This window comes from Collimonas sp. (assembly GCF_035566375.1).
In the GTDB taxonomy this organism is placed as follows: Bacteria; Pseudomonadota; Gammaproteobacteria; order Burkholderiales; family Burkholderiaceae_D; genus Collimonas.
This window is the reverse complement of the sequence record NZ_DATMRK010000002.1, coordinates 1-56066: the sequence shown is the minus strand read 5'-3', so window position 1 is coordinate 56066 and position 56066 is coordinate 1. Positions and strand designations below refer to the sequence as shown.

Below are 56066 nucleotides of genomic sequence, written 5' to 3'. Positions count from 1 at the left end.
ACTCGGTGTTGAGGATCGAATAATCGTTGCCGCGGCGCAGCTCGATCGTGACTTCGCCGGTGATGGCGCGCGCGACCCAGCGTTGCGCCGACTCGCGCAGCATGATCGCCTGCGAGTCGAACCAGCGGCCTTGATACAGCAGGCGGCCCAGGCGGCGGCCGCTTTCGCGATATTGCTCGATGGTGTCTTCGTTATGGATGCCGGTGACCAGGCGCTCGTAGGCGATGAACAGCAGGGCCAGGCCCGGCGCTTCATAGATGCCGCGGCTCTTGGCTTCGATGATACGGTTTTCGATCTGGTCGCTCATGCCCAGGCCGTGGCGACCGCCGATGCGATTGGCTTCCATCATCAGCTCGACCTGATTGGCAAACACGATGCCGTTCAGTGCGACCGGGCGGCCTTCCTCAAAGCGCACGGTGACTTCCTCGCGCTTGACTTCAACCTCGTCGCGCCAGAAGGCGACGCCCATGATCGGTTCGACGATCTTCATGCCGCTGTTCAGGTATTCGAGATCTTTCGCTTCATGGGTAGCGCCGAGCATGTTGGAATCGGTCGAATAGGCTTTTTCCACCGACATCTTGTAGTCGAAGCCCGACGCGATCATGAATTCCGACATTTCCTTGCGGCCGCCCAGTTCCTGGATGAACTGGTCATCGAGCCAGGGTTTGTAGATCCGCAGGTTGGGATTGACCAGCAGGCCGTAACGGTAGAAACGCTCGATATCGTTACCCTTGAAGGTGCTGCCGTCGCCCCAGATATCGACCTTGTCTTCGCGCATGGCGGCCACCAGCATGGTGCCGGTGACGGCGCGTCCGAGCGGCGTGGTGTTGAAATAGGTGACGCCTGCGGTGGAGATGTGGAAGGCGCCGCTCTGCAGCGCGGCGATGCCTTCGGCCACCAGTTGTTCGCGGCAATCGACCAGGCGCGCTAATTCAGCGCCGTAGGCCTTGGCTTTTTGCGGGATGGCGTCGTAGTCCGGCTCGTCAGGCTGGCCCAGGTTGGCGGTATAGGCGTAGGGGATGGCGCCTTTCTGGCGCATCCAGTGCAGCGCAGCGCTGGTATCGAGGCCGCCTGAGAAGGCGATGCCGACTTTTTCGTTGATCGGGACGGATTGCAGGATATTGGACATGATATTTCGTGTGGGTTGTTGTGACTGGGGTTGCAAATTAATCGACTTTTCCGAGCACCAGATATTCGAGTAATGCCTTTTGCACATGCAGGCGGTTCTCGGCTTCATCCCAGACCACCGATTGCGGGCCATCGATGACTTCGGCAGAAACTTCTTCGCCGCGATGCGCCGGCAGGCAGTGCATGAACAGGGCGTCCGGATTGGCGCGCTGCATCTTGGCCTGGTCGACGATCCAGCCGTCGAAGGCTTTCAGGCGCGCTGTGTTTTCATCCTCGTAACCCATGCTGGTCCAGACATCGGTGGTGACCAGGTCGACGCCTTCGCAGGCGTCGGACGGATTGGCGAACAGCGTGTAGCGCTGGTTGTCCGCCGCCACCTGGGCCGGATCGAGGTCGTAGCCTTTCGGGGTCGACACATTGACGTGGAAACCGAATACCTGCGCTGCTTGCAGCCATGAATACAGCATGTTGTTAGCATCGCCGATCCATGCCACTTTCTTGCCGGCGATGGAGCCGCGGTGTTCGATGTAGGTGAAGACGTCGGCCAGTACCTGGCAAGGATGCTGTTCGTTGGTCAGGCCGTTGATCACCGGCACTCGCGAGTGGGTGGCAAAGCGTTCGATGATGTCCTGGCCGAAGGTACGGATCATGATGACGTCGCACATGCGCGACATTACCTGCGCCGCATCTTCCACCGGCTCACCGCGCCCCAGTTGGCTGTCGCGCGTGTTGAGGTAGATGGCGGCGCCGCCCAACTGATGCATGCCGGCTTCAAACGACAAGCGGGTACGGGTCGAGTTTTTCTCGAACACCATCACCAGCGTGCGATCGAGCAGCGTGTAGTGCGGTTCGTAATTCTTGAATTTGCGTTTGATGAGACGGCTACGTTCAATCACGTACTCGTATTCGTCCAGCGAAAAATCAGAAAACTGCAGGTAGTGTTTGATTGCCATAAATGAAAACGGCGGCCGCTGTGGCGACTGCCGCCGATAGTTGGAATTCCATTTTTAAAACAACCGTTGTATTGCCGACTTTGTTGCTGACCAGTCGTATCCAGGGCGCCTGAGATTGGCTTAGAAATGAAATAAGTGCTTCAATTATAAGGGATTTCAGTAGAAAAGATACCTGTCAAAATATGGTGTTTTTAGCAATTGAAAGGATTGCGGTATTTCTCATGAAGCACCGCAATCTGCTGCAGTTTAATAGAGCTTCTGCGACGATTCATGCAGCAATTGCACATACAACTGATGCCGCATCGGCGCTATCTTGTTTTCCTTCATTGCTTCCAGCACGGCGCAGCTGGGCTCGGTCAGATGATGGCAGTTGTAAAACTTGCATTTGCCAAGGTAGGGAGAAAATTCGGTGAAAGCGCGCTCCAGCATGCCTTCGCTCAGCTGGTACAAGCCGAATTCCTGGAACCCTGGCGAATCGATAATGTTGGCGGGCATGCCCCCCAGGCTGGTATCAGCCGCATCCATTTCGTACAAGCGGGTGAAGGTGGTGGTGTGCTTGCCGGTATCCAGAGCGGCGGAAATTTCGCGCACGGCGATGTCGGCGCCCGGTACGATCAGGTTGATCAGCGACGATTTGCCCATGCCGGACTGGCCGATCAGGATAGTAGATTGCCCCGCCAACAAGGGCGCCAGCGTGGCGCAGGTTTGTTCTGGAAACGCCCGCGCCGATACCTCATGCACCGGATAACCCAGGCCGGCGTAGAGTTGCAGCCGCTGTCGGGTTTTCTCCAGCGAGTCGACGATGTCGGTTTTGTTGAGCACGATGTGGGCGCTTACGCCAGCGGCTTCGGCCGCCACCAATGCGCGTGAAATCAGATCGTCGGCAAAGCCCGGCTCGGTGGCCACCACGATGAACAATTGGGTGACGTTGGCGGCCAGCAGCTTGGATTTATACTGATCCGAGCGATACAGCAGGCTATGGCGTTCATCGATGGCTTCGATCACGCCTTGGTTGGGCGAAGTCAGTTTCAACTGAACCCGATCGCCGACCGCGACATCGCTTTTCTTGCCGCGCGTGACGCATTGCAATTTCAGCGATTCCGTCCCGATCCTGGCTTGCACCAGATAATGGCGGCCGTGGGCGGCAATTACCAGGCCGCTGCCGGGCTGGTTGCTGTGCTGCTTTCCTTGCTGCCTGGCGTGATCAACCATGTGCCGCCGTCAGCTTGTTGGTCAACTTATTTGTCAACTTACTAATGCGCACCGTGGCCGGCGGATGCGAGTCGTAGAACGCCGAGTGCAAAGGATCAGGCGTCAGGGTCGAGGCATTGTCTTCATACAGCTTGACCAGCGCCGCTACCAGATCGTTGGCGTCGGTGTGCTGGGCGGCAAAAGCGTCGGCTTCGAATTCGTGTTTGCGCGAGCTGATCGACGCTAGCGGCGACAGCAGGAAAGTAAAGATCGGCAGCGCCAGCATGAACAGGATCAGCGCCATCGCGTCGTTGTTGCTGAGGTCAGCCAGCAGCAGCGGGTTGACGCCGAGGCCGGTGTAAAACCAGAGTTGCTGTTTCAGATAACCGAGCAAAGCCATGAATGCCAGCGAAATCGCAAACATCACGACGATGCGCTTGGCGATGTGCTTGAGCTTGAAATGACCCAGTTCATGCGCCAGCACCGCTTCGATTTCATGCGGCGCCAGGCGCGCCAGCAGGGTGTCGAAAAAGACAATCCGCTTGCCGGCGCCGAAGCCCGAGAAATAGGCATTGCCGTGGGCGCTGCGCTTGGAGCCATCCATCACGAACAAACCCTTGGAAGCGAAACCGACTCGTTTCATCAAGCCTTCGATGCGATCGCGCAGACTGTCGTCGGTGAGCGGCGTGAACTTGTTGAACAGCGGCGCAATCACGGTCGGGTAGAGTACCAGCATCAACAGCTGGAACCCGCTGAATACCAGCCAGGCGTAAAACCACCAGAGATCGCCTGATTTTGCCATCAGCAGCAATACTACCCAGATCAGCGGCAGACCGATGGCGGCGCCGATCAAGGTGTTTTTCAGCATGTCGGTAAGAAACAGCCGGAGCGTCATCTTGTTAAAACCGAAACGGGCCTCCAGCACGAACTGTTTGTAATAATCCAGGGGCAGGTCGATCACACCGGAAATGGCGACGAACGCCACCAGCAAGCCTAGCTGATAGACCATGCCAGGGCCGGCCCAGTTGAATATGATGTTGGAAAGCCATTGCAAACCGCCCAACAGCGTAAAGCCGATCAGGACCACAGCGCTTACAAACATGGAAATCAGGCCGAATTTGGTCTTGGCAACGGTGTAGTCGGCAGCGCGCTGGTGCGCTGCCAGAGGGATTTTTTCGGCGAATTCAGCCGGCACCGCGCTGCGGTGAGCCAGCACGTGGCGGATCTGGCGCGAACCCAGCCAGAAGCGCACCACCAGGGTGATCGCCAGGAAGACTATGAATAAAACTGAAAATGCAAATGAAGACATGTAGCCCCTATGTGAGAAAATACCCGTTTATGGCTTACGCAAACAAACGCTGGGCCTGTCTTAGCCCAATATAACGAAGAGAACAATTATGTCACAAGCCGCCGATGTATCTACTACCACCGCTGCTATTGCCGCAGCCACGCCAACCCCCGCGGCGCCGGTGCGGCCTAACGAATTCAACCTGATCTGGGTCGATATGGAAATGACCGGGCTTAATCCGGACAGCGACCGCATTATTGAAGTCGCAGTGGTGATAACCGACCCGCAACTCAATATCCTGGCGGAAGGGCCGGTGTTTGCGATTCATCAGCCAGACGAGATCATGGATGGCATGGATGCCTGGAACAAGGGCACCCACGGCCGTTCCGGCCTGATCGAAAAGGTGAAAAACTCGACCGTGACCGAAAGCGAGGCCGAACTGGCTCTGATCGAATTCCTGAAGAAATACGTGCCGAACGGCAAGTCCCCCATGTGCGGCAACACAATTTGCCAGGATCGCCGCTTCATGGCGCGCAGCATGCCTAAGCTGGAAGCGTTTTTCCACTACCGCAATCTGGATGTGTCCACCCTGAAAGAACTATGCCGCCGCTGGAAGCCGGAACTGGCCAGCGGTTTCAAGAAACACCAAAAGCATACTGCGCTGGCCGATATCATCGAATCGATTGAAGAATTGCGTTATTACCGCGAGCATTTCATCAAGGAGTAATAGAGCACCGGGGGATGTGCGTTGAGCAATCCCCCGGCGTCCTTTCTCAATCTTCGCTGGAATCGATACCGCAGCATTTCTTGAATTTCTTGCCGCTGCCACAGATGCACTCATCATTGCGGCCGACTTTCGGCTTGTCGCGCTGGATCGTGGTGACCGCCGATTTGCGGTGCGGCAGCCAGTAACGGTAGATTTCCGGAATCGCTGCTTCCACTTCCACCGCCAGCTTGTGGCGTTGCACCGGATCCTCGCGCAGCGCCATTTCCTCTTCTTCCAACTCTTCCGCGCCTAGCAGGTAGATAGGGCGCACCACCGTCGCCAGGTTGGAGTGCCAGATCGGTTCCCAGGCCTTGGCGCGCAGATTGATGCCTTCCCAGAAACCCCAGGTCCAGGCTTCGCCGTCGAGCAGGGTCTTGCCTTCGTGCTCATGTTCGCAAAACAGGGGTTCGTATTCTTTCGGCGCCACTTCCAGCGTGACCGCGATTTCATTCATGTAGCGCGCAATCAGGCCGACGATCTTTTCATATTCCCGGTCGGACTTGAATTTTGGCGCATCCTTCAACGACGGCCCCCACACATGCGGTAGCCATTCGCCCAGCAAAACCTGTTCCGGGCCGACCACCAGCGCCGTCAGATAACCGTGCAGGGTATCCATGGTCATGCTGTCTTCAGCACAGCGATCGGACAACAAAAAGTCGTCCAATTCGTCAAATTCTTTGTCTGAGAGGGGTTCGTCAAGATTCATGGAGAGGGCCGCTTAAATTGGGGGATACGGATTTTACGATTGAAATGCGCTTTAGCTGGAAAATATTCGAGATGCTTGTCTGCGAGCAATCATTTATCCTGTGGAAGTCTACATTAAGCCACGGCAGAGTAGCGATACAGAGCTCGGCCGGTTATTTCACCACCAGACCAGACCAGATTATCTTATATGAAAATCAGAGCACTTTCCCCCGCAGATCTTTCAGCCTACCGCCAGTTGAGACTGGAATCGATTCTGGATTCGCCATCCTCGGTTGTACCGACTTACGACGAAGAGCGCGCACTATCGGACGAGCAAATGTCGGCGCGTTTAAACGCGAGCCCTTATCAACTGGCTTTGGGTGCGTTTCAAGACGAAGTCTTGATCGGCACCGTTGGCTTGGTGCGGGATCCGCGCTCCAAGATTTATCATCGGGCCAATATCGTGGGCGTCTATGTCACGCCTAAGTCGCGCTCCGCGGGCGTGGCGCAAGGATTGCTAGAGGCGGTCATCGCGCACGCACGGAGTATCCCTGAAGTGATTCAGCTGGACTTGAAAGTAAACACGATCAACCTGCGCGCCAGAGCGCTGTACGCCAAGCTGGGATTTGTCTCTTGCGGACTAGACCGCCGCGCTCTGCGCATAGGCGGCCAATTCCATGACGAAGAACGCATGGCCCTGTATCTCGATGTAGTGTAGCCGTTGCAGGTTTCCTGGATCGCCGGACCTATTGTTCAACTACCCGCATGAAACTGGCAAATCTCGGTATGCCGCTGGGATTCAAACCGCGGAAGCGGTAAGTCACCTGGCTACCCAACGGCGGCGGCTGGCGCCGTTGTTCGTCGCTGAAGCCGGTGCCAAGCTTGAAGCGCAGGCCGCTCGGCGTTTCCACTCGCAAAGCGCCCAGCATGCCCAGGTACTTGCCCTTGCCGGGCAGATGAGCGATGACTTTGGCCTCCGCATCGTCATGGGTTTTAACTTTCAGCAGGTCATCGCTGCGTTGTGCGCGGTAAAGCGAAGCGCCCCTATGTAGCATCAGGCCCTCGCCACCTTGCTTGACGGTTCGTTCGAGCAAACGCTGCAAGGCTGCGTGGTCGCTCAACTTGGTTTGTTCCACCGGCTGTACCCAGGGTATGGCACGTTTGGCGAGCGTGGTTTTCAACATTGCCAGACGCTGGTCGAAAGTGCCGGCATGCGCCGGCAGATCGAACACCATGAAGCGCATGCGACGCCAGGCGGCGTCGTCCGGCGTCTGGCGGCGCACGGTGGAGACCGCATGCGCGAATTGTCCGCGACCGGCCCACAGCTCGCCGTCCAACGCCATTTTCGGCCAGTTGGCAGTGAACCATGGCGGCGCGATTATCTGCTGGCCGCCGCGTGTCAGCAATTTTTCGCCATCCCAGTAACCACGCACGCCGTCCATTTTTTCGCTGACCCAATAGTCGGCCAGATTGATGCCTGGACGATAGATGTTTGCCAGCATCAGTGGTGGTGCCGTGGGCGGCGCTGCCGGGAGTGCGGTCAAAGGCAGGCACAGATGGATAGCAAGCAGCAGATGACTGAGCAGCTTGGCGATGCTGTATTTGGCGCCTGTATTCGAGGCAGGTGATAGCGGGTTCATGGCGATTTTTCTGACAAGAAGCAGTCATCGTAAAGCGATGTCGCCGAGCGGAGGCGCCGCAAACGGGTAAAAAATGCACTAAAAGCCCGATTTGATATTTAGCTTATCTGCATGAAATTCAATTCAACCCCGTTCCCGGCCGGGTCGCGCAGATTGTAGTGATTGAGGGCGATGGCTGGCACGAGTGGCTCCTGGCAGGACGGCTGGCGATAGTGATGGACTGCGTCAGTGTAAACGATGCGGCAAGTCGGCCGCTGGCGCTTACAATAGCCGACATGACTATTCCAAGCCCCGCATCATTCTCGACCCTGACTCCCGATACCGTACTGGACGCGCTCGACAGCATCGGCCTGCACGGCGATGGCCGCCTGCTGGCGCTCAACAGCTATGAAAACCGCGTATACCAGATCGGTATGGAACAAGGGCCGCCGCTGGTGGCCAAATTCTACCGGCCGCAACGCTGGAGCGACGCCGCCATCCTGGAGGAGCATGGTTTCGTGCAGGAGCTGGTCGAACGGGAAATTCCGGTGGTGGCGGCGTGGGCGACGCCAGACGGCAACACCTTGCACCAGTTCGACGGTTTTCGCTTTGCGGTATTTCCGCGCCACGGCGGCCGCGCACCGGAGCTGGAGGACAGCGCCACTCTGGAATGGCTGGGCCGTTTCCTCGGCCGCATCCATGCAATCGGCGCGCTCAGTAATTATCAACACCGGCCGACGCTGGATATCGTCAGTTTTGGCGAAGAGCCTAGCGCGTTCTTGCTGGCTAACGGCTTCGTGCCTGAGGATTTGCTGGAAGCCTATCGCAGCACCGTGACCCAGGCCCTGGAGGGCGTGCGCCGTTGTTTCGATCGCGCCGGCAGCGTCGGCGCCTTGCGTCTGCATGGCGATTGCCACGGCAGCAACGTGCTGTGGACCGACGCCGGCCCGCACTTCGTCGATTTCGACGATAGCCGCATGGGGCCGGCGGTGCAGGATTTGTGGATGCTGCTGTCCGGCGAGCGCCGCGACATGGTGCAGCAGATGGGCTCTTTACTGGCCGGTTATGAAGACTTCTGCGATTTCGATACGCGCGAGCTGTACCTGATCGAAGCCCTGCGTACGCTACGCCTGATCCATTACGCCGCATGGATAGCACGGCGCTGGGACGACCCGGCTTTCGCCGTGGCCTTCCCTTGGTTCAATACCCAGCGTTACTGGCAAGACCGGGTGCTGGAGCTGCGCGAACAAATCGCGCTGATGGACGAGCCGCCGCTATGGTAGGCATGAAGGCTGCTGTGTCAGAAGTTCAGTGCGCCACCGATTTGGAGAACACATTCAGCACCAGCACGCCGGAGACGATCAGGCCGATGCCGGCCAAAGCAGCCGCATCCAGGCTTTGTTTCAGGACCAGCCAGCCGACCAGTGCAATCAGCGCAATGCCGATGCCGGACCACATCGCATACACGATCGCCACCGGCAAGGTGCGCAAGGTGAGCGACAGGAAATAGAAGGCAGTCAGGTAACCGACCACCACCACAATCGACGGTACCAGCCGGGTGAATTCGGCGCTGGCTTTCAAGGCGCTGGTGGCAATTACCTCGGCAACGATGGCGATCAACAGATAGACCCAATGCATGACTTCTCCTGGCTGAAAAATAAAACGTGGATGTAACGCGATTTGCAACGATATCAAGCGAAACTCTAATCGATAGCGGCAAACAGCTCTGTAACGAAATCGACAAATACCCGTACTTTGGCCGACAACTGATGGCTCTGGTGATACACCACCGAGACCGGCGGCCCCGGCGTGGCCCAGTCCGCCAACACCGGCGTCAAGAGACCGTCGCGAATCTGCGGATTAAGCGAAAGCGTCAGCAGTTGCACGATGCCAGCGCCGCTGGCAGCCGCATGGATCAGCGTTTCTGCATGGTTGATGGCGATATTGCCGGGCGGCGCCCAACTCAGCTGCTGCTTGCCTTTGCTGAAGGTCCACGGCACGTTCTGGCCGCTGTTGGGGTGAATGAAAGGCAGGCAACGGAAGTTGCTTAGGTCCTGCGGCGTCTGCGGAGTTCCGTGGCGCGCTAGAAAATCGGGCGCAGCGCAGCACAGATTGCGGGTTTGATAAATGCGCCGCGCCACCATGCTGGAATCCTTCAACTCGCCGATACGGATCCAGACATCGCCGCGTCCCTCCACCATATCGACCATGCGGTCGCCCACATTCAGCCTGATTGACAGCTCCGGATACAGCGCCGCAAAGCGCGCCAGCGCCGGCGCCAGGTAAATCCGCGCAATCACGGTCGGCACGTCGACCCGCAAGATACCCTGCGGCGTCACGCGCCGGCCTTGCAGCGCGTCTTCCAGTTCGGTCATGTCGCCCAGCAAGCGCTGAGCACGCTGATAACAGCTATGGCCGTCGTCGGTCAGGGAAATCTTGCGGGTGGTGCGGTTCAGCAAGCGCACGCCGAAATGCCGCTCCAGGCCGGCGATATGATTGGTGATGGTGGCGTTCGACATCTCCAGCAGTTCAGCGGCGCGGCTGAAGCTGTTTAGTTCTACCACTTGGCAAAATACCTTTAACGATTCGAGGCGATCCATGGTGATGATTTTATATTGTTTAGATTGTTTAAAAAATGATTTTAATTGTTGCCTATTTTTCTGAATATTAAAAAGGATGATAATGCCCAAAACTCGATCGTATTGATACGACGCCAACCCCCATCCGGAGACAAGCATGGTCATTGCGACAAATAGCAGGAGCAACGCGAACGGCGGCAGCCCGATAGACATTCCCGCCCTGATCGACCGCAGCCGCATCGGCGGCTTCCAGATCGTCATGCTGACCCTATGCGCCATCTGCCTGATTATCGACGGCTTTGACGTCCAGGCCATGGGTTATGTCGCGCCCGCCATCATCCAGGAATGGGGCATCGCCAAAGCCAACCTGGGGCCGGTGTTCGGCGCCGGGCTATTCGGCATGCTGCTTGGTTCGCTCTGTTTCAGCATCCTGGCCGACCGCATCGGCCGCCGCCCGGTGCTGATTGCCGCTACCTTGTTCTTCGCCGCCTGCATGTTGTTGACACCTCTGGCCGGTAGCGTGCAGCAGTTGATTGCCTTGCGTTTTGTAACCGGCCTCGGGCTGGGCGCGATCATGCCCAACGCGATGGCGCTGGCCGGCGAATACAGTCCGCTGCGCAAGCGGGTCACCCTGATGATGCTGGTTTCCTGCGGCTTCACCCTGGGCGCGGTGCTGGGCGGCTTGTTGTCGGCGGCCTTGATTCCGCGCTTCGGCTGGCAATCGGTATTCCATGTCGGCGGTATCGTGCCGCTGGTGATCGGCGTGTTGATGTTTTTCCTGCTGCCGGAATCGATGCAGTTCCTGGTGTTGCGTGGCAAACGGCTGGAGCAGGTCGGCAAGTGGCTGCGCCGTATCGACTCAACTGTCGTGATCAATCAGGATACCCGCTACGTGGTCAATGAAAAAGCCGGCAAGGGCGCGCCGGTGCTGCAATTGTTCCAGGAGGGCAGGGCCAAGGTCACGATCCTGCTGTGGATCATCAATTTCATGAACCTGGTGAATCTGTATTTCCTCTCGAACTGGCTGCCGACGATTGCCAAGGACGCCGGCTTGTCCACCGCCACCCCTGTGATGGCCGGCACCACCTTGCAGATCGGCGGCACGCTGGGCACCCTGATCATGGGCCAGCTGATCGACCGCTCCAGTTTCCGCCGCGTGCTGATTCCAGTGTTCCTGATCGCCGGTGTGGCGGTGGCGCTGATCGGCCGTCCCGAGGTCTCGTTGCTGTTCCTGTTTACCAGTATCTTCGTCGCCGGCTTCTGCATCGTCGGCGGCCAGCCGGCGGTGAATGCTTTGGCTGGAACCTATTACCCGACCACCTTGCGTTCCACCGGCATCGGCTGGAGCCTGGGTGTCGGCCGCATCGGTTCGATTGTCGGGCCGGTGCTGGGTGGCGAGCTGATCCGCCTGAACTGGCCCAACAGCAGCATCTTCATCGTGCTGGCGGTGCCGGCGCTAGTGTCTGCCGTGATGCTGATGTTGATGCAAGAGACTTCCCAGCGTAGCAAAGCGCAAGCCGTCATTGCACATTAAACATTAAGCATTAAGATCAGAACTTGAACCAAGGATAAAACCCATGGAAAACATATCGCAAAGCGTGTTCAGTTATCAGTCTGGATTTTGCAACGACTTCGCCAGCGAAGCCTTGCCCGGCGCCTTGCCCGCCACCCAGAATTCACCGCAGAAAGCGCCTTACGGCCTGTATGCGGAACAACTGTCCGGCACCGCGTTTACTGCGCCGCGCGCGCACAACCGGCGCTCCTGGCTGTACCGCATCCGGCCTGGCGCGATGCATCACGCATTTGAAAAATCGCTGCAACCGTTGCTGGCCAGCGGCCCGTTTACCCAGGTCGATACACCGCCCGACCAATTGCGCTGGAATCCGCTGCCGCTGCCGGCTGACGATCAGCTCACCGATTTTATCGATGGCATCGTCACCTTCGCCGGCAACGGCGACGCTGCCGCCCAGGCCGGGATTGCGATTCATCTGTATGTGGCGAACCGCTCCATGCATGATCGGTTTTTTTATAACGCCGACGGCGAACTGCTGATCGTGCCGCAGCAAGGACGTCTGCTGGCCAGGACTGAACTCGGCGTGCTGGAAGTCAAGCCCGGCGAAATCGTAGTGATCCCGCGTGGCATGCGCTTCCGCATCGAACTGCCGGACGGCAGCGCACGCGGCTATATCTGCGAAAACTACGGCGCCGCATTCCAATTGCCGGAGCTAGGCCCGATCGGCTCCAACGGCCTCGCCAACGCCCGCGATTTCCAAACGCCGGTAGCCGCCTATGAAGACCGCGAAGGCGAGTTCCAGCTACTGGCCAAATTCGGCGGCAAGCTATGGGTGGCGCGCATCGATCATTCGCCGCTGGATGTGGTGGCCTGGCATGGCAATTATGTGCCGTACAAATATGATCTGAGCTTGTTCAACACCATCAACACCGTCAGCTACGACCATCCCGATCCATCCATCTTCACGGTACTGACCTCGCCCTCGGATACGGCCGGCACCGCCAATGTCGATTTCGTGATTTTCCCGCCGCGCTGGATGGTGGCCGAGCATACCTTCCGGCCGCCATGGTTCCACCGCAACATCATGAGCGAATACATGGGCCTGATAGACGGCGCCTACGACGCCAAGGCCGACGGCTTCACACCTGGCGGCGGCAGCCTGCACAATTGCATGAGCGGCCACGGCCCGGACGCCGCCACTTTTGAGAAAGCATCCAATGCAACATTGGCGCCGCATCGCATCGACAATACAATGGCCTTCATGTTTGAAAGCCGCTATGTGATTCATCCGACGCCCTATGCACTGGCAACGCCGCATCTGCAACAAGACTATCTGCAATGCTGGCACGGCCTGCAAAAGAATTTCAACGGTCAACCCTAATGAAACAAGAAATGAGAGACACGACACCATGCAAGCAAACGATCCCGCACTGAAATCATTTATCCCGACGCCGCCGGAGTCGCATTTCCCCATCCAGAATTTGCCGTTCGGCGTATTCAGCAACGCCGCTAATCCTGCGCCACGAGTTGGCGTCGCCATCGGCGATCAAATCGTCGATCTGGCTGTGCTGGCCGAAGTCGGTTTGCTGAGCGTCAGTCCGGAGATATTCCGCCAGTCCAGCCTGAACCCGTTCATCGCACTCGGCCGTGCAAGCTGGCGCAGCACTCGCGCCGCTGTCAGCGAACTGCTGCGCGACGATAATCTGCAACTGCGCGATAACCAGGTGCTGCGCGCCGAGGCGTTTGTCGCCCAGGATCAAGCCAGCCTGCATCTGCCGCTGGAGATTCCCGGTTACACCGATTTCTATTCATCGAAAGAACACGCCACCAACGTTGGCTCCATGTTCCGCGATCCAGCCAATGCGCTGCTGCCGAACTGGTTGCACATCCCGATCGGCTACAACGGCCGCGCCAGTTCAGTAGTAGTCAGCGGCACCCCGGTGCAGCGTCCTAATGGCCAGTTGAAATTGCCGGATGCCGATGCACCGATCTTTGGCGCCTGCCGCAAGCTCGATTTCGAACTGGAAACCGGCTTCATCATCGGCCAGCCAAACGCACTGGGCGAGCCGATCGACATCGCCAATGCGGAGCAGCATATTTTCGGCATGGTCCTGCTCAACGACTGGAGCGCACGCGATCTGCAGCAGTGGGAATACGTACCGCTCGGCCCGTTCAACAGCAAATCGTTTGCCACCTCCATCTCGCCCTGGGTAGTCACCATGGACGCCCTCGAACCGTTCCGCGTCGCCAGCCCGGCGCAACAACCGGAACCGCTGCCGTATTTGCAGCAGAACGGCAAGAATGGTTACGACATCACGCTGGAAGTCTCGCTCAAGCCCGGTGCAAGCGCAGCAGCGCAAACCATCTGCCGCACCAATTTCAAAGCCATGTACTGGACCATGGTGCAGCAACTGACGCATCACACGGTTTCCGGCTGCAACACCCGCATCGGCGATCTGATGGGCTCAGGCACCATTAGCGGCAGCACGTCGGACGCCTTCGGCAGCTTGCTGGAATTGACGTGGAACGGCAAGAATCCGTTGACCTTGGCGGATGGCAGCCAGCGCAGTTTTATCCAGGATGGCGATGAAGTGGGGATGACGGGCTGGTGCCAGGGGGACGGTTATCGCGTGGGGTTTGGTGTGGTTAGCGGCAAGATATTGCCGGCTCGGGGCTGATAAAAACGCGCGGTAGCACTCTATGAGCAATTCGGGCGGATTGCTCATAGTTATGTCTTAAGACTAGTTGCCGTAGATTTCTTCAACCGTAGCAAGTACGCGTTTTTTGTCTGCTTGCGTCAAGCGATGAAACATCATCAGCAACCTGGCTAGATCATCATCCGCCGCATAGAAATATGCGGCCGGCACATTCAGTACAGAAGCAAGACGCTCCAGCATGGAAAGATCCGGTACATGTTTTCCGCGTTCATACTGATTCATTCTGGCGCTAGCCGACATCTCATCGATTCCCGCGACTACACCTAGTCGTTCTTGGGAAAACCCGGCTCTCAATCTAGCCTCTTTAAGCCTTTTTGCTAGCGACATCTTTTGTCCCAAAATTAAAATAGTCTTGGTGTTTTATTCATCTTTATTATGACTATTTTTTTCCACAAGGCTTTGGGTCAATTGCTTGAATACATTCATAAGCATCTCTCTGTGCTCGTCGGACACGTCACCAATCAGCTCAAAGATTTTCCGGGCCTGATCCAATTTTCGGTTTGACGCATCAGTTAATAATTCTTCTATCCCGCAGTCGAAAATTTCCGCCAGCTCAGCTAATCGAACAACTGACGGCACAGACACCCCCGTTTCCAATCTCGAAACAGCTTCTCGGCTAATTCCTAGTATCTCAGCAACTTTTTCTTGAGATAAACCCACTTCGCCGCGCTTTACGGCAATTGCGCGTCCCACGGCTTTAGTTAGTTGCTTTCGTTGCTTTTCGTCCATATGTGACCTTTTACGTACATACGTAATGGTTCACTCACATCGGTTTCTTTGGTAGTATGATTAAGATCACGTTGTAACGTTATAAGTTACAATAAAACTATTTTCATTAACGACATATCACGTGACTCACCAGATTCGATCTCCATAAGTTCGCAGAAGCCAGCTGTCGAATAAGAAGCAACAATGAAATAAGCAAGGCTTTAACCGCAACCGCACTACTGGTGGCTTCCGCCGTGACCTGAACGCACAAAGCGATAAGGAGTACCAAATGTCACTATTTGCCTTACCAGATCCGCAGGATCTCGCCGACATCATTGCCGATCGTCTGGATGCCTTGTGCGACGAGCCTCTCTCGCCAGAGACTCGGTCGCAGGTGATAGACAACTGCATCGCACCAGTGACGCTAATGATCCGAGCTGGCGAAATGGTGTGTGCCGCCGGCGAGTTGGAACAGATGGTCTTCGTCAACCTGATCGGCACGCTGACAGCACAGGCTGAAAACCTCGACATGGCGGAGCTGACATGAATCCACTCAACGCTTACTTCCCCCTCAAAAACAAAGTCGCCGTAATCACCGGCGCAGCACGCGGCATGGCCCTGCACATCGCCGGCGCACTGTCCGCCGCCGACGCCCGGCTGGCGATTCTGGACGTGCGCGTGCAGGAAGGACGCGCCGTTGCCAGGATGCTTGGCGGCGCTAAGGATCGCGCCCGCTTCTGGCAACTCGATGTCAGCGACAACAATGCGGTGCAGCGGACGATGGCGGCGGCCGAGGCGTATTTCGGCCGCATCGATATCCTGATCAACAGCGCCGGCATCGACGCCGATAATCCGTCTGCACAGGGTCTATCGATAAAACAATGGGAAAAAGCGATGCAGGCCAATGTCCACGGCAGCATTCTGTGCAGTAAACACGTGATACCCGCAATGGCGCGGGCCGGCGGCGGCTCTATCGTCAATGTGCTGTCGCTGTGCGGCATGGACGGTGAACAGCAAGAAGCTGCCGATCATGTCGCGAAGGCGGCGCTGCGAATGGCGAACATGAATGCGATCCGCTATGCCGCGCATAACATCCGCGTCAATTCGATTTATCCCGGCATGGTGCGACCACCTGCACTCGCGGCGGCCAAACGCAAGCAGGGCGACCTGACGCAGGCGCTGACCGATACCGCCGAATTGCGGATGCTGACGAACCGGGGTTCGGCTACGGATGTAGCGGCGGGAATTTTGTATCTGGTGTCGGATGCGAGCCGATTTGTCAGCGGCAGTGAGCTCGTGATTGATGCCGGATATGGCGGGCGGTAATGCTAGACCGACATCTGTGTGATCGAGTTTTCAGTCTCTCCCGAGCGGGCAGCGCTCCGCGTTTCGCGCGACGTTGCTGGGATTGACGCGTTTGAGAACGATTCAACTTAGCGATGCATTTGCAGCCACTCACGCAACGCACCGTTCATTCTAGTTTGCCAGCCGTCACCGCCGGTTTTGAAGGCTTCCAGCACATCCTCATCAAAGCGCATGGTCACCTGAACTTTTGTGCCGCTGCCGGCCGGGCGGCCGCGTGGGCGCAGTGGTTTTAACTGGCGCAGTTGCGCATCGCTTAACGGCAATGCATCAGGGTCGCTTAGTGCCGCTGCTGTGATAGCAGCATCTTCTGCGGCTGTCGGCATCACAAGCTTACGTTTGTTCGACATAGTATTTCACCTCTCTCAAATTAGCTTTTCTCAGGCTGATGATTCTGCGTGCCTCGTAGTGATCAACGAAGGCGACGTAATGCACGCGGTCGCCGATTATTCCCAAGCCGCATTGACGGGTTTCGCCATAGACTTTGCGGTCATCCATCCAGACCAGGCAGCTGTCCCAATCAATCTTCGCGGCATTGGCCAGTGATACGCCGTGCTTATAAATGTTGGCTGCATTTTTGTTGTTGTCATACGTGATTTTCATATGATTTTTTGTAACTACATTTAATTATAGAACAAAATAATATTTGTAGTTACAAATATTATTTCACGAGCAGCGCGGGCGGCGCCGGCGGAAAAAAACCTGTGCAGGCATTTCTGATATGGACAAGATTTGCCAGCGAAGTGTGATGAAAAGCAGGTATTTGGGTAAGCGGCAAAAGTCTGAAAAACAGCCCTGGATTGCATGTCAGCCTGATGGCGTGAATCAAATCTCCAGACGAAAAAAAGCCGCGCGAGGCGGCTTGGAACAGAACTCCGGCAATCTTTACCGACGCGGTACCCCATCGCGCCATTCGCCCCAGTGCGTCACGATGTCCTGCACCAGCGGATTGCCGGCACGATACAGATTCTCTGTCGCCGGGACGAAGCCGCCTTGGTCTGCATAATTGAGCAGATTGTCGGCACTGGTCTGGCCTTGGTACGGCCGATCGAAATCCGATCCGGTGCGCAAGGCCGCTACGCGGGTCAGATCGACCCGTTTGGTGCTCGATGCGCGCTTTAATGCTTCAAAGGTGGCGTTGTCTTCCTGCGCCGTCATGCAATACACACCTTTGTTGTCGGTCAAAATCTTGGTCCATTCGCGCGCACGTTCGCCCAGCAGAGTGCCTGACCACCAGGTATTGCCGGAAGCGATATCGCACTGGGTTACCGCAGGCGGCTGGCTGGCTGGTGCGTAGTTGAATTTGGAGCGCGCTACCTGCGCTTGCGGGCTGTCGGCCAGCACTACGTTGCGCGAGAGTGCAAACGCGGCGTCGGCCAGTTTTGGATTCAGCTGGAACACTTCGTTGCGATAATCGAGCGGCGGTTTCTGGCTCGGGTTCTTGGTGTTGATGCCGAGAAAACCGGTGTTCCAGCCGGCCGGAATTTCACGTGCATCCAGTTCCCACTGGATGCCGAAATCGACCAGATACTTGGCCCACGCGGCCGAACCGATCGTGGCGCGCGCTGGATCGACGCCGGCAATTCCCGAAATCAGGAAATAGGTATGGCGCAGATCGAAGCGCGACGAGAATGTCAGCGCCATGATCGACGCCGAAGCATTGGCGTAGCCCATGCCGGTAGTGACTACGCAGACATCTTGCTTGTTGCAATGAACGTCGGGATAGTCGGGCGAGAGACCTGGCACCGAGACGGTTTTCCAGGGGCCGATGCGGTCCAGCCAGGCCTGGCCTTCGGGGCCGAACATGGTAATGATCATTACTTTGACCGGGCGGTTATGTGCGTTGGATTCGGCGAGTGCATCGCTGCCTCTGTCTTGCGCAAACGACGGCGTGGTGGCGCAGGCGGCAGTCAGTGACAAAAGGGCTGCGGAAATAATCGAGCGAGTCATCATGGGTTTTCCTTATGGCAAGTAGGGCACATAGTCTACCTGTGAAAATCGATTATTGTTTCCGCAGTGCAATATCTTATGTCTTGCATGCGGGGCGTAAAAAAGCCGCCCGAAGGCGGCGCAGTGAAACTCTTTCGGGGCAGCGGCTCAAAGATAAATAATGGCCAGCACAACCCCGATAATCAAACCGAACTTGATGCACATGTAAAGCGGCTTGCTGAATTTCTTCAGGGCGCGCCGGTATTGGCCTGCGGCCCAGACAAAACGGAACAGCTTGTTGATGCCGCCGGTTTCGTCACCGGTTTCGTTGGGCGACGCCGCTGCGCTCATCATGTGGCGGCCGAGCCAGCGGTTGATGGCTTGCGCCCAGCGGTAGCGCATGGGGCGTTCGATGTCGCAGAAAATGATGATGCGATTGCTGTCAGTGCCGTTTTGCGCCCAGTGGATATAGGTTTCGTCGAACACTACGCCCTGGCCGTCGCGCCAGCTGTAGCGCTGCTGGTTGACTTCGATGAAGCAGCGGTCGTCGTTGGGCGTGACCAGTCCCAGGTGATAACGCAGCGAACCGGCAAACGGGTCGCGGTGCGGGTTCAGGGTGCCGCCGGGAGCCAGTTCGGCAAACATCGCCGCCTTGACGCTGGGTGTACTGCGCAGCAGGGCCACGGTCTTGGGGCAGAACTGCTCGGCCGAGGGATGGCTGGCGTCATACCATTTCAAGTAGAAGCGTTTCCAGCCGGCCTTGAAGAAGGAGTTGAAGCCGGCGTCGTCGTTCTTTTCCGCTGCGCGGATTTTTTCCAGGCCGATCAAGCCTTGTGCTTCATCGCGTATGGTTTCCCAGTTGTCTTCCAGGATCTTGAGATCGGCGAAGGTGCTGGTCGGCAGGTAGGGCGTGTTGGTTGGCACCTTGGAAAACATGTACATGAAGATGTTGAGCGGTGCCATGATCGACGAATGGTCGAATATCTGGCGGAAGAAGGGCAGACGCGCCTTGCCGCGAAAGTGCACGTACAACACCGATAAAAGGAAAATACTGACTACTGCCCATTTCATAAAAATGTGCTCCGTTTCAAAAATAGCTGGTCACTGGATGGCTGCCGATACATGCCTGGCGCATCCCGCGGCGGGAAAAAAGAATGAAATATTGCTAACAAAAATCAAGTCAACCGCCATTTTATCCCTTTTGCGGCTGGTAACAGTGATCTTGCTGCGTTTGTTAACCTGGATGGCCGCATCCAGGAATGTTGTAGACGCATAGCGCCGCCATTGCCGCCGTCAATATTTCGATGTTAAGATTGCGCCTCCTTAGGGGAGTAGCCGCCTTCGTTGTTTCGAAGAGCGCATGTCAACATACTTGGCGCTGTACCACATTTACGCCATGGCATGCGCGACCGCACGGTTTGGCAAGACCTATGGTGCTTCCCTTTACCCGGCCGGGCGAAGGCGTTGCGCCATTCGTCAGTGCCCGGCCCTCAGGATATCCTCATGCATATTTACCGCCAATGGCAGCGCCAACATGCTGCTGCAGCCAGTTTCGCTAAGCCGCTGCTTCTCCCATTCCTTCTCGCATTTCTTCTCTCGTCTGCCCCTCTGTTTTGCCTGGCGGGGGCGTGCGCATGATAGTCAGCTTCGCTCTGCTGCTCGGCTCGGCCGTGGTGATTTATCTTTCCTGCGAATATTTCGTCAATAGCATCGAATGGGTCGGCCGCCGGCTGGGCATCGCGCAAAGTGCGGTAGGCACTGTGCTGGCGGCGTTCGGTACGGCCTTGCCGGAAAGTGTCGTGACTTTTGTCGCCGTGGTGTTCGGGCGTGATGCCGCCCATCGCGAGATCGGCGTCGGCGCTGCGCTGGGCGGGCCGCTGGTGCTGGCGACGATTGCTTATGCCGTGGTCGGCCTGATGTTTATCTTGAATCATAAAAAACTCGGCGGCATTCTGCTGTCGGCCAGTGCGGCTCAACGTTTAAGTAGGGATCAGGCCTGGTTCATCGGGATTTTTGTGGTCAAGGTTGGCCTCGGGCTGGTGGCATTTGCGATCAAGCCTTGGCTGGGCCTGCTTTTCTTGCTGGCCTACGGCGTGTATATCTGGGGCGAAATGCGCAAGGAAGAAGATGACGACGCCGAACTGCATGAGCTGGAACCGCTCAAGTTCCGGCCGCACGATGCGCAGCCGGGAATCGGCTGGGCCTTGCTGCAAACTCTGGTGGCGCTGGTGGTGATCTTCCTGAGTTCGCAATTGTTCGTGCATCAGCTGGGCGATATCGCGCCGTGGTTGGGTATCTCACCGCAACTGGCCGCGCTGTTGCTGAGCCCGATCGCGACCGAGTTGCCGGAAATCCTGAACGCGGTGATTTGGGTCAGGCAGGGCAAACAGAACCTGGCCTTGAGCAATATCAGCGGCGCCATGATGATCCAGGCGACTATTCCGACTGCGCTGGTCTTGATTTTTACGCCGTGGATGCTGGGCCCGCCACTGATCTGGGCGGCGGCGGTGACGATGATGTCGATGTTCGGCTTGTATGTGCTGCTGCGCAAGGGCATGTTGAGCGGCGGCCGTCTGGCGATCTTTGGTTTGCTATATTTGGTGTTTGCCGCCGGCCTGGGATTGATCGGCGTGCACTGATCGCGTCAGGCAGGTGCCCCCAGAACGCTGACCGCCGCGCCCGTCAGCGCCAGCCCGGCGCCTAGCAGAGTTGTCGTCGGCAGGCTGAACGCTTATATATATTTATTTATGCGGCGGCGTTGATTTTACTGGCCGCGCTGACGGCTTTGGTTTCGAATCCTGCGTGGCTCTTTAATGCCTGGTAACGCAAGCAGGTGACGCGCAGGAAAGAAGCGAAATTGCTGGCTTCGCCGAAATGTGTGGTGACTTCGTCGTGCAATTTGGCGATCAGCTGGTTGGTGGTCAAATCGTTATCGGCCGCCAGTTCCGCCAGGGTTTGCCAAAACAGGTTTTCCAGCTTGATGGTGGTGATGACGCCCATGATGCGCACCGAACGGGCGCGCGATTCGTACAGTATGGGATCGGCCTGGGCATAAATCTGACACATCTAACACCTCGCTTCTTGAACATTCCTTGAGCAACAATTGCCGTCAATATGGTGTGCGGCCGGCGTTGCGGCCGGCCGCACAGCAGCCATCATAACTCTATGCGTGTCCCGAGTGCGGTCAGGAACAGCGCCAGCCAGGCCGGATGAGCGGGCCATGCCGGCGCGGTCACCAGGTTGCCGTCGCGGTGGGCGGCGGTGACGGCGATTTCCGCGTATTTGCCGCCTGCCAGTTTGACTTCCGGCGCGCAGGCCGGATAGGCGGAGCAGGTTTTTCCTTCCAGCACGCCGGCTGCAGCCAGCAGTTGCGGGCCGTGACAGACAGCCGCAATCGGCTTGTCGGCGGCGTGGAATTGCTGGACGATTTCGATCACGCGCGGGTTCAGGCGCAGGTACTCGGGGGCGCGGCCGCCGGGAATCAGCAAGCCGTCGTAGCGGCTGACATCGACATCGCTGAATGCCGCATTCAGGGTGAAGTTGTGGCCGGGTTTTTCGCTATAGGTCTGGTCGCCTTCGAAGTCGTGGATGGCAGTGCGGATCTGGGCGCCGGCGGCTTTATCCGGGCACACCACGTCGACTTGGTGGCCAACCATCTGCAGGGCCTGGAACGGCACCATCAATTCATAATCTTCAACGTAGTCGCCGGCCAGAATCAGGATTTTCTTTGCGCTCATGATAGATCTTTCGGTGTGGTTGGTGGAGCAGGGAGATCGAGTATGGAGCAGTGAAAATTCGGCAGGTAATAACTGGCTACTACCGGCGCTAGTTTCGATAGTGCACTGCACAAATGGCAGGTAAGCGGTGCACACTCACGAATGCAATGCAGCAATGCGATAGCTGATTTACACTGTGGGCTTCGGCCGTGGTGTTGCATCACCGTGATGCAACATAGGCGACTGCCTGCGGCCAGTAAAATTTTTAGAAAAAGGTAATCAGATGGCCTCAATAGAATCAGTGCCAGCGGTGGCGGCTGGCGCCTTGTCAGAACGACCGAGCCGAGCCGAGGCGGAGTCGGCGATTCGTACCCTGTTGCGCTGGGCCGGTGACGATCCGGACCGCGAGGGTTTGCTGGATACGCCGGCGCGCGTGGCCCGGGCTTATGAAGAATTCTTTGCCGGTTACAGCAAGGATCCGGTGGAAATTCTTTCCACCACGTTTTCAGAAGTCGAAGGCTACGACGAGATGGTGGTGCTGACCGGCATCCGTTTCGAGAGCCATTGCGAGCATCACATGGCGCCTATCATCGGCAAGGCGCACGTAGCTTATCTGCCGGATCACCGGGTGGTCGGCATATCGAAACTGGCGCGGCTGGTCGATATCTTTGCCAAGCGCTTGCAGATCCAGGAAAAAATGACGGTGCAGATTGCCGATACCTTGCAGCAAGTGTTGTTGCCGAAGGGGGTTGCGGTAGTGATCGAGGCGTCGCATGGCTGCATGACCACGCGCGGCATTCACAAGCCGGGCACCAACCTGGTGACCAGCCGCATGCTGGGTGCGTTCCGCGACGATCCGTCGACGCGGCGCGAGTTCATGAGCATCATCAGCCAGAAACGCGGCGAATAATCGTTCGTCGTCTTTCATCGCTACACCGCTCCGACCGGCGTCGGAGCGTATTCCTTGATTAAATCAGCGGCCCCGAGCCGTCTTTCTCTTCATGCCCGGTAACCCGGGCCAGCATCGCGCGCGCCACCACGCTGCGCGACAGATACCAGTACAGCACAATCACCGCCAGCGAGAACAGCGCAAAACCGAGCATGCCTGCGTACTGGTAAAACACCTTGTACAGTTCGATGCCAACGCCATACAAAGTCATGTTGATCATGCCCATGGTGGCGGCTACAGTCGCTTTGGAGACCGCGCTTTCGGTCAGCGTGAAGCGGATCATGACCGCCGCCGACAAACCTTCGCCGAAGGCAATCACGCTGATTGCCGCGACCAGGAAATAGGGTTTGTCGAGGAAGGCGGCGCCGAACAGCATGATCAGAATGCCCAAGGCAATCGGATACAGCGCGATCTTGATCGAGCTGCCCAGGCGCCAGCGGTCGACCTGCCGCGCCAGCACCAGGTTGCCGGCGATCAGGCAGCCGAATACCGGGATCTGCCAGTAACCGTATTCGATCACGCTCAGATGGCCGTCGGCGACCAGGATTTCCGGCGACATGGCAATCCAGCCGATCAGCGGAATCGCTAGCAAAGGCATGCACATGGCGGCTTTCAGGAAATGGCGGTTGCCGACCACGGCGCGGTAGTCATGCCAGATCTGCATCAGCGGTAATTTCTCTTTGCGCTGCTTGACGGTTTCGGGCATATGCCGGGCCAGGCCGATCAGGGCCAGGGAAGCAATCGCGGCGATGAATACAAACACCATGCGCCAAGGCAGTACTTCAATCATGAAAGCGCCCGCCACCGGGCCGATCAGCGGTGCAATCAGCGCCACGTTGGCCATCAATGCGGTGACGCGGATCGCGGCTTTTTCTTCAAACGCTTCCTGCACCACGGCGTAGCCTACAGAGGAAATAAAGCACAAGCCCATGCCTTGCAGCACACGCAAGATGATGAAGCTTTCGATGCTCCGCGAGAACAGGGTGGCCAGGCAGGACAGGATGAAAAACAGCGTGCCGCCCAGCATCACCGGACGGCGGCCAATACGATCCGAGAGCGGTCCGAACAGCCATTGAAAGATTGCGCCGCCGACCAGGAAGGCGGTCATGGCCGAAGCCATCCAGGCGGCGCTGGCGCCGAATTCATGGGTCACCGTCAGCATGCCCGGCTGGATCATGTCGTTGGCGATGTAGACAGAGAACTCAAACAAGACCAGAGCCAGTGGGAACATCAGGGTATTACGAGTAAGCGTAGAGATTTTTTGCATTTAGTATTTTTAGAGGGTGAAGCTGCAAGCGCGAAAGCATTGCACCAAGCCGTGGCTGTGGGGTTTTATAAACGAGTCGCTGATCGGCGGCGGCACAGCGGCTTAGTTGTGTCGGCGTGCAAACTTGCTTGATGCGGTTGCTTGATACGGTTGCCGGATTCAAACGACCGGCGTTGCCCAGTCGGTATCAGCGTTGAATTCTTCGACCAGAAAATCGAGCATGGCGCGCAGGATGGCAGGCATCTGGCGGCGCGAAGCATATACGCCGTAAATGCTCATTTCGCGCGGTTGGTATTCGCTGAGCAAGGCGCGTAGTTTACCACTACGCAGCAATTCTGCCGCGGCATATGCCGGTTGCAGGCTGATTCCCGCGCCGTTGAGCGCGGCTTGCAGCAAAACGGAAGAATCGTTGGCGCTCATATTGCCGCCTACCGGCACCGCGACCGGCGCGCCGTCTTTCTCGAATTCCCACAGGCTTTTGCCGAAATAGGAGTAAGTCAGGCAGTTATGCAGAGCCAGGTCCTCTGCGGTTTGCGGTGTGCCATGTTCCTGCAGGTAGGCGGGTGACGCGCAGACCACCGAGCGGCACACCGCAAGCTTGCGCGCAATCAGATTGGGATCAAGCCCATTGGTGATGCGGATTGCCAGATCCACCCGTTCTTCGATCAGATTCACCGTCCTGTCGACCATCAGCATATCCACCGCGGTGCCGGGATAACGTTTCAGGAAGCGCGTCAGCAGCGGCGTCAGGTAAGCCAGGCCGAGCGACATGCTGCAGGTCAGGCGCAGCGTGCCGCGCGGGGTATTCTCGGGCGTCGCGGCCGAGGCCTGGATATCGTCAGCCAGACCCAGCAGCTGGCGGCAGCGCGGCAAAATCTCGCTGCCGGCCGATGTCAGGCTCAGTTTACGCGTGGTACGGTGCAGCAGGCGTGCGCCTGCCCATGCTTCCAGTTCGGCCAGATAACGCGACACCATGGCGCGCGACATGTCGAGCTTGTCGGCGGCGGCGGTCAGGCTGCCCCGGTCCGCTACCTCGACAAATACTTGCATTGCGATCAGTCTGTCCATGATTTGCTCGATTTGTGCAACTAACTGATCGCCATTATGGGGTTTTTTGCATCGTTTCAGGCAACTATGATGATGGCTCTTTCACCTCATTCTGGAGATGTCGATGTTTGCACGCACCTTATTCCGTTCCCTGCTGGCTACCACCGCAGGTTTGATGATCGCCGGCTCGGCGGCAGCAGCGCCCCAGCCTTTGAAACTGGAAACTTACAATCCAGGCGCCAATGGCATGTTCCCGGTGTCTTCCGAGCTGATTACCGGCAGCACCGACGCCATCGTGATCGACGCCCAGTTCGACCGCGCCAACGCTGGGCAATTGTTGAAAAGGATCCAGGACAGCGGTAAGAAACTGACCACGATCTACATCAGCCACGGCGATCCTGATTACTACTTCGGGCTGGAAGTGCTGAGGGAAGCCTATCCGGACGCCAAGATCCTGGCGCCGGCGCCAGTGATCGCCCACATCAAGGCCACCATGCAGGATAAATTGGCGTTCTGGGGTCCGAAGCTGGGTGTCAATGCGCCTAAGCAACTGATCGTGCCGGAACCCTTGCAAGGTAATACCTTGACCCTGGAAGGCCGCAAGCTGGAAGTCACCGGCCTGGACGGCGCCAGCCCGGACCGCACTTTTGTCTGGATTCCTTCCTTGAAGGCGGTGGTGGGCGGCGTGTTGGTGGCTGGCAACGAACATGTATGGACTGCCGACACCCAGACCTTGGCCTCGCGCCAGCAATGGATCAAGATGCTGGATAAGATTGCGGCCCTGCATCCGAGGGTGGTGGTACCCGGGCATTTCAGCGCCGGCGCAGCGCAAAACATCGAATCGGTAAGTTTCACCAAAAACTACCTGCAGACCTATGAAGCGGAAACCGTCAAAGCCAAAGATTCCGCCGCCTTGATCGAAGCGATGAAAAAGCATTATCCGAATCTGGACGGCGTCTCTTCGCTGGAGTTGGGGGCCAAAGTGAGTAAAGGTGAAATGAAATGGTAAAAAATCACGATAGTCTTGCGTGCAGCGACAGTGCTTGCCCGCTGCCCGGCACGATGGAAAGCAAGGCAGCAACGGCAGCCGCAGCCGCGCCGGTTGCGGCCAAGGGCACGATCCAGCATTACATCTACGATCCGCTGTGCGGCTGGTGTTATGGCGCTGCGCCATTGCTGAAGGCAGCACGCGAAGTCGAGGGCCTTGGCATCGAGTTACATGGCGGCGACATGATGACTGGCAGCAATCGCAGGCAGGTCAGCACGCAGTTGCGCAACTATGTGATGCAGCACGATCACCGGATTGCAGCGATGACCGGTCAGCCATTCGGCGACGATTATTTCAACGGCTTGTTGCTGGATAGCACGGCGGTACTGGATTCCGAGCCGCCGATCACCGCGATCCTGGCTGCCCAAGCAGTTGCCGGACAGGGCCTGGCGTTGCTGGCGCGGATACAGTCTGCTCATTATGTGCAAGGCTTGCGGGTTGCCGATAGCGCGGTGTTGCGTGCTCTTGCGGCTGAGCTGGCGATTGAGATCGGTCTCGACCATGCGCTTTTCGATAGCAAGTTTGCCGAGCTGGGCGGAGCTGCCACCCAGGCTCACATTGCCGCCAGCCGTGCCTTGCTGGCACGGGTCGGCGGCCAGGGATTTCCTACATTTGCACTGCAACGCGGATCGCAAATCGAGGTGTTGGACGGCGGTCGGTTTTTTGGCCAGGCAGAGGCTTGGAAAGCTGTCTTAAGCGCGTAATTGACAGGCGGTTGCCGCATCAAAAAGTCTGCTCCAGAGCAGACTTTTTTCATTTCGGAAGCCGCTATCGCAGGTCTTTAAAATGGCTGCAAAACAGGATATTTATAAAAATATAATTAGCTATTCTTTTGCGGTTATTTATTGATAACCACTTGCTATCTAACGTTAAAATTATCGATATTGCATGCTGCTATTCTGCAACAGCTGCACATTTTTTTAGCAATTAATGTCGGTTAATGTCATGTATGCATTGTATCGACCCCGCGCCAACGGTATTGTTGCAAGCAAATTTTGATTAAGTAATTTGACGTAAAACACTGGAACTACGATTCTCATGGCGACGTGTTTGCTGCAAGTTAATACCCGAGTGAGTGTATGAATCGCAAACCGAATCGCCAGCCGAATTGCAAGCCGCATCGCAAACACATCAATCGTTTTCCCTTATCCCTTGTTTCCATCGCAGTCATCACCATGCTCTCGGCGTGCGGCGGCGGCGGTGGTGGTTCTGCCGGTTCCGGCGATAGCCAGCAACCGGTGCCGACCACTACCCCGAGCCCGAGCAGCGCCGCGCCGAAAAGCGTTACGTCGGCGCTGAATCCCAGCGATCCTAGCAATGCCGCGGCGGCCCACGCACGCGGCATCACCGGCGCCGGCGTCACGGTGGCTGTGGTCGATATTGACTTTAATGTTGCTGATCCCGAATTCGCCGGGCGTTTGAGCAAAACCGTCTATTCCAGCGGCGGCGCCGGCAATCCGCACGGCAGCGAGGTGGCGGAAGCCTTGGGCGGCGCCAGTCTGGGCGTGGCGCCAGCTGTCAGCATGCTGGGCGCTGCGGTCGGCACCGGTGGCGATAATGTTTCTTTCAGCAATCCGGTTTATCAGGATTTGTACAACAAAGGCGCGCGCATTTTTAACCAGTCGAATGCCTTTGGCACGATCGCCGCTCCAGCCGGCAATGGCCCGACTTTCTACAATATTTACCAACCATTCGTAGCGCAAGGCAGCTTGTTCATCTGGGCTGCCGGCAACGATGGCAGCGCCCATCCCAGCCTGACGGCAGGCTTGCCGGCCTTATATCCGGATCTGCAAAAGGGCTGGCTGGCGGTAGTGGCGGTGAACGCCGTCGGCGGCGCGCAGGGATACAGCAGCAGCGACACCACACCGGGCGTGATTTCCAGCTATTCGAACCGCTGCGGCGAAGCCGCCAACTGGTGCCTGGCGGCACCCGGCGATTTTGTCTCGGCCACCTCCGGTACGCGGGTCTACGGTACTTCGTTCGCAGCGCCTGCGGTAAGCGGTGCGGCGGCACTGGTACAGCAGGTCTTTCCGTGGATGAGCGCCGACCAGATTCGTCAAACCATCTTGTCGACCGCCACCAGCATGGGCGATACCGCCACCTATGGCTGGGGTTTGCTGAACGCCAGCAAGGCAGCCAACGGCCCGGCCCTGTTCGATACCCGGCTGACGCTGGGTGGCAATTTCGTCGCCAGATTCGACTCTGCCAGCGCCACCTTCGGCAACGATATCGGCGGCAACGCCGGCTTGCTGAAAGACGGCAGCGGCACACTTACCCTGGCCGGCAACAATACTTATAGCGGTGCTAATGAAGTGTTGAAAGGCACTCTGAATGTGACCGGATCGGTTGCTTCCGCCGTCACTATTGACAGCGCCGGCATCTTGTCCGGCGACGGTGGCCGCGTCGGCGGCAGTGTGTACAACTACGGCCGCCTCAGCAATACCGGCAGCGGCATGACGATAGGCGGCAACTACACGGCCTCGGCCAGTTCAGTGCTGGCCAATCAATTCAATTCGACCCTGACCGTGGGCGGCAGCGCTACGCTGGGCAATTCGCATCTGGTAGCGACCACGCCGGCCGGCAGCAGCGATCCATCCGGCTACGTGGCCCAGCAAGTCGGCGTCAAAGGCAAGGTGCTGACGGCCGCCAACGGTGTCTCTGGCCAATTCCAGGATGTCTCGTTTGAACATGACGGTACGGTTTTTAATCCAGGCACCTTCTTGAGCGCGACGCTCGCTTATACGGCTAACGAGGTCGATTTGACCGTGGCGCGCAATAATGTGCAGGTGGTCGCGGCGCAGGCATTTGCCGCCGATCCTACACGCATGAACAGTGCCGCCAATGTAGAGCAAGGACTGAAGGCAGCCGACGCCCTGGTCGCCAGCGGCAACACCGGCGGCACCAACAGCGCCTTCCTGACCAGCGCCGCAGCGCTGCAGCGGACTCCGGATCTGGCTGCAGCAGCGCAGGTGCTGGATAGTTTATCCGGACAGATTTACGCCTCTTCGCAGGCGCTGACTTTCCAGCAGTCGCAAGCCATCAATCGTGACTTGTCGAACCGGCTGTCGTTATTGGCTAACCCAGTCACGGGCAGGGGGGAAACTGAGGTTAAAGCCGGCTTGTGGGCCAGCGTCATCGGCGCCACCGGCAAATTGGGCGAGTCGGGTTATGCCTCTGCCGACACCTCTACCTGGGGCGGCCAGTTCGGTTTCGATACGCATCTGAATGACAAGACGATTGTCGGCGCCGCGCTGTCCTACTCGGAAAGCAAGGCCAGCTTCGACCGCTTCGGCGGCGCCTCGAACAGCCAGAATACCGGCTTGTCCCTGTATGGCCGCTATGCGCTCAGCAAAGACGGCATCTATGTTTCCGGCCGTGCCGGCATCGCCCATGTGAGCAGCAAAATCAATCGCAGCGTGATCCTGGGTACGGAAGTAGATAGCCTCTCCTCCAGCCATACCGACAACATGATTTCGGGCTATGCAGAAACCGGCTATGTGCGCAATCTGTCGGCGACATCGACGCTCACGCCGTTTGCCGGCATCAGCTACGACCGCCTCAAGCGCGGCGCTTTTAGCGAAACCGGCAGCGCCTTCGGCCTGACCGCCGGCAGCAAAGCCTATCAGCAGACTGCGAGCGTATTGGGCTTGCGTGGCGACACCCGGTTTGAATGGCTGGGCGGCCATACCAACTTGCAGGCTTATGCTGCCTGGCAGCACGGTTTCAACGACAGCAAGCTGGATTTCAATGCAGCTTTCGTAGCGGCGCCGGCTGCTGGTTTCACCGTGCAAGGCATCGGCCTGCCACGCAACAGCGGCTGGGCTGGCGTCGGCATCTCCAGCGCACTGGCCAGCAACTGGAGCTGGTATGGTAATTACGATGCGCAATTCGGCAAGGGCGGGTTGGTCAACAACGTCTTCGCGGCGGGCGTTCGTAAATCGTTTTGAGGATTCCGACCCGGGCGTGATCTGTCGACGCTGAAAACATACTAAGCAAAACGGCCTGTATAACTCTTGCGAGTCATACAGGCCGTTTTGCCGAGCACTATCTGCTCTGCGCTTAGCTATGCTTAGTCGCGCTCAGGCAACCGCTTTCAGTTTATTGAAATCGGTATTGCTGGCTGGAGCGAAGCTGTTGTGACCGGGTGCGTGACTGGTATAGAACTGGCCGAAGCGGTTGGCCAGGAAATCTGCCAGCGATGCTTGCTCCTGGCGCACAAAACCGCTTTGCGGCAAGACACCGGTCACCACCAGATCAACCATGGCGCAAATGCCGGCCGCGGTAGTCAACTGGATCGCCGACAGCAACTGGCCGTTGACGTGCTGGCTATAGATCTTCTTGGCATAGGTCTCCTGCTCAAGGCGGCCGTCGCGCATGCCGCTGACGCTGACGAAGGTCAGCACCACGTCCTGCTTGGTGATCGGGATCGAGGTTTCCAGCACTTCCTTCAAGATCGGACGGCGCTCCAGCTTGCCCAGTTGCAGATCGCGCACCAGAATCTTGATGATGTCGCGATGGCCGGGATAACGCACGGTTTTGTAATCCAGGTTCTGCACCCGGTCGCGCAGGCTTTCGCACAAGGTGCCGAGGCCGCCGGAGGTGTTGAATGCTTCGTAATCGACGCCATCGAGCGAGAAGTGTTCCAGCTCTTCCAGCGGCGAGGTTTCGCGCAGGACGCCGTCGACAATCGCTTCGCAAGGATTGCAGTACTCGTTGATCAGGCCGTCGGTGCTCCAGGTCAGATTGTATTTGAGCGCGTTGCTAGGATAGGTCGGCAGCGCGCCGACACGCATCTTGACGTCATGCAATTGCTCGAAGCGGCTTGCCACATCGTTCGCTACAATCGAAATGAAGCCGGGCGCCAGGCCGCATTGCGGTACGAACGCGGTGCTCGAATCGAGCGCCAGCGATTTGACGAAACGGGTGCTTTCGACGTCTTCGGTCAAATCGAAATAATGCGATTTCGCAGCTTTGGCGGCGGCGGCGATCACCGGCGTCAGGAAATAAGGGCAGGCCGACAGCGTGACATCGTGGCCGCTGATCAGTTTGGTTACGGTCGGCGCGTGCGAGATATCTGCCAGAATCGTCGTGACATTGGGGAAACCCGCTTGCTTTACATATTCCAGCCGTTGCGGATCGCGGTCAGCCACGGTCAAGATGTAATCGCCAGTGTGGGACAACAGGTTAAGAATGGCGTCGCCGATTTTGCCGGCGCCTAAGAGAATCAGTTTGGTAGTCATGTCGTCGCTCACATCTTTTTATGGGTCAATTGCGCTGTATATAAACAGCCCTTGTCGGCACTCGATGCCATTGCTGTCCCTGAGTGCTGGAGCCATTGTAAATTCAAGCGAAGTCAGATAATAGAGTGTAAATAGTCGTCAAAATGTACAATAGCGATACACTTTGACGAATATTAACTATGGATTGTAGCGATGAGAGATAAACTCGACGAAGTCGACCATAAAATCCTGGCTTTGCTGATGGATGATGCGCGGCTTTCCATGGCCACCATTGCCAAGCGGGTCGGCATCGCCCGCACCACGGCGATTGCGCGTCTGGCGGCGATGGAAAAGAAGGGTGTGATCGCCGGTTACGGCGTACGCCTCGACCTGGAGTTATACCAGCCCGCAGTGCGTGCTTACGTCGGCATCTCGATCGACTCCCGCAATGCACCACTGCTGGTGCAACAGTTGCAAAAGATGTCGCAGGTGGAAACCTTGTGCGCGGTAAGCGGTGTGATCGACTATATGCTGACCTTGCGCTGCCAATCGACCGATGAGCTGGACCGCATACTGGATCAGATCGGTACGATGGAAGGGGTGCGCCATACATCGACCTCGATCATCCTGAGCAAGCGGATTGACCGCGGACCGATCTGATTTATCTGAAAGATATGCGATTTATCTATAACTGTTATGCGAATAATAAAGCAGACATGAATGCTGCACTGCCATATAGTTACACCTGTCTCCTCCAACACCTCCTAAGGTTTGGATTCAACCCGCTACCGCAAGGTCTGGCGGGTTTTTTTTCGCCTGAGAAAAATAAATGCAACTTAGTGGCTGCTGTTTTCCGGGTTGGACTAATATTCAACCAGGAGGAGACATATGAATATAACTACGGATCGGATTGAAAAACAGATAGTGCTCAAGGCCGCGCGCTCGCGGGTCTGGCGTGCGTTATCGAATGCCGAGGAATTCGGCAGCTGGTTCGGCGTGGCGCTAAAGGGGAAAACATTCGTTGCCGGTGAACCGGTGCAAGGACAGATCACTCATCCCGGTTACGAACACGTGGTCTGGAATGCGGAGATCGAACGCATGGAGCCGGAAAGTGTGTTGTCTTTCCGCTGGCATCCCTATGCGGTTGACCCTGCGCTCGACTATTCGCAGGAACCGGCCACGCTGGTCGTGTTCGAACTGACGGCGGTTGAGGACGGTACTTTGCTGCGGGTGGTCGAATCCGGGTTTGATAATGTGCCGCTGGCGCGCCGCGAGGAAGCTTTTCGCATGCACGACAGCGGCTGGGACGAACAGTTGAGGAATATCGAGAAGTATATCGTCACGCGTTAGAGATGTGTCGAAGCTGGCGGCGCTGACGCCCTTGGCAGTTCGAGCCCGTATCGTTAAATGGATTTTTGACCTACCCGCTGGCTTAACTGCTCCGCGCTTTCCTTACGTTCGCTGTAACGGTCCGTCAGGAAGCTGGAGACATCCCGCGTCAACAAGGTAAATTTGTACAGCTCTTCCATGACATCGACCACGCGCTCGTAATAAGACGAAGGTTTCATGCGGCCGTCGTCGTCAAACTCAAGAAACGCCTTGGCCACCGACGATTGATTCGGGATCGTGATCATCCTCATCCAGCGCCCCAGGATGCGCATCTGGTTGACCGCGTTGAACGACTGCGAGCCGCCGGAGACTTCCATCACCGCCAGCGTTTTACCCTGGGTCGGCCGCACCGCGCCGACAGTCAGCGGAATCCAGTCGATCTGCGCTTTCATGATGCCGGTCATGGCGCCGTGGCGCTCAGGCGAACACCAGACCATGCCTTCGGCCCAAGACGCCAGCTGGCGCAGTTCCTGCACTTTGAGGTGGGTATCGGGTGCGCCGTCGGGCAAGGGCATGCCGCGCGGATCGAAAATCCTGGTTTCGCCACCCATCGCCCGCAGCAGTCGGGCGGCTTCCATCGTCAAAAGACGGCTATAGGATTTTTCACGTATCGAGCCGTACAGCAGCAGGAAGCGGGGGGCGTGTGCGGCGCGTGCGACGTTGGCAAAATCGGTCGCGATCGGCTGGCGGAATAAGGCCGCATCGAGATTCGGCAAATCAAATGGATGGTGCGACACGGCGGCCCTCCGCATCGATCACGACTTCACCGTCTTCTTTGGTGAACGCGCCGCGTTGTGCATGCGGCAGGATATCCAGCACCAGTTCCGACGGACGGCACAGGCGCGTGCCTATGGCTGTCACGACAAACGGGCGATTGATCAGGATCGGATGCGCCAGCATCGCATCCAGCAGTTGCTCGTCGCTCAGGGCCGGATTGTCCAAGCCGAGTTCCGCGTATGGCGTGCCTTTTGCGCGCAGCGCTGCGCGTACCGTCAGGCCAGCGTCACCGATCAGTTGCTGCAGCGTCTGCCGTGCCGGCGGATGCTGCAGATATTCGATCACTTCCGGTTCGTCACCGGAGTTGCGGATCAGGGCCAGCGTATTGCGCGAGGTGCCGCAGGCGGGATTGTGATAAATCGTGATGGCCATGGTGGTGTTTCCCTTATAAGCAGGAGAGGTCTGTCAATGCCGGAATTCGTACCAGCCGCGTGTGCGGTTGACGATAGCCACGACCAGCAACATGACAGGGACTTCGATCAGCACGCCGACTACGGTGGCCAGCGCGGCGCCGGATTTAAAACCGAACAGGCTGATCGCTGCCGCCACCGCCAGTTCAAAGAAATTGGATGCGCCTATCAGCGCCGATGGACCGGCGATTGCGTGTTTTTCACCTACCACTCTGTTGAGCCAGTAAGCCAGCGCTGAATTGAACAACACTTGTATCAGAATCGGAATCGCCAGCAAGCCGATGACCAAGGGTTGTTCGATGATGGCGTCGCCCTGGAACGCAAACAACAAGATCAGCGTCAGCAGCAGCGCCGCAATCGACCACGGCTGGATGCCTTGCAGTACCGTATCGAATGCCGCCTGGCCTTTGCGCAGCAGCGCTTGGCGCCAGAGCTGGGCCAGCATGACCGGCACCACGATATACAGAACGACCGAGGTCAGCAACGTCGCCCACGGCACCGTGATGCTGGATACGCCCAGCAGCAGGGCGACCAGCGGCGCGAAAGCGAAGATCATGATCAGGTCATTGATGGCGACTTGCGACAGCGTGAAATAAGGATCGCCGCCGGTCAGCCGGCTCCAGACGAACACCATCGCCGTGCATGGCGCAGCGGCCAGCAAAATCAATCCGGCGACATAGGAATCCAGCTGCGCTGCCGGCAGGTATGGCGCGAACCAGTGGCGTATGAACAGCCAGCCGAGAAAGGCCATCGAGAATGGCTTGACCGCCCAGTTGATGAACAGCGTCACGCCGATGCCGCGTGCATGGCCCTTGACTTGACGCCAGGCGGCGAAGTCGATCTTCAACAGCATCGGAATGATCATCACCCAGATCAGCAGGCCAAGCGGCAGATTCACCTTGGCGATTTCCAGGCTGCCGATGGCTTTTACGCCATGCGGAAAGGCTTGTCCCAGCAAGACGCCGAGCACGATGCACAAGGCCACCCAGATAGTCAGATAGCGTTCAAATACGCTCATCGAAACGGCTTTGGCAGCTTGGCCGATAATTTTGCCGGGGACGGACATATCAGACCGTCCCCGGGCAGCAAACAGCAGCCGGCGCACAGACAACATTGCCGCCGCAGCAGTTATCGGTAAGGAACCCGATCAGGCCATTCATGGTGCCGAAATTGGCCGAGTAAATAACGAAACGTCCTTCATGCCGGGAGCTCACCAGCTGCGCATGCGAAAGTTCTTTGAGATGGAAAGACAGGGAGGACGGGGAAATTGACAGCTGCTCGCCAATTTTGCTGGCCGCCATGCCCTCAGGCCCGATTTGCACCAGCAAACGGAAAACCGCCAGGCGGGATTCTTGCGCAAGTGCGGCCAGCGCGGTGATGATGTTCTGGGTTTCCATGACGGGTCTCAAATTATTCAATATTTCAATTATTATTGAATCATTGAATTAATTCAAGCCCTGATTCAAATATCCGGCATCCATCATGGTTTTAAGCTAAACGGAGGGCATTCGTGCAACTGCTACGTTCCAGATAACATCCCTTGCTTGAACAATTATTGTGGGCGGCTGAGGGAGGGGAGTATGAATAAACAAGTATTGCTGACAGTATCGCTGGGATATCTGCATACCTTCGAATGAACCGGCGGCGTTATAAGGTACTACCTCATAACGCCGCATGTCTTCAGGCAGGCTGTGCTTAAAAAGCCTCTTGCGGACAAACCATCGTCGCTTGCACAGGTTTGGGAAAGAACTGCAGGGCAAGCAGCGCACAAGCACTTCCCACCAGCCACACGGCCGGCCAGTTACCGAGCGTGAGGATGTGCGGGATCGCCAGCGGTGTCAGGAAACACATCACGAACACGCTGGTATTGGCCATGCCGAGCGCAGTGCCGGCGTTGCGCGCACCGGCGATGGTCGCCAGTTCGGTATAGGCGACACCGTGCCAGGCCGAAACACAGACGCCGGTAAGCACCAGCATGACGATCAGCAGCGTCGCCATGACTGAGCCGACAGCTGGCAACTGCCCGGCCAGCGCTACCAATGCCGCCAGGGCAGCGAAGGCAATCGCACTGGAGATGGTGCAGAAGCGCAGGAATTCGCGGCGGTTGCGATTGCGATCGGTCCAGCGGCCGCTCCATACCCGCATGACCATGGCGCCGCATTGCAGTGACGCCATGGCGACGGTGATGGCGGCGATGCCGGCGTGGCTGAAATCGTGCAGGAACACGCTGCCGAAGGAAAGTATCGCAAACTGCGGCGCACACAGGATGCCGATCGCAGCGACGATGCGCCACAGTTGGCGATCCTTCAATGGCGCAGGTGCGGGCAGCGAGGCGTTGCGGGCCGCGTGGCTTTTATCTGCACTGGCTGCGGCCGGTTCATATAACCAAAGCCAGGTGAAAAACAGCGTCACGCCGCACAACAAGGCGAGCAGGCCGTACACCGCGGCAAAGCCGAAATGGGCCGCAAGCGTCGGCAGCAGCAAGGCGCCGGTAGCGCCGCCCAGCGGCACCGCGGTCTGCCGTATGCTCATCGCCATGCCGCGTTCGCCTTCGCTGAACCAAGTCATCACCGCGCGTCCGCTGGAGCCGTTGACGCTGCCGCCGAGCAGGCCGACCAGCAGCAGACCGCCTGCCAGTAGCGGCAGGCCGGGAATGTGGCCGGGAGTTGGCGCCACGAACAAGGCCATCAGCGCCAGCGCCACGGCAGTAGTGGCCAGGCCGGACAGCAACACCGGGCGGTCGCCCCAGCGGTCGGTCAGCAAGCCCCAGGGTAATTCGCTGATGGCGATGCCGAGACCCATCAGACCCAGCACCAGGCCGAGTTCGGCGTTGCCCAGATGGTAACTTGAGCGGATCAAGACGGCAGTGATCGGAATGCCGCTGAAGGCAGCTGAAAAACTGGCGTTGGCCGCGACGCCTACGCCCAGCACTTTCCAACGATGGCGGCGGTTATTGCTGAAGGCAGCAGATTGGGACATTGAAGTTCTCCTGTAACGATATGGGCCGGAAGACAAAAGAGCGGTAATCACAAGTCTTGTTTTAAGCCCTTGCAGTGAGTATCGCTTTACAGGATACTTTTGAATATCAGATAGTTTCGAACCAACAGTTTTGAAAAACGGGATGATCGCCATGCGACAAATCAGCTTTGACCTGGACGTGCTGCGCACCTTTACCACCGGCATTGACCTTGGCAGTTACGCCAAGGCGGCCGACCGCCTGGGCCGATCCACCTCGGCAGTGAGCGCCCAGCTGAAAAAACTGGAAGAGCAGGCCGGTGCGCCGATTTTTCGTAAAGCCGGGCGCGGCCTGGCGCTGACCGAGGCTGGCCAGACCTTGCTAGGCTATGCGCGCCGCTTGCTCGACCTCAACGACGAAACCGCCAGCGCCGTGCGCGGCGTCGAGCTGGAAGGAGAAGTGAAACTGGGTTTGCAGGAGGATTTCGGCGAAGCGCTGCTGTCGGCGGTGCTGGGCCGCTTCATGCGCGCCCATCCGAAAGTACGGGTCGAAGTTTGTGTTGCGCGCAGTACGGAATTGCGCGAGCGCGTGAGTTTGGGCCGCATCGATCTGGCGTTGATATGGGAGGGTGGCACGCCGGCATTGAATGGAGAGCGGGTTGCCGATCTGCCTCTGTGCTGGATCGGGCCGACGCAGGATGCAGCCGGGCAGGCCGATCCGCCGCTGTCATTGGTGCTGCTCGATGCACCTTGCCTGCTGCGGGATATCGCTGAAGGCGCGCTGGACTCTGCCGGCATCGCCTGGCGCCACGCCTTCACCAGCGCCAGCTTGTCGGCGTTGTGGGCGGCCTCGGCAGCAGGGTTAGGTGTGACCGTGCGCACGCCGATCGGCCTGCCGGCCAGCTTGCGCATCATCAATCCGCAAGAAGCCGGTTTGCCGGCGCTGCCGCAGATCGGCTTGTCTCTGTATCGGGCGCAGACGATGGCGGGGCCGGCGGTGAATCGGCTGGAAGAGTTGCTGTTGCAAGCGGTGCACGAAACCATCCTCAGGATCGCCGCTGCGTGAGGCCGTCGCGCTGTTTTCGTTTCACGTCCGATGAGCGATCAGCGCAGCCGAATTCTGATCGATATCGAGTTGCGCTTTCAAGCCGGCCCAGCCCTTCGGCGTGACCTGGACAGCGCGCGACGACGGCGAGCGCCGCAGCCATCCTGCGGCGCATAAGGCGCGCATCAGCTGCACCCCGAGCGGGCCGGCCAGATGATGGCTGCGCTCAGTCCAATCGAGGCATTGCCGGGCTAGTCCGTTGCGCGTCGGCTTGAGCGCGGCGAGATCGACGCCGATAGCGGCGAACCAGGCGCTGCCGGCTGCCGACAATTCAAACTGCTTATCCGCGCCTGCCACAATAAACAGGCGCTGCTGCAATGCCTGTGTCACCGCAACCCCCAGTTGTCCTGCCAGATGATCGTAGCAGCAGCGAGCGAAGCGCAGTTCTTGCGCGGCGCGATTCAACGGCCTGCGCTTGATCGTCGCCACCGAACTGATGGCGGCCAGATGTTCGATCGCAGCGGCGACATGGACATCGCTCAGGCGATAGTAGCGATGCCGGCCTTGCTGTTCGCAGGCCAGCAATCCACCGTTGAGCAGTTTGGCCAGATGGGCGCTGGCGGTTTGCGCGGTGACGCCCGCCGCATGGGCCAGTTCGCCGGCGGGAAGCGCCTCTCCATCGAACAAGGCCATGAGCATGGCGGCGCGCGCCGGATCGGCAATCAGGAAAGCGACGGTAGAGATATTCGGCTGCGGGCACATGGTAGACCTCCAACAATTCTGCAACAGTATAGAAGCGAAACCTGTCCCCATGCTTCGACGCGTGACGAAGCATCGGGCCGGCAGCCGAGACTACACTCAAGCTCCAATAAACCAAGGGCAGATGAGGATGAGCATGGAAAAAACTGCAGACGCTGGCACGCTCTGGATCGCGCCAGGCCACGCGCTCATGCAGCGTCGCGTGCTGGCGGCAACCAGCCTCAGTTATGTGGTGGTGATTCTGGATACCTCGATTGTCAACGTTGCGCTGGAACGTATCGGCGCCGCTTTAAGCACCGACATCGCCGGCCTGCAATGGGTGGTCAACGCTTACATCCTGAGTTTTGCCAGCCTGTTGTTGAGCGGCGGCGCCTTGGCCGATCGTCTCGGCGCCAGGAAGATCTATCTTGCCGGCCTGACGATTTTCACGCTGGCCTCGGCCTGCTGCGGTTGGGCTAACGATTTGAGTGTGCTCATCGTGGCCCGCGTATTGCAAGGATGCGGCGCGGCCTTGTTGCTGCCGGCTTCCTTGACTTTGATCAAACAGGCCTTCCCGGAAACCAGCGAGCGCGCTGCCGCCATTGGCATATGGGCCGGCTGCGGCGGGGCGGCGATGGCGGCTGGCCCGCTGGTTGGCGGCGTCCTGATACATCTGTTCGACTGGCGCAGCATCTTCCTGGCGAATCTGCCGATCGGCTTGCTTGGCATATGGCTGACATGGCGCATCGGCCGCGACCACAAGCCGGCGCAATTACCTACGCCGCAATTACCTACCCAAATAAGGCCGCTGGATCTTGGCGGGCAATGCGCGGCGATCCTGACGCTCGCGGCATTGATCGCGGTGCTGATCGAAGCGCCGGTGCTGGGTTGGCGCAGCTTGCCGGTGTTGGCTGGGATAGTGCTGAGCATGACTGCCGGCGGCGTCTTCCTAAAGCTGCAAAGCGGCCGGGCGCAAGCCATGTTGCCGCTGTCTTTTTTCCGGATTGGGGCTTTTTCCGGAGCGGCTCTGGTTTCCATGATTTCGGCGCTGACATTTTACGGCCTGGTGTTTGTGCTCAGTCTGTATTTCCAGCAAGTGCTGGCGTATTCGCCACTGCATACCGGGCTCGCCTTCCTGCCGTTGACGGCGCTGGTGAGCGCCGGCAGCATGCTGTCGAATCGTCTGGTCGAGGCCTACGGGCCGCGCCGGCTGGTAGCTGCGGCGCTTGGCTGTTACGCCGTCGGATTTCTGGGCTTGTTGTGGTCGATTTCGGCATCGTCCTACTGGCTGCTGGCCTTGCCGCTGCCGGCCATCGGTCTTGCGGCCGGCCTCATCACGCCAGCGGCGACCGCCGCACTGATGACGGCCGTCGAACCGGGGCGCGCCGGGGTGGCTGCCGGCGTGCTTAATTCAGCGCGGCAAACCGGTGCCGCCTTGGGTGTCGCGCTGTTCGGCGGTGTGATCGCCGCCAGCCATCCATTCCAGCTTGGCTTGCAGATCGTGCTGTGGGCCTCGGCTGGATTGGCGCTGGCGGCTGCACTGGCTTGGCAGCGGGCGTTGAAGCCAGGCTAAAGCGGCACCACCGGGATGCACAGATCGCACTCGAATGCGCCGGTCTGTGCATCGCAGGTAGCGTCTGTCGGATAGTACTCGAAGCAAGGGCGGGCATCGAGCTGCATGCCGCTGGCTGGCAGCCAGTCGCGCAGCAGGCCGGTCCAGGTTTCGCCGATATCCCGGCCGTCGCCGATATAGCGGGTCACGGCATAACTGCCGCCGGGGATGGTGGTGGTAAATGATTTGCCGCTGGCGACAAAATCCGGCGGCACTTCAACGCCAGCATCGTAGCGGCATTTTTCGGGGCTGGTGATGGCGGGGTCATCATGGCTGATACCGTAGCGCGGACGGCCGAACAGATTATTGGTTTCCATCCATGGGCTGACAGTCTTGACCCAGAATTGCGAGATAGGCTGGCCGTATGCTCCGGTGTAACGCATATAGGCGATTTTGGCTGCTTGCCGTTCAATGATTTTGACTTTCATGAGAATCTCCGTAGTGGCTGTTGGGGAGTTTCCATGATGGCCCGGACGCAGCTTGCCTGCCTGATCCTGCTTGCCATGCATCTGATCAGGATTGCTGTTCTGGGAAGATGTGCCGTTGTGGCTTGCTTCAAGCTGGGAAGCCCAGCGCTCCGCCTGTCCCCGGCGCCACTCGGTGGCGCTGCAGCCGAACCTGGTTTTGAAGGCGCGGGCAAACGCTTCGGCCGAACCGAAGCCCACCGACAGCGCAATCTCCAGCACCGGCACGCCCGGCTGGGCGATCAAGCGCATTGCCGCTATTTCCAGCCGGCGGCGGCGCAGATAATCGCCGAAGGTTTCGCCCATCCATGCCGAGAACAGGCGGTGAAAATGAAACGCAGAAAAATGGGCCACTTCCGCTAGTGTGTTCAGCTCAAGCGTCTGATCGAGGTGGCGGTCGATATATTCAAGCACATGGTGCATGCGCCTGGCGTAGGCGGCCTGGTTTTCTTGCGATGTCATGCCTGGCTCGAAAAAAGGCCGGAAAAAATTGTCTGCAGTTCCGCGGGTGACTGCTGCATACCGTTTTCGCTCCACCATGCCAATACCGTGAACAAGGAGGTCGAGATGAAGCGGGCATGCAGGCTAGCCGGCGGTTCAGCGCTCGCGGACAGGGCTGTCGTCAATCGTTGTTCCAGTATTTCCTGCGCCATCCGCACTACGCCTGGAGCAGTTGTGCCGCGCATCAGGGATTGATACATCTGCGGCGCCTGGCGCAGATGAACAAACAAAGCCGTTGCGTCCAACAATCCCGGGAGATTCGCGGAGACGGAGACCAGGCGATTCATGACGTCGCCCAATTGCTTGCGCAACAGCTCATCCTTGTTATCGAAATGGGCGTAGAAAGTCGCTCGTCCGACTTCGGCTTTTTTGACAATATCGCTGACGCGAATCGCATCGTAAGAACGACGCTGCAATAGTTTGGTAAGGGCGGAATCAAGATCGTGGCGGGTGCGCCGGGAGCGCCGGTCGCCTGGTTCCAAGACAGTTTCAGATTTCTGTTTGATATCAGACATAAATTCGTTTTTGTCGATTGAAGGCGAGCGGTTTAAACGAAATACTGCATATCCCTATGTTATCGCAAAGCACTGCGATCCCACCTGTCTGGTAAAACGGAAAATCAATCATGACGAATCAAAAAATTCATTCACTTGCCCTGCTCATCGGCATGGCGGCCGGTATCGTCACCATGTCGATTCATCCGACCGGTATCGACCTGCATGCGCCGGCTGAGGCAATCACACGAGTCAATCACATCAATATTGCGACGCATGTGCTTGGCTTGGCAAGCATTCCAGTGACTGTTCTGGGATTTTTCGGCGTATCCAGCCGCCTCGGCTGGAAAAATCTCCCCGGACTCAGCGCATTCATTATTTATTGCTTCGCCTCGATAGCCCTCATGCTCGCCGCAGTGGCTGACGGCCTGATCGGCCCGAGCCTGTTGCAGGAGGCGCTCAATGTCGATGACGCGCAACGGCAAATGATCCTGATGGCGCTGCAATACAATTTTCAGCTGAACCAGGCATTGGCAAAAGTATATGTTGTTGCTTCCTCTTGCGCGTTTTTCCTGTGGTCGCTGGCATTGATCCGCTGCGGGAAAATTGAAAGATATCTGGGAATCGCGGGCGGCATGGCGGGTGCATGCGGCCTGATCGCCTTGCTCAGCGGGCATGTACATATGGATGCACACGGATTCGGTTTGATTGTTTTGGTACAAGCTGTCTGGGCTATGCTGCTCGCTTTTTTTATGTTGACGGCAAAGTCAGCATCCAAAACAGCAGCGCCTGCAGGCTGAGGGCCACTTGCTGGCGCCGACGGATACGGTGGTGCGCAAGGTCGACAGCAAACAAGACAGCTGATTGCAAGCCCCCATGGCATAAACGAGAACGGAGTACAGCATGCGCTTGGCGGCGCTTGCTGTACTCCGTTTTTTTAAGTCACGGACAGATGCCCGTTTGTTTAGCTCTGCAAACCGCGCGGAATCGCACTCAGCAACTGGCGGGTGTAAGCATGCGTCGGATTGTGATACAGCTCATCCGAGTTGGCCAGTTCCACCACTTTCCCCTGATGCATCACCATCACCTGATCGGCCAGGTATTTGACTACCGACAGATCATGAGAGATGAAGATGTAGCTCATGCCGAATTCTTCCTGCAAGTCTTGCAGCAGATTCAGCACTTGCGCCTGCACCGAAACGTCCAGTGCCGACACCGATTCATCGCACACCAGAATTTCCGGGCGCATGGTCAGGCAGCGCGCAATTGCAATCCGCTGCCGCTGGCCGCCGGAGAATTCATGCGGATAGCGGTGGTAGGCAGCCGGCGGCAAGCCCACCTTTTGCAGCAGTTGCATCGCCATCTCGGTACGCTCGTTGTCATCGCTGCCGATCTGGTGGATGCGCATCGGCTCCAGCAGAATCTGGCCGATGGTGAAGCGCGGATTGAGCGAAGCGTAGGGGTTCTGGAAAATGATCTGGATGCGCCGCTTGTAAGACATGAACTCGTGGTTGGACATGCCGATGATGTCCTTGCCTTCGAACAGCGCTTGTCCTGCAGTGGCTTGATGCAGGCGCATCAGGGTCAGGCCGACGGTGGTCTTGCCAGAACCGGATTCACCCACCACGCCCAGGGTCTTGCCGCGCGCCAGCTTGAACGAGACGTCTTGCACCGCTTTAAATTCCTTGCGGCCGAACAAGCCCTCGCGGAAATAGAAGCTCTTGCCCAAATTGCGCACGTCCAGCAAGGTATCTTCCTGGCCGCTGCAACCGCGGCTGCGCTCTCTTAAGTCCAGATTGTCGCCATGGTTGCCGTTCATATAGTCGCTGATCACCGGCAAGCGCCAAGGGCGGGTGTCGAGCGAAGGACGGCACATCAGCAAGGCTTTGGTGTAAGGGTCTTGCGGCGCTTCAAAGATTTGCCGCACATCGCCTTTTTCGCGCACTTCACCGTGGCGCATGACGATCACTTCATCAGCGATTTCGCCGACCAGCGCCAGGTCATGGGTGATGAACAATACCGACATCTTGTGCTTTTTGCGCAGGGCTTCGATCAGGTCGATGATCTGCTTCTGGATCGTGACGTCGAGCGCGGTGGTAGGTTCATCGGCAATCAGCAGCTTGGGTTCGCAGGCGATTGCCATGGCAATCATCACGCGTTGTTGCTGGCCGCCCGACATCTGGCTCGGATAGGCGTCGATCTTGGTCGCCGGCGATGGAATCCCGACTTCCTCCAGCAAGGCAATCGCCCGTGCCCGCGCCTGCTTGGCGTTCATGCCCATATGCAGTTTCAATACTTCGCCGATCTGGAAACCGACGGTGAAGACCGGGTTAAGCGAAGTCATCGGCTCCTGGAAAATCATGGAGATTTCCTTGCCGCACATGTCACGCCGTTCGTCTTGCGACATGGCGAGCAGGTTGCGGCCTTCGAACTCGATGCAGCTGGTGGCGGCGATGCTGGAATTGTCTTTTGGCAGCAAGCCCATCACGGCTAGCGAGCTGACCGATTTGCCGCTGCCTGATTCGCCCACCAGGGCGACGGTTGTGTTGTGCGGAATATCAAAGGAAATTCCCTTGACGGTTTCCACCATGGTTTTTTTATCGGTGCGAAAACTGATGCGCAGATCGCGGACGCGCAACAGCGGTTGTGCGCTGTGGTCCGCTGGATGGTTGTGCTTGGTCGAATCCATGTGGTCTCCTATTTCAGCTTCGGATCAAGGGCGTCGCGCAGCGCATCGGTGAACAGCGAAAACGCCGTTACCAGGATCGCCATGGCGATACTTGCAGCCGCCAGCTGCCACCACTTGCCCAGAATTAATTCGTTTTGTGCTTCGTTCAGCATGCTGCCCCAGGACACGACGCCGACCGGCACGCCGAAACCGAGGAAGCTCAAGATCACTTCCGATTTGATGAAGCCGACCACCGAGATCGACAACTGCACCAATGACACGTGGCTGACGTTAGGGAAAATATGGCCGAACATCTTGCTCCAGTGGCTGGCGCCGATGGCGTCCGCCGCCATCACGTATTCACGTGCCTTGTGCTTCATGTATTCGGCGCGGATCAGACGGTAGGTGCCGGTCCAGCCGGTCAGGCCGAGGATCAGCACGATTGCCGTCACGCCTTTTTGCTGCAGCACCGCGGCCACGGCCAGAATCAGCAGCAGGTAGGGGATCGAGGTGAAGATGCTGTAGAACCAGTTGAAAGCGTCATCGATCCAGCCGCCGAAGTAGCCGGATACGGCGCCGAAGAGGGTGCCCAAGGCAACCGCCAGCAGCGCCGCAACCAGGCCGACGATGATCGAGGTTTCCGCGCCTTTGATGGTTTTCTTGATGATGTCGTGGCCCCACTTGTCGGCGCCGAACGGCAGCGTCGGTTTGCGAATCAGTGTCGCGCTAGTGCCTTTTTTCGCCAGCTCGGCACGGATTTCAGCCATTTCGGTTGCCAGCGGATCGGCGATGCCGTAGTCGTTGGCGATCACCGGCGGCGTTGGCGCTGCGGTGCCGCTCTTGCGTAGATCACGCAAGATGTCGCGCAGCGGATCGACCGGATTTTCCGGCGGCGGCGCCTCGACGGCGGTGTCGTTGTCGCTGAAGCCGCGTTCGGCGTCGGTTTGCGCGCCTATGAAGGTGGGTGGCGCATAGTTGACGCCAACTTCTTTCGACCAGTCGCCGGCGATCAGGCCGCTGGCTGACAGCGCCAGCATCGCCAGGTACACGCCGACCACGGCGAGCGCCGCCATAGCGACATGATCGGCGCGCAGGCGGCGCCAGGCCAGAGCCCACAGGCCAGGGGAATGGCCGCTGGCGGGGCCGCCGGCGAGAGTTACGGTAGTGGTTGCAGGCGTCGCTTGGGTAGGGGCCTGGTGGATACTTTGTGTCATGGCGGCTCCTACTTCAGTTGAACGCGTGGGTCGACCGCTTGGTACAGCAGATCGGTCAACAAGTTGAATATCATGGTGGCGGCGGCAACATAAATCGTAATCGCCTTGATCACAGGGAAATCGCTGCGTTCAACCGCCAGTATTACTTCGCGGCCTATGCCCGGGATAGAGAAGAAGCGTTCGATCAGGAAGGCGCCGATCAGCAGCGCCGGCAGGTTCGACATGACGTTGGTGATGATCGGGATCGCTGCATTGCGCAACACGTGCACCCACAGGATGCGGCGTTCCTTGACGCCCTTGGCGCGCGCGGTGCGGACGTAATCCTGGTTGACTTCATCCAGCACAAAAGTGCGGTACAGGCGCAAGCTGGGGGCGATGCTCACCGCCAGCATGATCAGGATCGGCAGGGCCGAGTAGTGGAACAGGTTTTCAGCGAAGCTGTTGCCCCAGCCTTGCACCGGGAACAAGCTCAGTTTGTAGGCGAACCAGTATTGGAACAGGATGATGTAGACCAGGATACTGATCGACATGCCGACGGTGCAAGCCACCATCACCATGCGGTCGGTCTTGGAGCCGCGGATGAAAGCCACGGCCAGCGCCAGCGCCACGGCGATCAGGGTTTCCAGGATGGTGAGCGGAATCAGCACAGTCATGGATGGCCCGAGGCGCGTCATGATGACGTTGGCCACCGATTCGCCGGTACTCCAGCTATTGCCGAAGTTGAAGGTAACGATCTGCTTGATGAAAATCCATAGCTGGATGTAATACGGCTGGTCGATGCCCAGCTGGGTGCGGATGTTGGCGATCTGTTGCGGGTTCGACATCTTCCCGGCCAGGATATAGGCCGGGTCGCCACCGACCCAGTTGAACAGGAAAAATACCAGTACGATGACGCCGAGCATGGTCGGCAGCATTTGCCAGAGACGGCGCAGGATATAAGCGGTCATGATGTTTCCTTAATCTGGCTCAATGCAGGCGCCGGCCTGAAATTTCAGCAAAGAACGCCTTGCTGTTCGGCTCGCGGCCGAGGAAGCTGCTGACCATCTCGCTAGCCGGTTTTTCGGCGCCGCGCGACAGGATGTCTTGGCGATACAGATGGCCGACGTCCGGGTTCATCAGTTTCCCGTTATAGCGCGACAGCATGTCCAGCGCCAGCACTTCCGACCACATATAACCATAATAGCCGGCTGCGTAGCCGCCCATCAGATGGCCGAACTGACCCGGGAATTCGGTGCCAGGCACGTAGCCCAATGGTGTTGCGCCTTCCATTTGTTGCCAGACTGCCAGCGGTTGTTGCTGGTCGGCCTTGCCGTTATGGATGGTCATGTCGTAGCTCGCGTACAGCAGCTGGCGGGCGTAGCGTATGCCGCGGCCATAATTATGGGCGGCGGTCAGGCGTTGCAGCAGGGCGTCGTCGATGGTTGGGCAAGCGGTTTTGCAGAAGCCGGCCAACAGGGTCAGCGATTCTTTGCGGCGCGCCCATTCTTCATACATTTGCGATGGCGCTTCGACAAAATCCAGTTCGACATTGGTGCCGGCCTGGACCACATATTTGGTGTTGGACAGCACGCCATGCAAGACGTGGCCGAATTCATGCACCAGGGTTTCCAGTTCATCGCTGTTCAAACCATTGCGATCGAAGTTGGTCACCAGGGTTGAAACCGGGGTGCGGTGGGCCAGGGTGCTGACGCCACGGGTGCCCCAGGCGGCGGCATGGCCGTATTTGCCTTCACGCGGAAACAGGTCGAGATAGATGCCGGCGATGCGGGTTTTGCTCTTGCTGTCGATAACGTCGTAGTACTGCACCTCAGGGTTCCAGACCGGGACTTCGACCCGTTTGAATTCGACCCCGTACAAGGTGCTGGAGACATGCAGGATCCAGGGGATTGCGGCATCAGTAGGGAAGTACTTGCGCAGGGCTTCCTGGTCGACGTTGTAGCGTGCTTGCTTGATTTTCTGTTGCCAGTAATCGGCATCCCAGCGTTCCAGCTTGGTATCGGCCAGCGGCGTCTTCAGGGTTTCCGACTTGAATACGCGCAGCTCTTCGATTTCCTTGATTTCCAGTTGGGTGACTGCGGTTTGTACTTCAGTCAGGAATTTGTCGACGGTTTGCGGGTTTTTAACCATGCGGCGACGGGTCACCAGGTCAGCATAACTTGGCAATCCAAACAATGCGGCCATTTCATGGCGCAGATTCATTGCTTCCTTCAGGATATCCAGATTCTTCGGTGTGCCGTGATTGGCAAACGCGATTTGATAGCGGCGGCGGGCGTCGCTATTGTCGGCGGATTCCATGAAGGGTTTGTAATCGGGGTAATCAAAACCGAGCAGGTAATTGCCTTTGTCATCGCGCTTGGCGCGTGCCAGATAGGCGGCCGGCATGCCTTGCAGTTCTGCCGGAGTGAATGTCAGTTTCTGGTTGTTGTCGCGGATATCGCGGGCGAATTCCTGGCTCAGTTCACCCAGCTTGTCGAGGATCGCCTTCATTCTGGCGCGCTTTTCCGGGGGCAGGGAAACGCCGGTGTCGTCGAAGCTGTAGAGGATATCCTGGCGCAGTTTTTGTTCGATCGGATCGGTCGGCTGGATGGCTTTGAAGCGGGCGTACAGTTTTTCGCTTTGCAGCAGATCGGTAGCGAACTTGTTGGTTTCAATCAGGCAGGCTTCGGTGGTGCTGCGGACTTTGGCGTCCGGCGAAACGTTGTTGAGGATATCGACCGGGCCTTGCAGGTCTTCCAGGGCGATTTGCAGGTCGTTCCATTCGGTCAGCACTTTCTTGCTGTCTTTGGCATGCGCCGCCGGCAATTTCTCCAACATGGATACGCGCTTGCGTAAGCTGGTCAGGGTGTCCTTGCACAGGGTTGGAATCTGTTCCGCTTTCAGCAAGGGAATCAACGGGCGTTGCGTGTCTTGGGCGGCTGCCTGGTTCAGCATCAGCGTGAATAACGCCGTGGTGACTGGCAAGAAAAATGATGATGGTTTCATGCATTTCCTCAAATATGAGCTTAGTAAGAATTAATGGTTAGCGGGAATACGGGCGGAAGGCGCTGCGGCTTTCCGCTCCGTCGTATTGTTGTAGCGTTATTTGCGTTTTTCGATATCGAAATACATCCATTCGGTAGGCATGACCGGGTGCTTCTTGTAGCCGATCACCCGCGGCTGCGCGATCATGTTGCGGTAACGGGCATAACCGATGCGTGAAGGCGAATCGACTTCCAGGATGCGCGCCATCTTGTGGTACAGCAGGTCGCGTTCGGGGCCGTCCGGCAGTTTCTGTGAGGCGGCGTAGAGCTTGTCGAATTCGGGGATCTTGGTGCAGCCGTTATTATTCTGGCCGACATTCGGGCCGTAGAACAATTGCATGAAGTTGTCGCCGTCAGGGTAGTCGGCAATCCATGGCGCAGTGCGGGTTTGCAGTTGGCACTCTTTTTCTGCCTTGAGCAGGTCAGGGAAGGTTTTCAGATCGCCGACCATGCGGATGTGGATGGTGTCATAGGTTTTTTTCCACATTTCCGATTGCTGCTGGCCGTTGGAATCGGCTCTGGCCGAGTAACGTATTACCAGCGGCTTGCCGTCCGGCAGGGTGCGGTAGCCGTCCTTGCCGATCTTGTAACCGAACTTGTCGAGCAGGGCGTTGGCAACTTCCGGTTCGTACTGGATGCTGCTCTTGTAGTTTGGATCGTAGCCCACCACGCCTGGCGGAATCGGGTACTCAAGCGGGATCGCTTCGTCGTTCCAGACCACCTTGATTTCTTCACGGACGTTGTGCGCCATAGCGATGGCGCGGCGCAGGGCGATTTTTTCCTTGCTCAAGCCGCCGAGTACCGGGTCTTGCATATTCCAGTAGAAATAACTGATTTCAGGGTCGACGATACGCGACAGTTGCACCCCTTTTTTTACAAATTCCGGCTTCAGCTTGCCGCCGGCCATGACTTGCGGCGCCAGCGGCCCCTGCAATTCGGTGATGTCGACTTCGTCGCCTTCAAACGCCAGCAGGCGCGACTGGTCTTCCACCATCACGCTGATTTCCACGCGGCCGATTTGCGGCATGCGCTTGCCCTTCATTTTGGCGACGATGGCGGCATCGCCAGGATCGCTGCTAGGCTGGAAATCCCAGGTGTAGCCGCGATAGTCAGGGTTGGCGGTGAGCACCATGCGCGAACCGCGTATCCATTGGCTCAGGATGTAGGGGCCGGTGCCGACCGGATGGCCCATTACGGTGCCTTGGGCATCGCGATATTTTTCGATCACTTCGCGGGCGACCGCGCTGGTCGGTTGGTGCGCCAGGATCATGCCGAGGTTGAAGTCAGGCTGTTTCAAGTGGATGCGCAGGGTATAGCGATCCAGCAGTTCGAAACCGGGGACATTGGCGTCGTAGTCGAAATGGCCGGTTTTTTTGGCTTGTGCGGCCAGTTCGTCGAGGCCGACCACTTTATTTTCCAGCAGCCAGGTTTGCGGCGAAGCCAGCTGCGGATCGAATAATCGTTTGAACGAATACACGAAATCGGCCATGGTCAGTTCGCGCTTCTTGCCATTGAACACCGGATCGTCGGCAAAATAAATGCCTTTTTTCAGGTGGATGGTATAGGTCATGCCATCCGGGCTGACTTCCGGTAGCGCTGCCGCTGCCGACGGCATCAACCGCGCCGGCCGCGCCAGGTATTCATAGGCGAACAGGGTTTCAAAGACCGACTGATTGACCAGCTGCGAATACAAATCGCGGGTAACGGCCGGATCGAAACCGGTTTCTGGCGCTACGAATACAAAGCGCAATACCTTGTCGGGATCGGCCGGTGAAATTGGCGCTGCCGCTACCGATGCTTTCATCGGCAAGGCGCACGCTAAACACGCAACCAATATCCCGCGTAACCAAAGCGAGTTCATACCATTTGCCTCCTTCTAATATCTCTCTAGCTAAATTGGAGCTGCGGCAGGCTTCATCTGCTTGCCGCAGCAGGGTGTCTTATTACTACCTATGCGATGAATTAGTGTTTTTCGACATCGATGTACTGCCATTCAGCGTGCATGATCGGGTGTTTTTTGAAACCTTTGACCCATGGCCGCACCAGCCAGCTGCGGATTCTGGTGGTGTTCAGAGCCCAGGCTGTGTCAGCCTCGAATTGTCGATTCATTTGCTGGTAGACCTGGTTGCGCTCGGGACCGAAGGGCAGGGCCATGGCTTTGACATAGAGGGCGTCAAAAGCTGGCGATTGATAGCAGCCGTGGTTGCCGTGGCCGGAATTCGGGCCGTACAACAATTGCAGGAAATTCTCCGCTTCCGGGTAGTCGGCATTCCAGGCCGCACCCCACATCATCAATTCGCAAGAGGTCGCTGCTTTCAGATTGTCGGCAAAATTGCTGACGATGAATTTGGTCTTGATGCCGATAAGGTCCAGTCCACGCTTCCACAGTTCCGACTGCTCCTGGGAAATACTGCCTTGATTGCTGGTGTATTTCAGCAGCAAGGGCTGGCCGTCCGGCATATTGCGGTAGCCATCGGCGCCGCGCTTGTAGCCAAAGTGATCGAGCAATTTGTTGGCAAGGGCCGGGTCGTAATCGATGCTGCTGCGGTATGCCGGATCGTAGCCGCCGACTCCTGGCGCAATGATCATTTCCAGTTTAAGGGCCTGGCCATGACGCAATAAGGAAGCTTCTTCCTGATTGTTGTACGCCATTACTATCGCGCGCCGAAGTGCAATTTTTTCGTTGCTATAACCGCCTATGGTCGGGTCTTTCATGTTCAAGACGGTATAGGTGATGCCGGCATCGACCACGCGCTGCAGTTGTATACCTTGATCGACATACTCAGGCTTGAGCTTCTCACCGTCCAACGCGCTTAAAGCCGCCGTGTCGGGCATTTTGTCGAAATCAATCTGCTTTCCCTGAAATGCCAGCCAGCGCGATTGATTTTCTTCGATGATGCTGATCTCGACTTTTCCGACTTGCGGCATTTTCTTGCCTTGCATATCTTTGATGATCTGCTTGTCGATGGCGTCGCTGGAGGGCTTGAAATCCCAGGTGTACCCGCGATACTCAGGATTGGCGACCAGAACGATTTTGCTGCGCGGCACATATTGTTCCAGCATGTAAGGGCCGGTTCCCACCGGATGCTGGCCGGTTTGCTGGCCATAGGCGTCGATAGCCTCGCGGGCCATTGCGCCGAAGGCGCTGTAGGCGACTACGTTCAGGAAATTGTAGTCCTTGGCATTCAGGACAACCTTCAGGGTATAGCGATCCGGCGCTTGCAGGCCGGCTATCGGCGCTTCATAGTCGAAGTGACCGGTTTTTTGAGCTTGTACCGCCAGCTCGTCAAGCCCGGCAATCTTGCCGGCCAAAAAATTGGCGGACGGCGAACGGTTTTTCGGATCAAGAACGCGCTTGAAAGTGTAGATGTAATCCTCTGCAGTCAATTCTCTGCGCACACCCTTGAAAGCCGGGTCGGGAGAAAAATAAATGCCCTTCTTGATGTGGAAGGTATAGGTCTTGCCATCTTCGCTGATTTCCGGCATTGCTTCCGCTGTCTCCGGCACCAGTTTGGCCGGCCGCGCCAGATAGTCATAGGTAAGCAAGGTTTCAAAGACCACTTCGCTTACCCATCCTGAATAAAAATTCTGGGTGCGGGCCATATCAAAGCCATCGTCGGCAGCTTCGAAAGCGGTACGTATTACTTTTGACGGATCGGCTGGATTGGTGCCTGCATGGGCGCCGGCTGCGCTGCCCGCGATTGCCGTAAACGCGAGTAGTTGTGCTAATAATATCTTTTTGAATCTGACTGAATTCGACATTTTTCGATGCATTTTTTTGCCTTTTGAGCAGGTGGTTATTTTCTATATGCGCTTAAGATTGCTTATCTTTTGCTCAAAATAGTGTCATCTCCGATGACATCGCGCTAATTCACCGGTAAGTGAACGCGTGATCAATACCTTGTTACTTAGTAATTCGATAAGAGTTTATCTTATACACTTATTTTGTTTAATTGGAACCTGTACATGGTGTTTGTCTCCTGTTGTATGTGATTTTGCGGCCGATGGCAGCCGTCTGTTCCAGGTTAAGGCGGCATACTACAGAATCCCGCGCAAAAAGATAGATGCATATAAATAAGCGCTTAATGTTTTTCAACATCGAGATACTGCCAGTCGGCCTGCAGGATAGGGTGGCGCTTGAAACCTTTGATCCATGGCCGGATCAGCCAGTTGCGCAGGCGCTGCACGGTGAGCACCCAGGCGGTATCAGCTTCCATCTGGCGGCTCATCTCGATATATAACTGATTGCGTTCCGGGCCTGGCGGCATTGCCTTGGCTTTGACATACAGAGCGTCGAAGGCAGGCGAGCTATAGCAGCCGTTGTTGCCTTGCCCCACATTGGGGCCATATAGCAGTTGCATGAAATCATCGCCTTCCGGGTAGTCCGCGGTCCAAGAACCATTCCACATCATCAGTTTGCATTCGGTCGCGGCCTTCAGGTTGTCGGCAAAATTGCTTACGCGGAAATCGGCGCGAATACCGATTTTGTCGAGCCCGCGCTTCCATATTTCCGAGAAAACCACGCTGATCGCGCTTGCTTCTGTGGCTATTTTCAGAGTCAGCGGCTGGCCGTCCGGGAGGGTGCGATAGCCATCGGCCCCGCGTTTATAGCCAAAGCGGTCAAGCAATTTGTTTGCCAGCGCGGGGTCGTAAGCGATGCTGCTGCGGTAGTTGGGATCATGGCCTTCCACGCCTTCAGGGATCGGCATTTCTGCTTTAACCGCCAAGCCGAGACGGGCCTGGGATATCTCATCCTGGACGTTGTAAGACATGGCGATTGCGCGCCGCAGGGCGTTTTTCTCCAGGCTGCTGCCACCGATGACGGGATCTTTGAAGTTCAGGAAAGTGTAGACCACGCCTGGTTCAGCTACGGTATTCAGGCGGATGCCTTGATCGACGAAGGATTGTTTCAGTTTTTTTCCGTCCAATACCGTTGGCGCTGCCGCTTGGGGCAAGTAGTCAAGGTCGATTTGCTGGCCTTGAAAAGCCAGCCAGCGCGATTGCTCTTCCTCGATGATGCTGATTTCGACCCGGCCGACCTGCGGCATTTTCTTGCCCTTCATATCGTGCACCAGCTGGTCGTCCCAGGCGCTGCCGGACGATTTGAAATCCCATGTATAGCCGCGGTATTCCGGATTGGCGACCAGCACGATTTTGCTGCGCGGTACGTATTTCTGCAGCATGTAGGCGCCGGTGCCGACCGGGTGGGCGCCGCTCTGGTCGCCGTAGGTGTCGACCACTTCACGCGCTTGCGCGCCGAAGGCAGTGAATCCCATGAGGTACAGGAAATTGTAGTCGGGCGCATTGAGCACTATCCGCAGGGTATAACGATCAGGAGTTTGCAGACCCGCTAGCGGCGCGTCGTAATCGAAACGGCCGGTTTTCTGCGCCTTGGCGATCAATTCATCCATGCCGACGATCTTGCCTTGCAAGACATTGGCTGAGGGTGAGCGGTTCTTGGGATCCAGAAAACGTTTGAAGGTGTAGGCGTAATCCTGGGCAGTCAGTTCGCGGCGCACCCCTTTGAATGCGGGATCGGGGGCAAAATAAATTCCCTTTTTGATATGAAATACATAGGTTTTTCCGCCATCGCTTACCTCCGGCATGGCTTCCGCTGTCCCTGGCACCAGTTTGGCTGGACGCGCCAGATAGTCGTAAGTCAGTAAACGCTCAGAAATCGCTTCGGCTATCCAATTGGAATAGACGTTAACGGTGCGCACCGGATCGAAACCATCATCCGCAGCTTCGAGCACGGCGCGCACCACTTTGGACGGATCAGCCGGGTTATTGCCCGCATGCGCAGGAAATATTGCACTTGCGATACTGCAAATGAGCATTATTGGTGCAATGCACGATAGCTTAAGTTGTTTAAAGTTCCGCATAGTTTCGATTTTGCTTTATTGTCTTTTTGTTATTTTACAGTTGTTTAATTATCATTTATTGCGTCTTCTCTTAAAGAAGAAATGGCGTACTTTCGCCGTTAAACAGGCCTATGCGTTTTTTTGCATACCCGTATGCGTATTTGTTATTTGCCGTATATAAGCAACAGTATCGCCGGTGTTACTGAAATTAAATGATGTTTTATTTTTTTTAGGATACACTATTTTAGCTGCATTGCTTTGTGTGGCATGTTTTTTGCTTGTGAAGATGTGTGGAAATATTTTTGGAAAACAATTACAAATTGCTCCAGAAATTAACAGTCAATACTGTTGTTTTGCACGCGAAAGAAAATCTTTTTTTGTCGTTGTTATACAAAGATTTTTGACGCATCGCTCAGAAGGCGATTAACAAATCGTGTTTAGATTTACTACAAAAACTTAAATTTCAACTCTAACTTTTACCCATAGGGAGTTTGGTTATGATGAAGGAACGGGGATTGCCACGTTCGCTACGATTGATGTTTTCGGGCGGCGTCGCTGTTGGGCTAGGTCTGTTGGCTCACTCGGTGCAGGCGCAGGAGACGAAGACGGACGATTCACCGCAACAAATGCAACGAGTCGAAATTACTGGCTCATCCATCAAACGGATCACCAAAGAAGGAGCGCTGCCGGTACAGACGCTCACCAAGGAAGATATTGCAAAGACCGGCGCCCAAAGCGTTGCCGATCTGGTTCAGGCTCTGCCTGCGATGCAGGGCTTCGTTCCTTCATCGAATTCTGTCAACGGCAGCGGCGCTGGCGTTGAGACAGCTTCGATCCATAGCCTGGGCTCCGGCTATACCCTGGTGCTGCTGAATGGACGACGGATGGCCAAATCGGCGATCAACAACAACGACTACGCGGTCAATCTGGCGAGTATTCCGCTGGCAGCCGTCGAGCGCGTCGAAATCCTGACCGACGGCGCTTCCGCACTGTACGGTTCCGACGCGATTGCCGGTGTTGTCAACTTCATTCTCAAGAAAAATTCAACCTCAACTGACGTCACCGCCACTTACAATGCGCCGACGAAAGCGGGTGGCAAGAGTTTCAATGTCGGCATCTCCAAAGGCTTCGGCGATCTGGATAAAGACGGTTACAACGTGCTGCTGGCATACAGCCACGACGAACAAAAAAATCTGGTTGCCGGTCAACGGGGTTTTGCCAGCTCTGGCGTGGTG

53 protein-coding genes and 1 riboswitch (1 of these 54 running past the window's edge) are annotated in these 56066 nt (G+C 57.3%); of the genes, 19 read left to right on the top strand and 34 right to left on the bottom strand.

Annotated elements, in window-relative coordinates:
* The 4 genes from argG to VNZ60_RS00420 all read right to left on the bottom strand — a co-directional run.
* Positions 1–1129 carry the 5' portion of an argininosuccinate synthase gene (gene argG, locus VNZ60_RS00435; RefSeq protein ID WP_325656089.1) on the bottom strand. 206 nt of this gene lie to the left of the window's left edge, so the window shows 1129 of its 1335 coding nt (coding positions 1–1129); the start codon lies at positions 1127–1129; its stop codon lies off the left edge, out of view.
* Between the two features lie 37 nt (positions 1130–1166).
* Positions 1167–2081 (bottom strand): ornithine carbamoyltransferase, encoded by a 915-nt coding sequence (gene argF, locus VNZ60_RS00430; protein ID WP_325656087.1) that lies wholly within the window; start codon positions 2079–2081, stop codon positions 1167–1169.
* 246 nt (positions 2082–2327) lie between these two features.
* Positions 2328–3293, bottom strand: a complete 966-nt coding sequence (rsgA, locus tag VNZ60_RS00425) for a ribosome small subunit-dependent GTPase A (protein ID WP_325656085.1) — start codon at positions 3291–3293, stop codon at positions 2328–2330.
* On the bottom strand, positions 3286–4581 hold the full coding sequence (locus VNZ60_RS00420) for a M48 family metallopeptidase (RefSeq protein ID WP_325656084.1): 1296 nt from the start codon (positions 4579–4581) through the stop codon (positions 3286–3288). Before VNZ60_RS00420 ends, rsgA begins: the two co-directional genes overlap by 8 nt.
* Before the next feature lie 88 nt (positions 4582–4669).
* Between VNZ60_RS00420 and orn the strand changes: the two genes are divergently transcribed.
* On the top strand, positions 4670–5287 hold the full coding sequence (orn, locus tag VNZ60_RS00415) for an oligoribonuclease (protein WP_325656082.1): 618 nt from the start codon (positions 4670–4672) through the stop codon (positions 5285–5287).
* A 46-nt stretch (positions 5288–5333) separates the two neighbouring features.
* On the opposite strand, the gene VNZ60_RS00410 is transcribed toward orn, so the two are convergent.
* On the bottom strand, positions 5334–6032 hold the full coding sequence (locus VNZ60_RS00410; RefSeq protein WP_325656081.1) for a UPF0149 family protein: 699 nt from the start codon (positions 6030–6032) through the stop codon (positions 5334–5336).
* Positions 6033–6218: 186 nt separating this feature from the next.
* Here VNZ60_RS00410 and VNZ60_RS00405 point away from each other — a divergent pair, with 186 nt between their 5' ends.
* Positions 6219–6728: a GNAT family N-acetyltransferase gene (locus tag VNZ60_RS00405; protein WP_325656079.1), complete on the top strand. Its 510-nt coding sequence runs from the start codon at positions 6219–6221 to the stop codon at positions 6726–6728.
* Positions 6729–6756: 28 nt separating this feature from the next.
* On the opposite strand, the gene VNZ60_RS00400 is transcribed toward VNZ60_RS00405, so the two are convergent.
* The gene (locus VNZ60_RS00400; protein ID WP_325656077.1) at positions 6757–7650 is read right to left on the bottom strand and encodes a DNA ligase; all 894 of its coding nucleotides are present in this window, start codon (positions 7648–7650) and stop codon (positions 6757–6759) included.
* 275 nt (positions 7651–7925) lie between these two features.
* Between VNZ60_RS00400 and VNZ60_RS00395 the strand changes: the two genes are divergently transcribed.
* Positions 7926–8912, top strand: a complete 987-nt coding sequence (locus tag VNZ60_RS00395; protein ID WP_325656075.1) for a serine/threonine protein kinase — start codon at positions 7926–7928, stop codon at positions 8910–8912.
* 25 nt (positions 8913–8937) lie between these two features.
* Here the strand turns inward: VNZ60_RS00395 and VNZ60_RS00390 are convergent, their stop codons facing one another.
* Positions 8938–9267 carry a DMT family transporter gene (locus tag VNZ60_RS00390; protein ID WP_325656073.1) on the bottom strand — a complete coding sequence of 110 codons (330 nt, stop codon included), beginning with the start codon at positions 9265–9267 and terminating at the stop codon, positions 8938–8940.
* A 65-nt stretch (positions 9268–9332) separates the two neighbouring features.
* Positions 9333–10229: a LysR family transcriptional regulator gene (locus tag VNZ60_RS00385; protein ID WP_325656071.1), complete on the bottom strand. Its 897-nt coding sequence runs from the start codon at positions 10227–10229 to the stop codon at positions 9333–9335.
* A 136-nt stretch (positions 10230–10365) separates the two neighbouring features.
* Here VNZ60_RS00385 and VNZ60_RS00380 point away from each other — a divergent pair, with 136 nt between their 5' ends.
* The 3 genes from VNZ60_RS00380 to fahA are packed head-to-tail and all read left to right on the top strand — an operon-like array spanning position 10366 to position 14399.
* Complete coding sequence (locus tag VNZ60_RS00380; RefSeq protein WP_325656069.1) at positions 10366–11742, top strand: MFS transporter; 1377 nt, start codon at positions 10366–10368, stop codon at positions 11740–11742.
* A 43-nt stretch (positions 11743–11785) separates the two neighbouring features.
* Entirely contained in the window at positions 11786–13102 is a 1317-nt protein-coding gene (gene hmgA / locus VNZ60_RS00375) for a homogentisate 1,2-dioxygenase (RefSeq protein ID WP_325656067.1), read from the top strand.
* 28 nt (positions 13103–13130) lie between these two features.
* Positions 13131–14399: a fumarylacetoacetase gene (gene fahA, locus VNZ60_RS00370; protein ID WP_325656065.1), complete on the top strand. Its 1269-nt coding sequence runs from the start codon at positions 13131–13133 to the stop codon at positions 14397–14399.
* Between the two features lie 63 nt (positions 14400–14462).
* Here the strand turns inward: fahA and VNZ60_RS00365 are convergent, their stop codons facing one another.
* The gene (locus VNZ60_RS00365; RefSeq protein ID WP_325656063.1) at positions 14463–14765 is read right to left on the bottom strand and encodes a helix-turn-helix domain-containing protein; all 303 of its coding nucleotides are present in this window, start codon (positions 14763–14765) and stop codon (positions 14463–14465) included.
* A 33-nt stretch (positions 14766–14798) separates the two neighbouring features.
* Positions 14799–15167: a helix-turn-helix domain-containing protein gene (locus tag VNZ60_RS00360; protein WP_325656061.1), complete on the bottom strand. Its 369-nt coding sequence runs from the start codon at positions 15165–15167 to the stop codon at positions 14799–14801.
* A gap of 268 nt (positions 15168–15435) precedes the next feature.
* Between VNZ60_RS00360 and VNZ60_RS00355 the strand changes: the two genes are divergently transcribed.
* Positions 15436–15693 carry a hypothetical protein gene (locus tag VNZ60_RS00355; RefSeq protein WP_325656060.1) on the top strand — a complete coding sequence of 86 codons (258 nt, stop codon included), beginning with the start codon at positions 15436–15438 and terminating at the stop codon, positions 15691–15693.
* Entirely contained in the window at positions 15690–16472 is a 783-nt protein-coding gene (locus VNZ60_RS00350; protein ID WP_325656059.1) for an SDR family NAD(P)-dependent oxidoreductase, read from the top strand. Before VNZ60_RS00355 ends, VNZ60_RS00350 begins: the two co-directional genes overlap by 4 nt.
* 107 nt (positions 16473–16579) lie before the next feature.
* Here the strand turns inward: VNZ60_RS00350 and VNZ60_RS00345 are convergent, their stop codons facing one another.
* The 4 genes from VNZ60_RS00345 to lpxO all read right to left on the bottom strand — a co-directional run bounded on the left by VNZ60_RS00345 (position 16580) and on the right by lpxO (position 19508).
* Positions 16580–16858 (bottom strand): BrnA antitoxin family protein, encoded by a 279-nt coding sequence (locus VNZ60_RS00345; protein ID WP_325656057.1) that lies wholly within the window; start codon positions 16856–16858, stop codon positions 16580–16582.
* Entirely contained in the window at positions 16842–17111 is a 270-nt protein-coding gene (locus VNZ60_RS00340) for a BrnT family toxin (protein ID WP_325656056.1), read from the bottom strand. The genes VNZ60_RS00345 and VNZ60_RS00340 overlap by 17 nt, the downstream gene beginning before the upstream one ends.
* A gap of 282 nt (positions 17112–17393) precedes the next feature.
* Positions 17394–18461 carry a purine-nucleoside phosphorylase gene (locus VNZ60_RS00335; protein ID WP_325656054.1) on the bottom strand — a complete coding sequence of 356 codons (1068 nt, stop codon included), beginning with the start codon at positions 18459–18461 and terminating at the stop codon, positions 17394–17396.
* Positions 18462–18605: 144 nt separating this feature from the next.
* Complete coding sequence (gene lpxO, locus VNZ60_RS00330) at positions 18606–19508, bottom strand: lipid A hydroxylase LpxO (RefSeq protein ID WP_325656052.1); 903 nt, start codon at positions 19506–19508, stop codon at positions 18606–18608.
* Positions 19509–19755: 247 nt separating this feature from the next.
* Positions 19756–19929, top strand: a riboswitch (yybP-ykoY riboswitch).
* A gap of 142 nt (positions 19930–20071) precedes the next feature.
* Here lpxO and VNZ60_RS00325 point away from each other — a divergent pair.
* Positions 20072–21076 carry a sodium:calcium antiporter gene (locus tag VNZ60_RS00325; protein ID WP_325656050.1) on the top strand — a complete coding sequence of 335 codons (1005 nt, stop codon included), beginning with the start codon at positions 20072–20074 and terminating at the stop codon, positions 21074–21076.
* A gap of 106 nt (positions 21077–21182) precedes the next feature.
* Here the strand turns inward: VNZ60_RS00325 and VNZ60_RS00320 are convergent, their stop codons facing one another.
* Together VNZ60_RS00320 and VNZ60_RS00315 are read right to left on the bottom strand one after the other, a co-directional pair.
* The gene (locus VNZ60_RS00320; RefSeq protein WP_325656048.1) at positions 21183–21503 is read right to left on the bottom strand and encodes a ribbon-helix-helix domain-containing protein; all 321 of its coding nucleotides are present in this window, start codon (positions 21501–21503) and stop codon (positions 21183–21185) included.
* Between the two features lie 89 nt (positions 21504–21592).
* The gene (locus VNZ60_RS00315) at positions 21593–22174 is read right to left on the bottom strand and encodes a DJ-1/PfpI family protein (protein ID WP_325656046.1); all 582 of its coding nucleotides are present in this window, start codon (positions 22172–22174) and stop codon (positions 21593–21595) included.
* A gap of 262 nt (positions 22175–22436) precedes the next feature.
* Here VNZ60_RS00315 and folE point away from each other — a divergent pair, with 262 nt between their 5' ends.
* A complete protein-coding gene (folE, locus tag VNZ60_RS00310) occupies positions 22437–23063 on the top strand; it encodes a GTP cyclohydrolase I FolE (protein WP_325656044.1) in 627 nt (208 codons plus the stop codon).
* Between the two features lie 58 nt (positions 23064–23121).
* On the opposite strand, the gene VNZ60_RS00305 is transcribed toward folE, so the two are convergent.
* Positions 23122–24369, bottom strand: coding sequence for an MFS transporter (locus tag VNZ60_RS00305; protein ID WP_325656043.1), 1248 nt, complete (start codon positions 24367–24369; stop codon positions 23122–23124).
* A gap of 159 nt (positions 24370–24528) precedes the next feature.
* Positions 24529–25437 (bottom strand): LysR family transcriptional regulator, encoded by a 909-nt coding sequence (locus VNZ60_RS00300; RefSeq protein WP_325656041.1) that lies wholly within the window; start codon positions 25435–25437, stop codon positions 24529–24531.
* Between the two features lie 103 nt (positions 25438–25540).
* Here VNZ60_RS00300 and VNZ60_RS00295 point away from each other — a divergent pair, with 103 nt between their 5' ends.
* From VNZ60_RS00295 to VNZ60_RS00285, 3 genes are all read left to right on the top strand, one after another.
* Positions 25541–26425 carry an MBL fold metallo-hydrolase gene (locus VNZ60_RS00295; protein ID WP_325656039.1) on the top strand — a complete coding sequence of 295 codons (885 nt, stop codon included), beginning with the start codon at positions 25541–25543 and terminating at the stop codon, positions 26423–26425.
* A 53-nt stretch (positions 26426–26478) separates the two neighbouring features.
* A complete protein-coding gene (locus VNZ60_RS00290) occupies positions 26479–27168 on the top strand; it encodes a DsbA family protein (RefSeq protein ID WP_325656160.1) in 690 nt (229 codons plus the stop codon).
* Positions 27169–27543: 375 nt separating this feature from the next.
* The gene (locus VNZ60_RS00285) at positions 27544–30411 is read left to right on the top strand and encodes an autotransporter domain-containing protein (protein WP_325656037.1); all 2868 of its coding nucleotides are present in this window, start codon (positions 27544–27546) and stop codon (positions 30409–30411) included.
* A gap of 132 nt (positions 30412–30543) precedes the next feature.
* Here the strand turns inward: VNZ60_RS00285 and VNZ60_RS00280 are convergent, their stop codons facing one another.
* A complete protein-coding gene (locus VNZ60_RS00280; RefSeq protein ID WP_325656035.1) occupies positions 30544–31704 on the bottom strand; it encodes a saccharopine dehydrogenase family protein in 1161 nt (386 codons plus the stop codon).
* A gap of 192 nt (positions 31705–31896) precedes the next feature.
* Between VNZ60_RS00280 and VNZ60_RS00275 the strand changes: the two genes are divergently transcribed.
* Positions 31897–32343, top strand: a complete 447-nt coding sequence (locus tag VNZ60_RS00275) for an Lrp/AsnC family transcriptional regulator (RefSeq protein ID WP_325656034.1) — start codon at positions 31897–31899, stop codon at positions 32341–32343.
* A gap of 228 nt (positions 32344–32571) precedes the next feature.
* Positions 32572–33033: an SRPBCC family protein gene (locus VNZ60_RS00270; protein ID WP_325656032.1), complete on the top strand. Its 462-nt coding sequence runs from the start codon at positions 32572–32574 to the stop codon at positions 33031–33033.
* Between the two features lie 53 nt (positions 33034–33086).
* Here VNZ60_RS00270 and arsH read toward each other — a convergent pair whose 3' ends face one another.
* From arsH to VNZ60_RS00245, 5 genes are all read right to left on the bottom strand, one after another.
* Positions 33087–33824 (bottom strand): arsenical resistance protein ArsH, encoded by a 738-nt coding sequence (arsH, locus tag VNZ60_RS00265; protein ID WP_325656030.1) that lies wholly within the window; start codon positions 33822–33824, stop codon positions 33087–33089.
* Positions 33790–34221, bottom strand: a complete 432-nt coding sequence (gene arsC, locus VNZ60_RS00260) for an arsenate reductase (glutaredoxin) (protein ID WP_325656029.1) — start codon at positions 34219–34221, stop codon at positions 33790–33792. Before arsC ends, arsH begins: the two co-directional genes overlap by 35 nt.
* A gap of 33 nt (positions 34222–34254) precedes the next feature.
* Positions 34255–35277 carry an ACR3 family arsenite efflux transporter gene (arsB, locus tag VNZ60_RS00255; protein WP_414648742.1) on the bottom strand — a complete coding sequence of 341 codons (1023 nt, stop codon included), beginning with the start codon at positions 35275–35277 and terminating at the stop codon, positions 34255–34257.
* 49 nt (positions 35278–35326) lie between these two features.
* Complete coding sequence (locus VNZ60_RS00250) at positions 35327–35656, bottom strand: ArsR/SmtB family transcription factor (protein WP_325656026.1); 330 nt, start codon at positions 35654–35656, stop codon at positions 35327–35329.
* Between the two features lie 298 nt (positions 35657–35954).
* On the bottom strand, positions 35955–37238 hold the full coding sequence (locus VNZ60_RS00245; protein ID WP_325656025.1) for an MFS transporter: 1284 nt from the start codon (positions 37236–37238) through the stop codon (positions 35955–35957).
* Positions 37239–37389: 151 nt separating this feature from the next.
* Between VNZ60_RS00245 and VNZ60_RS00240 the strand changes: the two genes are divergently transcribed.
* On the top strand, positions 37390–38280 hold the full coding sequence (locus tag VNZ60_RS00240; RefSeq protein ID WP_325656023.1) for a LysR substrate-binding domain-containing protein: 891 nt from the start codon (positions 37390–37392) through the stop codon (positions 38278–38280).
* Between the two features lie 21 nt (positions 38281–38301).
* Here VNZ60_RS00240 and VNZ60_RS00235 read toward each other — a convergent pair whose 3' ends face one another.
* Entirely contained in the window at positions 38302–39021 is a 720-nt protein-coding gene (locus VNZ60_RS00235) for an ArsR/SmtB family transcription factor (RefSeq protein ID WP_325656021.1), read from the bottom strand.
* A gap of 133 nt (positions 39022–39154) precedes the next feature.
* On the opposite strand from VNZ60_RS00235, the gene VNZ60_RS00230 reads away from it, so the two are divergent.
* Positions 39155–40570, top strand: coding sequence for an MFS transporter (locus tag VNZ60_RS00230; protein ID WP_325656020.1), 1416 nt, complete (start codon positions 39155–39157; stop codon positions 40568–40570).
* Here VNZ60_RS00230 and VNZ60_RS00225 read toward each other — a convergent pair.
* Positions 40567–41535, bottom strand: a complete 969-nt coding sequence (locus VNZ60_RS00225; protein ID WP_325656019.1) for an AraC family transcriptional regulator — start codon at positions 41533–41535, stop codon at positions 40567–40569. The genes VNZ60_RS00230 and VNZ60_RS00225 overlap by 4 nt on opposite strands.
* Positions 41532–42089: a TetR/AcrR family transcriptional regulator gene (locus tag VNZ60_RS00220; protein ID WP_325656017.1), complete on the bottom strand. Its 558-nt coding sequence runs from the start codon at positions 42087–42089 to the stop codon at positions 41532–41534. The genes VNZ60_RS00225 and VNZ60_RS00220 overlap by 4 nt, the downstream gene beginning before the upstream one ends.
* Positions 42090–42199: 110 nt before the next feature.
* Here VNZ60_RS00220 and VNZ60_RS00215 point away from each other — a divergent pair, with 110 nt between their 5' ends.
* The gene (locus VNZ60_RS00215; protein ID WP_325656016.1) at positions 42200–42868 is read left to right on the top strand and encodes a hypothetical protein; all 669 of its coding nucleotides are present in this window, start codon (positions 42200–42202) and stop codon (positions 42866–42868) included.
* A gap of 164 nt (positions 42869–43032) precedes the next feature.
* Here the strand turns inward: VNZ60_RS00215 and VNZ60_RS00210 are convergent, their stop codons facing one another.
* The 7 genes from VNZ60_RS00210 to VNZ60_RS00180 form a co-directional block, all read right to left on the bottom strand.
* Positions 43033–44757: an ABC transporter ATP-binding protein gene (locus VNZ60_RS00210; RefSeq protein ID WP_325656014.1), complete on the bottom strand. Its 1725-nt coding sequence runs from the start codon at positions 44755–44757 to the stop codon at positions 43033–43035.
* Between the two features lie 8 nt (positions 44758–44765).
* Entirely contained in the window at positions 44766–45950 is a 1185-nt protein-coding gene (locus VNZ60_RS00205; RefSeq protein WP_325656012.1) for an ABC transporter permease, read from the bottom strand.
* Positions 45951–45958: 8 nt separating this feature from the next.
* The gene (locus VNZ60_RS00200; protein ID WP_325656010.1) at positions 45959–46897 is read right to left on the bottom strand and encodes an ABC transporter permease; all 939 of its coding nucleotides are present in this window, start codon (positions 46895–46897) and stop codon (positions 45959–45961) included.
* Between the two features lie 19 nt (positions 46898–46916).
* The gene (locus VNZ60_RS00195; protein ID WP_325656008.1) at positions 46917–48932 is read right to left on the bottom strand and encodes a M3 family metallopeptidase; all 2016 of its coding nucleotides are present in this window, start codon (positions 48930–48932) and stop codon (positions 46917–46919) included.
* A 96-nt stretch (positions 48933–49028) separates the two neighbouring features.
* Positions 49029–50831, bottom strand: a complete 1803-nt coding sequence (locus VNZ60_RS00190) for an ABC transporter substrate-binding protein (RefSeq protein ID WP_325656006.1) — start codon at positions 50829–50831, stop codon at positions 49029–49031.
* Between the two features lie 101 nt (positions 50832–50932).
* The gene (locus VNZ60_RS00185) at positions 50933–52732 is read right to left on the bottom strand and encodes an ABC transporter substrate-binding protein (RefSeq protein ID WP_325656004.1); all 1800 of its coding nucleotides are present in this window, start codon (positions 52730–52732) and stop codon (positions 50933–50935) included.
* 320 nt (positions 52733–53052) lie between these two features.
* Positions 53053–54807, bottom strand: coding sequence for an ABC transporter substrate-binding protein (locus tag VNZ60_RS00180; protein WP_325656003.1), 1755 nt, complete (start codon positions 54805–54807; stop codon positions 53053–53055).
* Positions 54808–55346: 539 nt separating this feature from the next.
* Between VNZ60_RS00180 and VNZ60_RS00175 the strand changes: the two genes are divergently transcribed.
* Positions 55347–56066: TonB-dependent receptor plug domain-containing protein (locus VNZ60_RS00175; protein WP_325656001.1), on the top strand; the 720-nt coding region annotated here is incomplete at its 3' end.

What these genes read in the sequence shown, in the direction of transcription:
- argF (WP_325656087.1), bottom strand. Translation starts at nt 2,081, where the DNA reads ATGGCAATCAAACACTACCTGCAGTTTTCTGATTTTTCGCTGGACGAA.
- rsgA (WP_325656085.1), bottom strand. Translation starts at nt 3,293, where the DNA reads ATGGTTGATCACGCCAGGCAGCAAGGAAAGCAGCACAGCAACCAGCCC.
- VNZ60_RS00420 (WP_325656084.1), bottom strand. Translation starts at nt 4,581, where the DNA reads ATGTCTTCATTTGCATTTTCAGTTTTATTCATAGTCTTCCTGGCGATC.
- orn (WP_325656082.1), top strand. Translation starts at nt 4,670, where the DNA reads ATGTCACAAGCCGCCGATGTATCTACTACCACCGCTGCTATTGCCGCA.
- VNZ60_RS00410 (WP_325656081.1), bottom strand. Translation starts at nt 6,032, where the DNA reads ATGAATCTTGACGAACCCCTCTCAGACAAAGAATTTGACGAATTGGAC.
- VNZ60_RS00405 (WP_325656079.1), top strand. Translation starts at nt 6,219, where the DNA reads ATGAAAATCAGAGCACTTTCCCCCGCAGATCTTTCAGCCTACCGCCAG.
- VNZ60_RS00400 (WP_325656077.1), bottom strand. Translation starts at nt 7,650, where the DNA reads ATGAACCCGCTATCACCTGCCTCGAATACAGGCGCCAAATACAGCATC.
- VNZ60_RS00395 (WP_325656075.1), top strand. Translation starts at nt 7,926, where the DNA reads ATGACTATTCCAAGCCCCGCATCATTCTCGACCCTGACTCCCGATACC.
- VNZ60_RS00390 (WP_325656073.1), bottom strand. Translation starts at nt 9,267, where the DNA reads ATGCATTGGGTCTATCTGTTGATCGCCATCGTTGCCGAGGTAATTGCC.
- VNZ60_RS00385 (WP_325656071.1), bottom strand. Translation starts at nt 10,229, where the DNA reads ATGGATCGCCTCGAATCGTTAAAGGTATTTTGCCAAGTGGTAGAACTA.
- VNZ60_RS00380 (WP_325656069.1), top strand. Translation starts at nt 10,366, where the DNA reads ATGGTCATTGCGACAAATAGCAGGAGCAACGCGAACGGCGGCAGCCCG.
- hmgA (WP_325656067.1), top strand. Translation starts at nt 11,786, where the DNA reads ATGGAAAACATATCGCAAAGCGTGTTCAGTTATCAGTCTGGATTTTGC.
- fahA (WP_325656065.1), top strand. Translation starts at nt 13,131, where the DNA reads ATGCAAGCAAACGATCCCGCACTGAAATCATTTATCCCGACGCCGCCG.
- VNZ60_RS00365 (WP_325656063.1), bottom strand. Translation starts at nt 14,765, where the DNA reads ATGTCGCTAGCAAAAAGGCTTAAAGAGGCTAGATTGAGAGCCGGGTTT.
- VNZ60_RS00360 (WP_325656061.1), bottom strand. Translation starts at nt 15,167, where the DNA reads ATGGACGAAAAGCAACGAAAGCAACTAACTAAAGCCGTGGGACGCGCA.
- VNZ60_RS00355 (WP_325656060.1), top strand. Translation starts at nt 15,436, where the DNA reads ATGTCACTATTTGCCTTACCAGATCCGCAGGATCTCGCCGACATCATT.
- VNZ60_RS00350 (WP_325656059.1), top strand. Translation starts at nt 15,690, where the DNA reads ATGAATCCACTCAACGCTTACTTCCCCCTCAAAAACAAAGTCGCCGTA.
- VNZ60_RS00345 (WP_325656057.1), bottom strand. Translation starts at nt 16,858, where the DNA reads ATGTCGAACAAACGTAAGCTTGTGATGCCGACAGCCGCAGAAGATGCT.
- VNZ60_RS00340 (WP_325656056.1), bottom strand. Translation starts at nt 17,111, where the DNA reads ATGAAAATCACGTATGACAACAACAAAAATGCAGCCAACATTTATAAG.
- VNZ60_RS00335 (WP_325656054.1), bottom strand. Translation starts at nt 18,461, where the DNA reads ATGATGACTCGCTCGATTATTTCCGCAGCCCTTTTGTCACTGACTGCC.
- lpxO (WP_325656052.1), bottom strand. Translation starts at nt 19,508, where the DNA reads ATGAAATGGGCAGTAGTCAGTATTTTCCTTTTATCGGTGTTGTACGTG.
- VNZ60_RS00325 (WP_325656050.1), top strand. Translation starts at nt 20,072, where the DNA reads ATGATAGTCAGCTTCGCTCTGCTGCTCGGCTCGGCCGTGGTGATTTAT.
- VNZ60_RS00320 (WP_325656048.1), bottom strand. Translation starts at nt 21,503, where the DNA reads ATGTGTCAGATTTATGCCCAGGCCGATCCCATACTGTACGAATCGCGC.
- VNZ60_RS00315 (WP_325656046.1), bottom strand. Translation starts at nt 22,174, where the DNA reads ATGAGCGCAAAGAAAATCCTGATTCTGGCCGGCGACTACGTTGAAGAT.
- folE (WP_325656044.1), top strand. Translation starts at nt 22,437, where the DNA reads ATGGCCTCAATAGAATCAGTGCCAGCGGTGGCGGCTGGCGCCTTGTCA.
- VNZ60_RS00305 (WP_325656043.1), bottom strand. Translation starts at nt 24,369, where the DNA reads ATGCAAAAAATCTCTACGCTTACTCGTAATACCCTGATGTTCCCACTG.
- VNZ60_RS00300 (WP_325656041.1), bottom strand. Translation starts at nt 25,437, where the DNA reads ATGGACAGACTGATCGCAATGCAAGTATTTGTCGAGGTAGCGGACCGG.
- VNZ60_RS00295 (WP_325656039.1), top strand. Translation starts at nt 25,541, where the DNA reads ATGTTTGCACGCACCTTATTCCGTTCCCTGCTGGCTACCACCGCAGGT.
- VNZ60_RS00290 (WP_325656160.1), top strand. Translation starts at nt 26,479, where the DNA reads ATGGAAAGCAAGGCAGCAACGGCAGCCGCAGCCGCGCCGGTTGCGGCC.
- VNZ60_RS00285 (WP_325656037.1), top strand. Translation starts at nt 27,544, where the DNA reads ATGAATCGCAAACCGAATCGCCAGCCGAATTGCAAGCCGCATCGCAAA.
- VNZ60_RS00280 (WP_325656035.1), bottom strand. Translation starts at nt 31,704, where the DNA reads ATGACTACCAAACTGATTCTCTTAGGCGCCGGCAAAATCGGCGACGCC.
- VNZ60_RS00275 (WP_325656034.1), top strand. Translation starts at nt 31,897, where the DNA reads ATGAGAGATAAACTCGACGAAGTCGACCATAAAATCCTGGCTTTGCTG.
- VNZ60_RS00270 (WP_325656032.1), top strand. Translation starts at nt 32,572, where the DNA reads ATGAATATAACTACGGATCGGATTGAAAAACAGATAGTGCTCAAGGCC.
- arsH (WP_325656030.1), bottom strand. Translation starts at nt 33,824, where the DNA reads ATGCGGAGGGCCGCCGTGTCGCACCATCCATTTGATTTGCCGAATCTC.
- arsC (WP_325656029.1), bottom strand. Translation starts at nt 34,221, where the DNA reads ATGGCCATCACGATTTATCACAATCCCGCCTGCGGCACCTCGCGCAAT.
- arsB (WP_414648742.1), bottom strand. Translation starts at nt 35,277, where the DNA reads ATGAGCGTATTTGAACGCTATCTGACTATCTGGGTGGCCTTGTGCATC.
- VNZ60_RS00250 (WP_325656026.1), bottom strand. Translation starts at nt 35,656, where the DNA reads ATGGAAACCCAGAACATCATCACCGCGCTGGCCGCACTTGCGCAAGAA.
- VNZ60_RS00245 (WP_325656025.1), bottom strand. Translation starts at nt 37,238, where the DNA reads ATGTCCCAATCTGCTGCCTTCAGCAATAACCGCCGCCATCGTTGGAAA.
- VNZ60_RS00240 (WP_325656023.1), top strand. Translation starts at nt 37,390, where the DNA reads ATGCGACAAATCAGCTTTGACCTGGACGTGCTGCGCACCTTTACCACC.
- VNZ60_RS00235 (WP_325656021.1), bottom strand. Translation starts at nt 39,021, where the DNA reads ATGTGCCCGCAGCCGAATATCTCTACCGTCGCTTTCCTGATTGCCGAT.
- VNZ60_RS00230 (WP_325656020.1), top strand. Translation starts at nt 39,155, where the DNA reads ATGGAAAAAACTGCAGACGCTGGCACGCTCTGGATCGCGCCAGGCCAC.
- VNZ60_RS00225 (WP_325656019.1), bottom strand. Translation starts at nt 41,535, where the DNA reads ATGACATCGCAAGAAAACCAGGCCGCCTACGCCAGGCGCATGCACCAT.
- VNZ60_RS00220 (WP_325656017.1), bottom strand. Translation starts at nt 42,089, where the DNA reads ATGTCTGATATCAAACAGAAATCTGAAACTGTCTTGGAACCAGGCGAC.
- VNZ60_RS00215 (WP_325656016.1), top strand. Translation starts at nt 42,200, where the DNA reads ATGACGAATCAAAAAATTCATTCACTTGCCCTGCTCATCGGCATGGCG.
- VNZ60_RS00210 (WP_325656014.1), bottom strand. Translation starts at nt 44,757, where the DNA reads ATGGATTCGACCAAGCACAACCATCCAGCGGACCACAGCGCACAACCG.
- VNZ60_RS00205 (WP_325656012.1), bottom strand. Translation starts at nt 45,950, where the DNA reads ATGACACAAAGTATCCACCAGGCCCCTACCCAAGCGACGCCTGCAACC.
- VNZ60_RS00200 (WP_325656010.1), bottom strand. Translation starts at nt 46,897, where the DNA reads ATGACCGCTTATATCCTGCGCCGTCTCTGGCAAATGCTGCCGACCATG.
- VNZ60_RS00195 (WP_325656008.1), bottom strand. Translation starts at nt 48,932, where the DNA reads ATGAAACCATCATCATTTTTCTTGCCAGTCACCACGGCGTTATTCACG.
- VNZ60_RS00190 (WP_325656006.1), bottom strand. Translation starts at nt 50,831, where the DNA reads ATGAACTCGCTTTGGTTACGCGGGATATTGGTTGCGTGTTTAGCGTGC.
- VNZ60_RS00185 (WP_325656004.1), bottom strand. Translation starts at nt 52,732, where the DNA reads ATGTCGAATTCAGTCAGATTCAAAAAGATATTATTAGCACAACTACTC.
- VNZ60_RS00180 (WP_325656003.1), bottom strand. Translation starts at nt 54,807, where the DNA reads ATGCTCATTTGCAGTATCGCAAGTGCAATATTTCCTGCGCATGCGGGC.